The organism is Bradyrhizobium diversitatis (assembly GCF_016031635.1).
Taxonomy (GTDB): domain Bacteria; phylum Pseudomonadota; class Alphaproteobacteria; order Rhizobiales; family Xanthobacteraceae; genus Bradyrhizobium; species Bradyrhizobium diversitatis.
This window is the reverse complement of record NZ_JACEGD010000007.1, coordinates 172,776-217,607: the sequence shown is the minus strand read 5'-3', so window position 1 is coordinate 217,607 and position 44,832 is coordinate 172,776. Positions and strand designations below refer to the sequence as shown.

34 protein-coding genes and 2 pseudogenes (1 of these 36 cut by a window edge) are annotated in these 44,832 nt (G+C 58.1%); 11 read left to right on the top strand and 25 right to left on the bottom strand.

Going from position 1 to position 44,832, the window contains the following annotated elements:
- The 15 genes and pseudogenes from H1B27_RS39800 to H1B27_RS09010 all read right to left on the bottom strand — a co-directional run.
- Positions 1 to 205 (bottom strand): annotated as a pseudogene (locus tag H1B27_RS39800) (IS630 family transposase); the annotation flags it as partial.
- A gap of 260 nt (positions 206 to 465) precedes the next feature.
- Entirely contained in the window at positions 466 to 1,284 is an 819-nt protein-coding gene (locus H1B27_RS09075) for a MurR/RpiR family transcriptional regulator (RefSeq protein WP_197965810.1), read from the bottom strand.
- 61 nt (positions 1,285 to 1,345) lie between these two features.
- The gene (locus H1B27_RS09070) at positions 1,346 to 2,008 is read right to left on the bottom strand and encodes a class I SAM-dependent methyltransferase (RefSeq protein ID WP_197965809.1); all 663 of its coding nucleotides are present in this window, start codon (positions 2,006 to 2,008) and stop codon (positions 1,346 to 1,348) included.
- Between the two features lie 160 nt (positions 2,009 to 2,168).
- Positions 2,169 to 3,047, bottom strand: a complete 879-nt coding sequence (locus H1B27_RS09065; protein ID WP_197965808.1) for an alpha/beta hydrolase — start codon at positions 3,045 to 3,047, stop codon at positions 2,169 to 2,171.
- Positions 3,048 to 3,056: 9 nt separating this feature from the next.
- On the bottom strand, positions 3,057 to 3,974 hold the full coding sequence (locus H1B27_RS09060; protein ID WP_197965807.1) for a polysaccharide deacetylase family protein: 918 nt from the start codon (positions 3,972 to 3,974) through the stop codon (positions 3,057 to 3,059).
- Positions 3,958 to 4,863 carry a polysaccharide deacetylase family protein gene (locus tag H1B27_RS09055; protein WP_246515310.1) on the bottom strand — a complete coding sequence of 302 codons (906 nt, stop codon included), beginning with the start codon at positions 4,861 to 4,863 and terminating at the stop codon, positions 3,958 to 3,960. Before H1B27_RS09055 ends, H1B27_RS09060 begins: the two co-directional genes overlap by 17 nt.
- Positions 4,863 to 6,329, bottom strand: a complete 1,467-nt coding sequence (locus tag H1B27_RS09050) for an MFS transporter (RefSeq protein ID WP_197965805.1) — start codon at positions 6,327 to 6,329, stop codon at positions 4,863 to 4,865. Before H1B27_RS09050 ends, H1B27_RS09055 begins: the two co-directional genes overlap by 1 nt.
- Positions 6,326 to 7,345 (bottom strand): succinylglutamate desuccinylase/aspartoacylase family protein, encoded by a 1,020-nt coding sequence (locus H1B27_RS41165; protein WP_197965804.1) that lies wholly within the window; start codon positions 7,343 to 7,345, stop codon positions 6,326 to 6,328. Before H1B27_RS41165 ends, H1B27_RS09050 begins: the two co-directional genes overlap by 4 nt.
- A gap of 10 nt (positions 7,346 to 7,355) precedes the next feature.
- Positions 7,356 to 8,189: a class I SAM-dependent methyltransferase gene (locus H1B27_RS09040; protein WP_197965803.1), complete on the bottom strand. Its 834-nt coding sequence runs from the start codon at positions 8,187 to 8,189 to the stop codon at positions 7,356 to 7,358.
- Entirely contained in the window at positions 8,189 to 8,740 is a 552-nt protein-coding gene (locus tag H1B27_RS09035) for a GNAT family N-acetyltransferase (RefSeq protein WP_197965802.1), read from the bottom strand. The genes H1B27_RS09040 and H1B27_RS09035 overlap by 1 nt, the downstream gene beginning before the upstream one ends.
- Positions 8,741 to 8,808: 68 nt before the next feature.
- The gene (locus tag H1B27_RS09030; RefSeq protein ID WP_197965801.1) at positions 8,809 to 9,951 is read right to left on the bottom strand and encodes an aminotransferase-like domain-containing protein; all 1,143 of its coding nucleotides are present in this window, start codon (positions 9,949 to 9,951) and stop codon (positions 8,809 to 8,811) included.
- A gap of 52 nt (positions 9,952 to 10,003) precedes the next feature.
- Entirely contained in the window at positions 10,004 to 10,618 is a 615-nt protein-coding gene (locus H1B27_RS09025; RefSeq protein ID WP_197965800.1) for a CDP-alcohol phosphatidyltransferase family protein, read from the bottom strand.
- 682 nt (positions 10,619 to 11,300) lie between these two features.
- Positions 11,301 to 12,509 (bottom strand): pyridoxal phosphate-dependent aminotransferase, encoded by a 1,209-nt coding sequence (locus H1B27_RS09020; protein WP_197965799.1) that lies wholly within the window; start codon positions 12,507 to 12,509, stop codon positions 11,301 to 11,303.
- 788 nt (positions 12,510 to 13,297) lie between these two features.
- Positions 13,298 to 13,984: an HAD family hydrolase gene (locus H1B27_RS09015; protein WP_197965798.1), complete on the bottom strand. Its 687-nt coding sequence runs from the start codon at positions 13,982 to 13,984 to the stop codon at positions 13,298 to 13,300.
- On the bottom strand, positions 13,981 to 14,832 hold the full coding sequence (locus H1B27_RS09010; RefSeq protein WP_197965797.1) for a phosphodiesterase: 852 nt from the start codon (positions 14,830 to 14,832) through the stop codon (positions 13,981 to 13,983). The genes H1B27_RS09015 and H1B27_RS09010 overlap by 4 nt, the downstream gene beginning before the upstream one ends.
- Positions 14,833 to 15,005: 173 nt before the next feature.
- On the opposite strand from H1B27_RS09010, the gene H1B27_RS09005 reads away from it, so the two are divergent.
- The 8 genes from H1B27_RS09005 (at position 15,006) to H1B27_RS08970 (ending at position 23,733) form a co-directional block, all read left to right on the top strand.
- Positions 15,006 to 16,277 (top strand): ABC transporter substrate-binding protein, encoded by a 1,272-nt coding sequence (locus H1B27_RS09005; RefSeq protein WP_197965796.1) that lies wholly within the window; start codon positions 15,006 to 15,008, stop codon positions 16,275 to 16,277.
- A 41-nt stretch (positions 16,278 to 16,318) separates the two neighbouring features.
- Positions 16,319 to 16,987, top strand: coding sequence for a class I SAM-dependent methyltransferase (locus tag H1B27_RS09000; protein WP_197965795.1), 669 nt, complete (start codon positions 16,319 to 16,321; stop codon positions 16,985 to 16,987).
- Positions 16,984 to 17,865 carry a MurR/RpiR family transcriptional regulator gene (locus tag H1B27_RS08995; RefSeq protein ID WP_197965794.1) on the top strand — a complete coding sequence of 294 codons (882 nt, stop codon included), beginning with the start codon at positions 16,984 to 16,986 and terminating at the stop codon, positions 17,863 to 17,865. The genes H1B27_RS09000 and H1B27_RS08995 overlap by 4 nt, the downstream gene beginning before the upstream one ends.
- Positions 17,865 to 19,043, top strand: coding sequence for an ABC transporter ATP-binding protein (locus H1B27_RS08990; RefSeq protein ID WP_197965793.1), 1,179 nt, complete (start codon positions 17,865 to 17,867; stop codon positions 19,041 to 19,043). The genes H1B27_RS08995 and H1B27_RS08990 overlap by 1 nt, the downstream gene beginning before the upstream one ends.
- Positions 19,040 to 20,014 (top strand): carbohydrate ABC transporter permease, encoded by a 975-nt coding sequence (locus tag H1B27_RS08985; RefSeq protein ID WP_197965792.1) that lies wholly within the window; start codon positions 19,040 to 19,042, stop codon positions 20,012 to 20,014. Before H1B27_RS08990 ends, H1B27_RS08985 begins: the two co-directional genes overlap by 4 nt.
- The gene (locus tag H1B27_RS08980; RefSeq protein ID WP_197965791.1) at positions 20,011 to 20,859 is read left to right on the top strand and encodes a carbohydrate ABC transporter permease; all 849 of its coding nucleotides are present in this window, start codon (positions 20,011 to 20,013) and stop codon (positions 20,857 to 20,859) included. Before H1B27_RS08985 ends, H1B27_RS08980 begins: the two co-directional genes overlap by 4 nt.
- Positions 20,856 to 21,719: a Crp/Fnr family transcriptional regulator gene (locus tag H1B27_RS08975; protein ID WP_311976935.1), complete on the top strand. Its 864-nt coding sequence runs from the start codon at positions 20,856 to 20,858 to the stop codon at positions 21,717 to 21,719. Before H1B27_RS08980 ends, H1B27_RS08975 begins: the two co-directional genes overlap by 4 nt.
- A gap of 484 nt (positions 21,720 to 22,203) precedes the next feature.
- Positions 22,204 to 23,733: a porin gene (locus H1B27_RS08970; protein WP_197965790.1), complete on the top strand. Its 1,530-nt coding sequence runs from the start codon at positions 22,204 to 22,206 to the stop codon at positions 23,731 to 23,733.
- A 735-nt stretch (positions 23,734 to 24,468) separates the two neighbouring features.
- Here the strand turns inward: H1B27_RS08970 and H1B27_RS08965 are convergent.
- The 8 genes from H1B27_RS08965 to H1B27_RS08930 all read right to left on the bottom strand — a co-directional run bounded on the left by H1B27_RS08965 (position 24,469) and on the right by H1B27_RS08930 (position 35,549).
- Positions 24,469 to 25,710: a cytochrome P450 gene (locus H1B27_RS08965; RefSeq protein ID WP_197965789.1), complete on the bottom strand. Its 1,242-nt coding sequence runs from the start codon at positions 25,708 to 25,710 to the stop codon at positions 24,469 to 24,471.
- Positions 25,711 to 26,513: 803 nt separating this feature from the next.
- Complete coding sequence (locus H1B27_RS08960) at positions 26,514 to 27,239, bottom strand: HAD family hydrolase (RefSeq protein ID WP_197965788.1); 726 nt, start codon at positions 27,237 to 27,239, stop codon at positions 26,514 to 26,516.
- Positions 27,236 to 28,009 carry a phosphoribosylaminoimidazolesuccinocarboxamide synthase gene (locus tag H1B27_RS08955; protein ID WP_197965787.1) on the bottom strand — a complete coding sequence of 258 codons (774 nt, stop codon included), beginning with the start codon at positions 28,007 to 28,009 and terminating at the stop codon, positions 27,236 to 27,238. Before H1B27_RS08955 ends, H1B27_RS08960 begins: the two co-directional genes overlap by 4 nt.
- Before the next feature lie 600 nt (positions 28,010 to 28,609).
- Complete coding sequence (locus H1B27_RS08950; RefSeq protein WP_197965786.1) at positions 28,610 to 30,217, bottom strand: acyl-CoA carboxylase subunit beta; 1,608 nt, start codon at positions 30,215 to 30,217, stop codon at positions 28,610 to 28,612.
- Position 30,218: 1 nt separating this feature from the next.
- The gene (locus H1B27_RS40975) at positions 30,219 to 30,722 is read right to left on the bottom strand and encodes an acyl-CoA carboxylase biotin carboxyl carrier protein subunit (protein ID WP_197965785.1); all 504 of its coding nucleotides are present in this window, start codon (positions 30,720 to 30,722) and stop codon (positions 30,219 to 30,221) included.
- A gap of 1 nt (position 30,723) precedes the next feature.
- On the bottom strand, positions 30,724 to 32,199 hold the full coding sequence (locus H1B27_RS08940; protein ID WP_197965784.1) for an acetyl-CoA carboxylase biotin carboxylase subunit: 1,476 nt from the start codon (positions 32,197 to 32,199) through the stop codon (positions 30,724 to 30,726).
- 1,401 nt (positions 32,200 to 33,600) lie between these two features.
- Entirely contained in the window at positions 33,601 to 34,431 is an 831-nt protein-coding gene (locus H1B27_RS08935; RefSeq protein WP_376708977.1) for a class I SAM-dependent methyltransferase, read from the bottom strand.
- 374 nt (positions 34,432 to 34,805) lie between these two features.
- Complete coding sequence (locus H1B27_RS08930) at positions 34,806 to 35,549, bottom strand: outer membrane protein (protein ID WP_197965782.1); 744 nt, start codon at positions 35,547 to 35,549, stop codon at positions 34,806 to 34,808.
- 930 nt (positions 35,550 to 36,479) lie between these two features.
- Between H1B27_RS08930 and metC the strand changes: the two genes are divergently transcribed.
- Both metC and dctA read left to right on the top strand, forming a co-directional pair.
- Positions 36,480 to 37,727 (top strand): cystathionine beta-lyase, encoded by a 1,248-nt coding sequence (gene metC, locus H1B27_RS08925; protein ID WP_197965781.1) that lies wholly within the window; start codon positions 36,480 to 36,482, stop codon positions 37,725 to 37,727.
- A gap of 229 nt (positions 37,728 to 37,956) precedes the next feature.
- A pseudogene (dctA, locus tag H1B27_RS08920) lies at positions 37,957 to 39,264 on the top strand (C4-dicarboxylate transporter DctA); the annotation flags it as partial.
- A 246-nt stretch (positions 39,265 to 39,510) separates the two neighbouring features.
- Here the strand turns inward: dctA and H1B27_RS08915 are convergent.
- Both H1B27_RS08915 and hisC read right to left on the bottom strand, forming a co-directional pair.
- Complete coding sequence (locus H1B27_RS08915; RefSeq protein ID WP_197965779.1) at positions 39,511 to 40,536, bottom strand: LLM class flavin-dependent oxidoreductase; 1,026 nt, start codon at positions 40,534 to 40,536, stop codon at positions 39,511 to 39,513.
- A 291-nt stretch (positions 40,537 to 40,827) separates the two neighbouring features.
- On the bottom strand, positions 40,828 to 41,928 hold the full coding sequence (gene hisC, locus H1B27_RS08910; protein ID WP_197965778.1) for a histidinol-phosphate transaminase: 1,101 nt from the start codon (positions 41,926 to 41,928) through the stop codon (positions 40,828 to 40,830).
- A gap of 1,774 nt (positions 41,929 to 43,702) precedes the next feature.
- On the opposite strand from hisC, the gene nifA reads away from it, so the two are divergent.
- Positions 43,703 to 44,832, top strand: the 5' portion of a protein-coding gene (gene nifA, locus H1B27_RS08905; protein WP_197965777.1) for a nif-specific transcriptional activator NifA. 637 nt of this gene lie beyond the right edge of the window; the window shows 1,130 of its 1,767 coding nt (coding positions 1-1,130); its start codon is at positions 43,703 to 43,705; its stop codon lies off the right edge, out of view.

Genomic DNA, 44,832 nt, shown 5'->3' with positions numbered 1-44,832 from the left:
TTTCGACGCAGCGCTGGACCGTCTGATGATGGGCGCCAAGTCTTTGACCTACCGCAAAGAACGACGGGTTCTCACGGTAGGCAAGCAGCATCGCGGCCCGCGACACCCGGCGTGCCGGTTCGGTCCTCGACCGCGAAAGAGCCGTCAACGTTTCAATCTCCTCATCGGTCATCGCCAACTCGACCGCTTGCCGCCGTCCTGCCATGGTGAAACTCCTCGTTCAGTCAATCGCAAACGAGGAATCCACGAACGAACGTACCGTTCCATCACTGCCAAGTTCACGGAATCGGTCGTCTAGCTGGTCCTCGCGACATCGATGTAGCTGGTCGTTATATGAATGACGCGGTTGCTTTCGACATGGAGCCAGCATACAAGAACTCAGCGTCCGCTATGTCGAGGAAACCTGCCGAAGTATGGGTATTGATCCGAGCATTTGGGGTGATACTTCAATAATTCTTGGCGCCATCAGGTCACATTCGTGGCGGAAGAGAACATGCTGAGTTTGATTGTCAACGTCGACGCCAGAACGTCGATCGCGATCAGGTTAGTGAACGCGATGATTGAGTTCGCCTCGGTTACGTGAGAGTTGACGCCGGCTGTAAGGAGCACCTCGTCAGCGTACTTCAAGATCGGTCGACCGCTCCGATGTGTTATGACTGCCGTAAAGGCTCCCGCCGATTTTGCCGTTTTTAGTGCGTCAGCAGTATCTTTGGAAATCCCGGAGTCTGCTACGGCGATCACCACCGATGTCGGGCCGAGCCCGCTTGCGACGTAGGTAGCATAAGTCGTGTCGATTGTTGCATGCGCTGGCAGGCCGATCCGCAAGAGACGAAATGCAAGGTGTTGAGCGACAAGGCCCGATACGCCGGAGCCGTACACATCAATCCTGCGAGCCGACAGCATGGCATTGGCGAGGCGGCTGACAGCTGCCTGGTCAAGAAGAAGCTGCGTCTCTCGCGTTGCTTCGATGATGCGTTCCGTCAATTCTTGCGTAAGACTGGTGTTCGTCTGGTCGGCATTTCGCTCCGCTGGTAGCAGACGGCGAGACGCTAAGTCGCCCGCCAATGCCAGCTTGAAGTCTTGCAGGCCGCTAAATCCGATTACCTTGCAGAACCTAACAATGCTCGCCGGGCCGCTGTTGGTAACAATCGCTAGCTCACTGGCCGTTTGGTGAATAGCGAGGTCGGGGTTCTCCAAAATATACTTTGCAATTCTCCGCAGGGCGCGCGGGAGGGTCGATAAGCGCGCATTCAACAGCGGAAGCGCTCTGTAATGAATTTCCAAGTCTCTCTCTTCCACCGCAACAGCCGCGCCAGCATATCTCCAAGGGAAGGTCCTTTTCTTGTTAAGCGCGCTCCACGACGATGTGCCAATACCGGTACCCGGACCCTCCACGCGGCCGATCTTCAACCTGCAGCCACTCGAAACCGGCTAAGAACACTTTCAGAGTATCGGTGTCGCAGAAGATGCCAGGGTCATGATCTCGATTATCGTGCCCCCCACCGAATGGCCCGGCGGCAATCGTTCCGCCGCTCTGCCGCGTGGTGCTCCGCGTGGACAACATGGTGGCTTGAAGAATGCCCCCTTTTCTGAGGACGCGGCGTGCCTCGGCTATTGCGGCTCTGGCAACAGAGCCGTCCCCATGACAGGAGACATTGTATGCCAGCGCGTAGTCGAACGAGTGATCCAGGTAGGGCAACGCAGTCATGGACGCCAAAGTAACGTCAATATCGAGTGCTCTTATCCCAGCTTCTTCTCTCAACTGATTGAGAGCTGCGTCCGAAAGATCTGTGGCCGAAACGGCAAATCCGATTTCTGCCAACCCCAGCGCGTGACGACCGACTCCACATGCAACGTCTATGGCTGCACGAGAACCTTTCGCAAATAAGCGCTTGGCAACCTCAATGACTTCGCGTTCAGGTCTAAGCCATCCCCGCCGACCTTCATCGGGCACCCACACCGTCTCCCGCGCCTCATGCGCGATATCCTTATTACCGATTCCTGACATGGAATGTGTCTTCCTGTGCGCTAGGCGCTCCTGCACGCTCTATGCAGACGTCGGACCATGTTCTTGAGCAAATGTTCGGTGTGGTTGTCAGACTCACAACGCCTCCTTTCGAAACAAACACGTTAGGAGCGTTGGCTTCGCAACGTGGGGTATCACCGTTTTAAAGATGCATCGCGGATGTCGTTAGGTGCTTGGTAAACCAATCGCACGTCGCCTTGCTCGCCGTCGCAAATTGACGCACATAGGCTTCATAGTGTCCGCCATGAATAAGGACGAGTTGCTTTGGTTCGCGGGCCCGGTTGTAGGCGTCGAGCTGAAGATCGGTGAGGCAACGGGTGTCGTTATCTGCCAGGACCATTAAGAGCGGAGTTGGCGATATGCGGGACACGTAGTCGCCGGGTTCGAACTCCATCATCATGTCGTGAGAGATGACGGATATCTCATTGTTCCAAGTGCCTTCCAGATCGACGTCCTTATACCAATTGATCGTTTCCTGCACGGTTGTATGAACGCGGTATTGTATCGTTCCCTCTTCCAACTCGCGACGACGGGCGTCCTCAAATTGCGTCCGGTACAAAGCCCAATCGGTGGATGCGATATGGCAGTTCACCATGGCAGATCCGCTGATCAGGGGCGCGACGGCCACTACACATCGAATCCTTCGATCGACTGCCGCCACCATGAGTGCTGTTCCCCCAGAGTAGCTTGTGCCCCACAGGCCAATTCGCTCAGGATCAATCTCCGGCAGCATTGTCGCGAATGTGATGGCATCACGAGTGTCATGCATCTGTCTGAAAGGGTCAGACTCATGCCGCGGCTCGCCGTCACTCCGTCCCCACCCGCGATGGTCGTAGGCGAGAACAGCGAACCCTCTCTCGGTCAGAGACTCAGCGAATTTCGCTAGTCCGTGCTCGATCTGCACCGTTAATCCGTGCGTCATAACGATGCATGGGAGCCGTGTGCTGGCAGCATCCGGAGCAAAGAACCAGCCTCGCAGTTCTACTCGATCGCGCGTCTTGAAGGTGATGTCTCTCTGCATGGGAAGGCCTCAACGATTTCGATGATTATCGTTTGGGGCCGCGAGGCCATCGATGACGGCGCCTGGTGTAACGATCTTGATTTTCGGATGTTCTTTGAGGGATGCCAAAATGGCGCTCAGATATTTTATTCGATGAGACGCCCCAAACACCCAGGGGTGGACACCAACACCAAGAATTCTGCCCCAAGCCTCTTCGTGCTCAATCCTATTCACAGCTTCAGAAATGAGACTCGTAAACCTCTCCAAGGGTAACCGTCTCAACCAAAGCGCCTCGACGTCATCGAAATCCGGAAAAGCGGGCACGGCGTACAGGCCGTTGCTGCCGGTTTGTCGATAAGGCAACTCATCGTTCGCCCAATCCAACGTGTACGTAAATCCCGCCTGGGTCAGGATCTCGCTCGTTCTGGCCGTCCCCCCAAAGTCCTGCCCGAGCCATCCCCGAGGCTGACAGCCAAACGCGGCAGTTAGCAGGTCTCGTGTTCTGAAAATTTCATTCCGTTCCTCATCAAGTGTCATCCGGCTCGTGATCATTCTGTCCGCACTCAGCCCATGAGCGATGATCTCCCAACCACGCCGCTTGATCTCATCAACGAGCTCCGGATGAATCTGCGTAACAAATGCGTTCACCGGAACCGCTGGCTTTATTCTCTCCCGATCGAAAAGCTTAAGGATGCGATAGATCCCGACTCGATTGCCGTATTCCCGGTAGGACCACGTTCTGAATTCTGGAAAATAGGATCCATACTCAGCGGCAAAACGTGGATCAGGATATGCGTCAGGACCCCGGTCAAACGCCCAGTATTCTAGGTAAAGGAGAATATACACATAAAGAGTTCCGCTTTCCTGCCCGTGAATATGTGCTCGACCACCTATCGGGCTGTAAGCATAGAGGTCATGATCCATGCCTCGTTCAGGTTTGGTCGACATTGTTATCCTCCTCGTCACCTCCACGCAGCAAGCTATCGCGATACCAATTTGTCAGCTCGGCGCCGGTGGCGAGCCAAACGCCGGAGTGCGATAGAATGTAATCGAGTGCTTTGTCGAGAAATCGTATCCTCTGGGGACGACCACTTATATAGGGGTGAATGGCCATGTTCATGACGCGACAGGCCTCGGCACCTTCCGCATAGAGGGTATCAAACATGTCCCGAGCTACACGAAGGAAGTCGTCTCCTTCGCAGGAACGAGCAAACAAAACCGCGTCATTCAAATCCATTTGATACGGCAACGACACCAGGGTGCCGTTGCGGACCCTTATCGGCGTCGGCTGGTCGTCATGATAGAAGTCGCAGTAGTACTGAAAGCCGGCCTCCGCTACGAGGTCAGGCGTTCTCAACGTGTGCGAGACCGATGGAGAAAACCAACCAGCCGGCTGCCGCCCTGTGAATTTCTCAAATAGACGCAACGACTGCCAAATTGCGTCTCGCTCGTCTTCCTCACTCAGATTCCAAAGATATCGAGTGTTGTACATGCCGTGAAGCATGTAATCCCAATTGCGCTTTTCGCATGCGTCAAGAATCTCGGGATAATGTGCAAAAACGGCAGCGTTGAGCGACGCCGTGCAGGGGACGCGGTACTCGTCGAGCACTTCGAGCATTCGCCAGAGACCAACACGATTTCCATAGTCCCGAAGACTGTAGCCAAGAATGTCGGGGTGGGGCGTCCGCGGCCAGGGATTTCGCGTTTTTCCAGGATCGGGTAGAAATTCGTAATGCTCAACATTCGGGCAAACCCAAAGCGCGAGCCGCGCGTCATTTGGGAGGCGAATTCGTTTCGAACCGCTGCCATGAATAGGTCCAAGTCGAGCGACGTCCATCACGCTTCGCTCCCTGTGCTTTCTTCCCTGACCTCTAGCGGCAGGAAATAGGCTGCCACGAGAGCGACACCGATCGCTACCGTTGCTAGTTGTGCAGCGGTGACAAGGGGGTCATCAGGCGTCAGAGGTGGCCGTGCAAGAAGGCCACCGAATGTGGCGACGCCAAGTGCACAGCCGAGCTGACGGGTCATGGTCAAACAGCTGACAACCACGCCGCGGTGCGAAGGAAGCACGATGAGCAGCATCGTGGACATCGCAGGAGCCGTGAGGCCTATGCCAAAGCAGCTCATCGACAGCATCGTCATCACCGTGACGCCGCTCTCAATGAGAAAAATGCCCGCGATCGTCATCCCGAGTCCTGCGACAGCAATGCCGAGGCCGATCAACATGATGTTGCGCTGCGAATGTGATCGCGCAAGCTTCGTAGTCGCGGCCGGGCCCAGGCACATCATTGCCGCGAGCGGGAAGAATGCGAGACCAGTTTCGGCCGCCGTCAAATTGCGCGAGGCTAGGAGATGAAATGCGAGGAGAAAGCTGACGCCATAGTAAGTAAAATTTAGACAGCATCCGATCGCATTCACGAAAATGAAGGTCCTATTTGCTGCGACGTTCGGAGGAAGGAACGCATCGCGGCTGAACCATTCCGAGAAAATCAAGATGCCTAGAGAGGTTGCGCTTGCGGCAGCAAGAATAGCGACCCAAAAGCTTGATCCTTCAGCTGCGTATCCCATGACGGCGGAGACGAGCAGAGTTGGGCCGACGAAGAGGAGGCCGGTTCTCATCAGGACGCGGTGCAGCCGTGGCCGGTGAACTATCGGGGTCTTCCTCGGCGCTGTCCATGCGGGGTATACGACTATGCTCATAAGGGCGGTGACGATGAGGAGCTCCAACCAGAAAATCCACCGCCAACCGTAGAATTCGACGATTGTCCCTCCAAGGATGGGCCCAACAGCCTGAGCTGTCCCGGCAAGCGCCGCCCAGATGCCGATCGCTCTGGCTTTCGATATCGTGTTTGGAAACGCATCCGCGATGGCTGCGTAAATCGCGGGAGTCAGAAAAGCAGCTCCAGCGCCCTGAACAGCAAGGCTTGCGCTGAGTGCCTTAGGCCCGCCGGCGAGTGCCGACCCAAGCAAGCCAAGCGCAAGTATGAAAGCCCCAAGAAGGAATGATCTCCCGGCTCCGGTCTTATCGCAAAGATCGCCCCCAACTAAGAGGAACCCGGCGAAGGTGATTGCGTACGCATTCGCAACCCACCGAACTTGTGTGAATGGTGTTTGAAAGTCCTTCGAAACGGCGAAGAGGGCAACGTTCACTGCCGTCGTATTCATTATGATCAAGAATTGCGTCAGGCTAAGAATTGAGACCAACAGAACATTGCGCTTGCGAACGTCTGATTCGCGCTTGGGTACGCAGGCGACGTTGAGGCTGGCTCGCAGGAGACTGTCCCAAATGCTGCTTCCGCTCATTGGTCAGCCTCGGTGAACGGTATCCCCACATTGAACAAGCAGTCCCCGGGTGCTGTTAGAGCTGTGAACCTTCTGCACAATACAAGACCAGACTGGGCGAACTGAATTCGTCGCGGCGGAGCCCATGGCTCGGAGGGGGTGTGGATGAGCCCGGCGTCGGAGCCGCGGTCGACGAGCTCCCCGAGCCGAACCAACGGCTCGAATACTCCTCCGCAGGGTGCAAAGACGAAGTCCTTGAAAGGAACTCGTCGATATAGAGCAATCGGCGCTGGCTGTTTTTGGCCGTGAACTGAACGGATAGAGCCGATGTGCTCGAGGACGCGACGAGTTGCCTCTTCGGCCAATTTCAGAGTTGCGATGGACACCGTTGCCCCACCGCCCAATTCGCTAGAGAGGCAGGGTATGCCACCGGCTCGTTCACATGCTGCAGCTAGGCTGCGGTTGGCCCCGCTGGGAGCATCTGTTACAAAGCTCACTGGGAAACCGAAAATCCGCAACAGAGCCAGTAGCTTCCGGAGCCTGCTTTCTTCGGCCGAGTTCACTATAACTGCCGATGGTATGTATTCTAGAGAACTTCCTCCTGAATGCAGATCGACCACCAAATCCGCTCCCGGAAGCAATGTTGTTTCAAAAAAATGTGCGATGGCTTCGGTGGGGCCGCCATCCGGCCGCCCGGGGAAAACCCGGTTTAGATTGCCACCGTCATATGGAGACGTCCTTCTGCCGGCATACACTGCTGGAGCATTAAGAGCTGAAAGCAGAACGATATGCCCTCGTACTTCGTCGTGTCGTAGCGTCCTCATGAGGTTCATGACGACGATCTGTCCTTCGTACTCATCACCGTGGTTGCCAGCGACAACAATGACGCGTGGTCCGCCCCCGTTTCGGATGCTGGCGACCGGGATTAGGATGGATCCGTAAGCGGATTCGTGTCGTGACGTGGGCAGGCGCAAGAAGCCTTTCTGGACTCCCTCCTTGTCAAAATCGACATCTGACCAAATTGGGCTTTTCGACATTTCGATCCCTCTAGCCGAGAGAGTGGGGTTTGGAAGCCCACGTAATTTCCGTTCGATACGCAGCTCTGAGCTGGCCATCAGTATCGGCGACTTCGGCAACAAGCTCACGCAGTTCAGTTTCGATCACGTCCCGACCGAACGATTCCGCGGCCATCTGAAGCTGAATGGTTGAGAATGCAAAGTCGACAAACGTGTCTTCGGTAAAGACGCGGTCCCACGGGATGACGTTGGCGCCATCGAATTGAAGTACGTTGCACTGACGTAGTTCGTCGGCAAACGGGGCTGCCGAATGGCCGCCGCCGTTGTCAGCAAAGCGCCCGGTGCGATATCCCGTAACTCGAGCCTCCATGAATGTCTCAAACGCTCGAAGCAGACCGCTCGACTGGAGATCGCGTTTGTTCTGGATGATTGCCAAGCAGCCTGTGTCGACGAGAACTCTCCGTGCCTCAAGGTAGAACGTTTTGCGGTCGAACAATTGGGCGGAGCCCGCCGCAGAGATCAAAGCGATCGACGAGTCTAAAAAGGGCAGACATTCCGCCGGCGCAGAATGATAGACGATCTTCCCCGTCGAAGCGGTCTGCCGCGCACGAGATATCATTGCTTCGTTCGGCTCGACCCCGATGACCTCGGTGTCTTCCACCGTGCTGGCGAGCATCCGTGTGAAAATGCCGGTGCCGCTGCCGACGTCGATGATGATAGGCTTGCGGGTGCGTACAGACGCCGCACGGTCAAGGATCAGCTGAACCGCTTCTGCGGGATAGCCTGGCCTGGAACGATCATATTGGGCCGATATCTTGTCGTAGCGGGACCACGATTGAGTGGGCCGCTGAAGAGAGGTATCCACTATCGTTTCCTTTCTTCCATTGCCAAAAGCTTGTCACTCAAATCCATCGAGAAGCGAAAATGGGGCTGGAGGCCTGGAATAATTCGCTCGTGACCGATCTGGCGAAATCCCCGAGCGCGATAAAATTGCGCGGCCGCTGAGCGGCCGTTGAACCACAGAAGACGTCCCTGTCGGAAGACGATCTCCCAGATCCCACGGTCCAGAACGGCGGACGCGTACCCCTTCCCGCGATGATCAGGAAGAGTTGCCATTCCACGCAACCTCCAATGATTTTGCTTGACCGAATAGGTCGAGGCATCAGCCGATGGGAGATCCTCCAGAATGAAGGTACCAACAGAGACGAGCGCCTCGTTCGCGAAGAGTCCGAGATGAAAAAGCTCAACCGCATAGCCAAAGGCGGGAGGTGGCTTCGATGGAGCTGGCGCTAGACCAATATCTCTTAGCGGCAGCCCCTCTTCTTCGCTGATTCGTCGAATTGCAATGTCGCTGTGTGGCGACGCGACGGCGTGGGACCACATGCCTCTGTCAATCATCGTGTCGTTGTTGATCATAGGGTCTGCCGCTTCAAGTCCCTGAGGCGGTTGGCCAACGAAAGTGGTCAGCCGCCCACATGAACGTCTCAGTAAGGCTCGTCGCTCATGAGATCCCGCAGAGCTTCAAGGCTGACCTTGAGTACGCCAGGGTCATTGGGGACACCAAGACCGAGTCGTACCTTGTTCGGTGCAGAAGCTTCAGAGACGGCAAACGAGCGGGTGGAAGACACGAAAATGCCGATCCGCCGCGCTCTCTCGGCGAAGGCATCTGAGGACCAACCGGAAGGCAGATCGACCCAAAGATGATAACACTGAGGGTGACTGCGAAGCTGGATTCCGCGCAGGACGTCGTTGGCAATGAGGTGACGCTCAGCTGTCTCCCTGCGGACAGACGAAAGAAGCCGAGCTGCTGTCCCATCAAGAACCCACTTCGTTGCCACCTCGGTCGGAAGCGGTGCCGGCATCCAGTTTGTAGTCATCGTCGCCGGCCAAAAATATTGGCTAGGAACAGCGCCTTCAGGAGTCAGAAGGTAGGTAATCCGCAGCTGAAGCGACAGCGATTTGCTCAGGCCAAGCATGTACCAGGTGCGCTCAGGCGCATAAGAGGCCACCGGCGGCGGACCGTCTTCGAGCAAGACGCCGTAAATGTCGTCTTCCAAGATTTGGAGATCGTGCATGCGGGCAACTTCTGCGATCTCTTGCCGACGCTCCGCCGGCATGATCGCGGTTGTCGGGTTTTGGAATGTGGGGATGCAGTGAAATACCTTTGCACCGGTCTTCCGGGCAACGCTGGCCAACGCGTCGGGACGGAGTCCGTCCGCATCCATATCGACACCGTGAACCTGGATTCCTAGCAGCCGTGCCAGCGGTTTCATGGCAGGATAGGTGAGCTCCTCAGTGAGCAGTACGCCCCCTGGCCTGGCAATTTGAGCAAGCACCATTAGCGCGGTACTTTGGGTTCCGTTCGACAGGACGATTCGCTCTTCAGAGACGTCCGACTTGAACCGCTGCTTGAGCCACATAGCGCCCGCAACCCTATCCGTCTCACTTCCATTGTAGCGAGGGAAGCGAAGATCGTCGGTGAGATTCGGCGAGTTCTGCAATTCTACCAGAGCGCTATTGAGCGCCTCCTTGGTCAGCGGAGTTGGGGGCGGGAAGTTGCGTCGGAAATCGACCAATTGCGTCTGCTGCGGCAGGACGGCGAGGGTATCTTCGGCAGCTAGTGACATACTGGACTCTCCTAGGTTTCGATCTGGTGCAGCTGGTAGAAGTTCGGCTGGTTCAGCCGTAGCGTGAATAGATGAGGCCAAGCGCGGTGAGGACGGCTGCGGCTGTTGCTATCGGGACCGCCTTTCCGCGAATCGCGGGAACCCTGACCCTGGGGCTCACGTGCAAAACACTCAGGCAAATGAAAGCGATTGAAAGGAGAGCCGGAAAACCGAATTCAGGAATCAATGGCCGCAGAAGAATGAGCAGAGCTAGCAACGGGGTGTCATAAGAAACCGGAACTCCGATGAAACGCGCATCGGCTGCGAGCCCGACATTCTCAAAATAGCTGAGCCGGATCGCCCCGGCCAACACGAGAAGCAAACTGGCGACGAGCGAGAGCACCGTGCCTCGGCCAACAAGAATGATGATTGCGGCGGGGAAAATGACGCCGTGAACGAGGTCGGAAAAGCCGTCGAAGCTCTTTCCGAAGTCAGCTGCACCTGGCCGGCGAAGGTGACTTGTCTTACGCGCAACGTGGCCGTCCCAATGATCCAGGAACCAAGTCCCAAGCATCGCTGCAACACCGAGCTCGAGTTTGCCGTTGAGCGTCAGAAACAGCCCAACGACGGCAAACAGATAGCCAAGGGTTGTGATCGCATTGGCATAGTCGCGGAGATGGCTGATCATCGCCTTACTCCTGGTGCCAGTGATATGGAGGTGGGAGCGGTGAGAATGAGTTCGGCTGGCGTGAGTAGTTCTTTCGCTGACCAAAGATCTCCTCGACTGTCGATCTTGAACCGGCGGGAAAACCGGTCGTTGAACGCGCTAGATTGCGAGTGTCGCCAAGAGGCGCGAGGATCTGGGGGACATAAGCCGTCCGCCGCCCGTTTTTCACCGCGCGGCAGAGCGCTGGTCGTCGGTGCTCGGGCAGAGCGTCTGCGAAAAAGAGCGTCAGGTTGGTTTGTCTTGAAGGGCTTCTTCGCCCGTTCTTGAGGGGAGTTTGGTCCATGCCGAACGTGGTAACGGAGCCATGGTCGGCCAGCTCGACCGCCGAACACGTCGTGGGTGCATGGGGCGACGCGATGGCCGTCAAGCTCCACCTGGTAGGTGATGCAGTTCGAAGCTCTTGTTGCAGGAATTCGCGGCAGCATCCTGTAAAGGCTTCACAGCGGTCGCGTATGACGACGCCTGCTTTGCGAATCCCGAGCACTGAGAGTTGATGGACGGCGTTTTGCAGCATCAGGATGCCGCTCATTCCCACCAATCGCATCGGAACGAGGTCCGAGTAAGGATGCAACCGCGTGCGCATTCCAGCGGCAAGGATCACGGCGCATCTGCGATTGGGCATTTCGAGGCTTTCTGGTAATGGTTAGGCGGCTGCTTGCCTGGTCTTCAGGCTGTTCAGGGTCGCGACGACACGCTCCAGTCCCGGCTCCAGCAGGTCTGGAGGAGCGCCGTAGGACAGGCGCAGCCCGTTCGCGTCGCCAAACGTAGTCCCCGCAACGGATCCCACATCGGCCTGCTCCAGGAGCAATCGTGCAACATCGTCGGTAGATCGGACGGGACCGTTGGCCGGCAACGCGGAGATGAGACTGCTCAGATCGAGATAGAAGAAGAATGAGCCATTGGCGTTCGGTGGGGGCACATCATGCAGACCAGACAGGATGCGGAGACCAGAGTTGCGAGCGTTGGACAAGCGCTGCTGCATGTCCCGTTCGAAGCTGCCGTCACCGACTTCGAGGTGGTGCAGGATCGCCTGCTGTGCGATCACATTGGCATTCGAGGTCATATGGCTCTGCAGCGTCTTGGCTGCGGAGACGATTTCCGGGGAGGCCGCGAAATAACCCAAGCGCCAACCGGTGATCGCCAGCTCTTTGGAGAAGGCGTTGACGAGGATCGTCCGTGAACGTACGCCGGGATGCGCCATGACGATCGACTCGTGGCGTGCACCGGTAAACACGAAGCTGGAGTAGCATTCGTCCGAAACGATCCAGAGCTGATAGTTGATAGCGAGATCGCCGATAGCCTGGAGGATCGTTCGATCATAGACTGCGCCGGTCGGATTATTGGGCGAGTTGATGATAATGGCTTTCGTCCGCGGTGTGACCGCGCTGCGGACTGCGCCGATATCGGGAACATATGTCGGCGGGCGGGCATCAAGGAACACAGGCGTTGCGCCGGCGAGAATAACCTGGGACGGGAATGTCGGCCAACACGGGCGGATGATGATGACTTCGTCACCCGGATCGAGCACGGCCAAGGCCGCGTCGAGCAGTGCTTGCTTCGCGCCCGCTGTAACAGCGATATTCTCCGTATTCCAGCCGATGCCTGTCTCTGCCGACAGCTTTTCGGCGACAGCCTTGCGAAGCGGCGTAAGGCCTATGGAGTCGGTGTAGCGGTTTGTTCCGGCATTGATGGCGGCAATCGCTCCTTCGCACACGGATGAGGGGGGCTCGATGATGACTTCGCCGGCCGCCAGATCGATAATTTTGCGGCCACCCGCTGCGGCTATCTTGGCTGCCTCACGGGCGGCGGCAGTGCCCGGACCTGAAAGCAAATTCATCCGTTGCGCCAACATGTGCGCTGCTCCTGACTGGTAGTGCACCTTGCAAGGTCATCCGCGCCGCCTATTGGCCGCTACGTGTCCTGCTTCAGCAGATATCACTCCGCCGTCTCGGCAAGCGCGTCCTGGCCAACGAGGCTCAAAACCTAAATCGGGACCGATAGCCTCTTCGTCACGCCAGGGAGCTCATCATGCGCCTCCATGGGGAAGGAGAGATGGAGATGGAGCAGACCCGGGCACTCAGTTTTCTTGTCGAGGAGTCAGCACAGCGACCACGGCCTTCGAAAACAGATTGCAATTGAGTTTGCATGCCGAACTCCTTGCGCCCGATATTTGCCCAGCCCGATGTTCATAAGGCAAATAGTTGAAGTGCTTCTGCCGCGAGATCAATCACTAACATTGGTAGTTGACCTGGGCCCAAGCGCTTCTAAGTCGTATGCTCTGGTGCTGATGACTTGCGAGTGCTGCGGGAGAATTGCCGTGCAATTGTGCGGCCTGCGGGCGAGCGAAGGAGCGGATTATCTTCTTGGATTGTTTCCGGAGCCTGTCATTGCAATGCCGGCGCGTCGGGGACCCTCGAAGGTACAGCGATTGGAAGCGCAACCAGCTTAACACGGCGGTGTTTGAAGAGCCCTGACGGATCTATCGACGCAGCTCAACTGGGCTAACCCGAGCTATCGAGCGTTGCTTCCCGACCTTTGCAGCGATTACCATGGTCCATCACAATTACCCGGCCGTCATCGGCATCAAGCGTCCTTGGGCTAGCTTTGGCGATGGACCAATTCACGAGGCGGACCAGCAGGTCAATGCCATCTCATTAAGCCAGTTAGTTCGGTACAGTCACGGGCGATGGCAACTGCACCTTCATCAAGAAGCCGCCGAGCATGTTCCTCGCGCCTGTGCGAATGGAGGGAGAAGCCAATCACCCTCATGCCGGCCCTGACGGCGGCCTTCACGCCGTTGATACTGTCTTCAACAACGAGACAGTCGCACGACGAGATACCCATTTGCTGCGCGGCAAAGAGAAATAGATCAGGAGCGGGCTTGCCTCGGGTAACCTGAGCCGCGCTGAATACATGCGGCAAGAACCAGAGGTCCAGCCCAGTTACGGACAGCCCGAGACGCAGCTTTCCGGGGGAACTGTTGGACGCCACGCACATCTTGCTGTGGCTTCCAGCGATCCCGAGCACTTCGCGGATACCTGGCGTAGGCTGGAGGGCCGACCGGTAAAGCTGTGTGATCTCGTCCTGGACAGTGGCATGATAGTCAATCGGCAAAGGCGCGCCCAGCTCTCGTTCGAAGGCAGCGTAGAGGTCCCTGTCTGCCGCGCCAACAAACCGTTCTGAGATCGTCTTGGCAGTGATTGGCAGTCCGATCTGGTTCAGCGCGCGCGCGTGAACGCGGGCTGCAATCTCTTCCGAATCGATGAGCACGCCATCGCAGTCCCAAATGATCAACTGCGGCGGCCTTAACGACAACGTCCCGGTCACGAAGCATTGGCCTGCTGGAAAGTGTAGGCGATGGATTCGTCATCGACAATGACCGCCGGGACCGGGGAATATTCGAAAACAGGCCCTTCGTAAGTGTAGTCGTGGAAGTGAACCACAACGCTCTCCGGTGAGACCAGGGCGATCGCATAGAACGGCGCCTCCAGGCAGCGTGCGGCTGGATCTACTCCCAAACGAAGCGAAAATTGGGACACGGTGCTGCGCAAAACCGAAAACGGAATGCCATTCCAGGAGCCCGCAATCGCCCTGTGGAGATGCCCAAAGAACATGTGCCGGATGTTTCTGCCAGCAAGAACTGATGCCAGCCGCTCGGGGGACTTGAGCGCCAGCGAGTCCAGAAGCGGTATGCCGATCGGAAATGGCGGATGGTGCAAGAACAACAGGACAGGAGCCGCACCGATCTCATCAAGGCGATGTTTCAGCCATGACAGGCGAGCATCGCAAAGTTCGCCCGAATGGCTGCCATCGGCTGCAAGCGTATCGAGAAAAATCAGATGCTGCCCGTCGATTTGCACAGTCGATTGAACAAAGCCGCTTTCGTCCGCCGGCACGTCAGGGAAAGCAGCCCGGAAGCGCGCGCGATGATCGCCGTTGCCGAGGCAAAGCCGGAAAGGCAACCTCAGTTCGACAAGACACTCCCTTAGTTGCTGGTAGGCGGTGGCCTGCCCAAGGGCCGCAAGATCGCCAGTAATGACGACCAGATCGGCGTCCGCATGCTCAGCATTGATGCTGGCAATTGCCGCATCCAACCGCTGCCGCGGATCGCAGCCGACGTGCTGAATGCCAGGCGGCGTCAGATGCAGGTCTGTTACTTGTATGATTTTCAGCATTGGCAGTCATCCCGACTCGGTAGGCCATCGAGCCTGTTCGGTATCATGAAGAGAATGACGACGGAATGACATTCCGGATGTCTGTCGTCATTCTGAAACAATGTTCCGGTATCTGTCCCCTCGAAAACCGCCCAAACGTGGGCATTGCGATCCAGCCTTCGAGGGGTAACACGATGAAGCGACGGACTTTCCTGGCCTCTGCCGGTGCTGCGGTCGCAGGCGGAACACTCGATCTCGCGTTTGGCGGACCCGCCGCTCGCGCACGGGACAAAGTGCGCATCCAGGTCTCCTTCTTCGACGCCGCCTTCCAACCGACCATGCAGGCATTGATCGACAAATTCCACGAGCAGGCGCCACAGATCGAGATTCGCATCCAGGCCCCTGCCCAAAGTTGGGACGCCCAACTCCAGCGTACAATCCTCGACATACGAACCGGGGCCGCCGCAGAACTAGCGGTCCAAGGCTATAACCGGCTCCGGATCGTCGCCGACAACAAGGCTGCGATTCCGCTGGACGCCCTGATTGCCGAAGAGTCCGACTGGGTAAGGCAGGGCTATTCTCCGGCGCTGGTGAGCTTGGGCGAGCTTCGCGCCCAGCAATGGGGCCTTCCGCTCCAGCTCTCGAATCCGGTCATTTTCTACAACGCCGATCTCTTCAGGGAAGCAGGCGTCGATCCGCAAACCTTCGCAACTTGGGACAGTGTGACCGAGGCCGCGAAGAAAATCACCGCGCTCGGCGGCGGCAGGACCGGAGCATTCTTCGACTACGCCGCCGACGGAAATTGGATGTATCAGGCCCTGCTCTTTTCGCTTGGGGGGCGCATGATGTCGCCCGACGAAAAGGCGATTGCCTTCAACGATTCGACCGGCCTCAGGGCTCTGCAAATCCTGCGAAAATTCGGGGAAGCAGGGCAGGTAGACATGACCGCGGACCAGGGAGGCCAGAGTTTCGCCGCAGGCGTCACGGGAATGATCTTCACATCGAACCGGCGTCTTGGCGCTTATGAAAAAGCAATCCGGGGCCGGTTTGAATTGGGCTCGGCACCGCTTCCGAAAACGGAGGGCGGGCATGTTCCAGCCGGTGGCGGCTTTCTCAGCATAACGACATCCGACCAGGTGAAGCAGAAGGCCGCCTGGGAATTCCTCAAGTTCGCGACGGGTCCAGTTGGGCAGGCTATCGTGGTCCGCATGACGGGTGCGCTACCAGGCAACGCCAACGCCGCATCCAACCTGGACGACTACTATATCAAGACGCCACAGGCAAAGGCCGCCCTTGAGCAATTGCCGATCCTCACCGCCTGGTACTCCTTCCCCGGTCCGAACGCGATCAAGATCAGCGACGTCTTGCTCGATCACCTGCGCAGCGTCGTGACGCTCAAGGTTGCGCCGGAGGTCGCGCTGAAAGCTATGCGCGCTGACGTCGACGCTCTTCTGCCCAAAGTTTGACGATATCGCACTCGCCCCTGATTCACTCGGAGAAACTTTTAATGTTATCGACAGCTACCGATACCGCTTATCGCGCATGGGATGAACAATGGGCGACCGAAAAAGGCCGTTCGGATTGGCTTCGGCCTGAAAGCGAAGTCGTCGACACGGCGGCCCATCTCTTTAAAAATGGGTTTCGACGGGCGCTCGATCTGGGCTGCGGACTGGGACGTCACGCTCTCCATCTCGCGCAAACCGGATACGCGGTTTGCGCGATGGATATGTCCGAGGTTGGTCTCAATGAACTGCGTGCAACCGCGGCGGCTCAAAACCTTACAATCGAAACGCAGCGTGCGTCGATGACGAGTCTTCCCTTCGACGATCAGTCCTTTGACTACGTCGTCTCCTATAACGTCTTTTGCCACGGTGACGCGGACGTCGTTGCCGCGGCCGTTTCCGAAGCGCGACGTGTCCTGCGCAACGGCGGCATTCTGCAGGCAACCATGCTTTCGAGCCGGAGCGCTGCGCCGCATCGTGGTCGCGAAGTCGCGCCGGACACATTCGTGTGGGATGATGGCGAAGCTGACCATCACCATCCCCATTATTTCTGCGACACTGCTCGGCTCAATGGGCTTTTTCGCGGATTCGAATGGCTCCAAGTCGAGGATCGGCAGGATGTCGCCCTGCCGGAATACTGGCATTGGCACATGATTGCGGAGCGCAAAAGATGAGCGACACGAGCGAGGCGACTCCTAACCGAAGCGAAGTATCTGATGCCCAGGCGGTCCAGCGTGCCAAACGCTACGGGGCGCTGCCCCTGGTTCGTGCCTATATAGCGGGCCTTCCCAAGGCACTGCAGCGGATTGCAAAATACGTCCTTGAGAACCCGGATTTGGTCATCCGGCAGACAGCGAGCGAACTCGCGATCGTGACCAAAAGCGGCCCGGCAAGTATTGTCCGGTTCTGCCAGGTAGTTGGTTTTGCCGGACTGCAAGAATTCAAGCTTGCGCTTGCCGCCGATCTGGCATCACAGCGCTTCCAGGAGGGGGACGCGAATGAGGCCAAAGCAAACACCGACCTGACCGAAGAGCTGGCCAACCGCATCGTGCAAGCAACGCGCGAAACACAATTCCTGCTGGATCAGCATGCCGTTGATCGGTTAGCGGATGCACTGGTTAAGGCTCGTCGCATCGATGTGTACGGCGCTGCAATCTCGGGATTGATAGGCCAACATCTGGCTTTCCGGCTGCTGCGTATTGGCCTGCCGGCTCATGCTATCGTCGACACGACCTATGCTGCCTACGTCGCGAGCGGTTTGGGTCCAACGTCCGTCGCAATCGCGGTCTCTGAATCGGGCATGACCGAGGAAACGGTGGAGGCCTTACGTCGTGCCAAGGCCGCAGGCGCATTCACCGCCGTGATCACGCATCGCCATGATGGACCCATCGCGAAATATGCCGACGAGGTACTGCTCACCGCAGCCGTCAATTCTCCTTTGACCGAAGCGAAGTCTGTCATCGCGTTCACCAACCTCATGGCGATCGAGGTTCTGGCGTCGATGTTGACCATTAAGCTCGGATTGCTACATCCGGCAGAGAGTTTGGACTGATGGCCGCCTGCTCTTTTCAATCTATCACCAAATCCTTTGGACCAACGCCCGTCCTCCGGGGTGTTTCGCTGTCGATAGCCGATGGTGAGTTCCTGACGCTCTTGGGACCATCCGGGTGCGGAAAGTCCACGCTGCTGCGCATATTGGCAGGTCTCGAGGTGCAGGACGCGGGTTCGGTTTCGATTGGCGAGCGGGCGGTCGACGGCCTCAGGCCAAAGCGGCGGGACGTGGCGATGGTGTTCCAATCTTACGCACTCTATCCGCACATGACCGTTGCCTCCAACGTGGCGCTGCCGCTGCGGATGCGAAGGCTTTCGGCCTTCCAGAGGTTTCCTCTTCTCGGGCGCCTGCTGCCAGGAACGGCGCGGACCGCCGCCGAGATCGACGTGGAAGTCACCCGTACGTGCAAGTCCCTCGGCATTGGCCACCTCCTCGACCGCAAGCCGGGGCAACTCTCCGGTGGCCAGCGCCAGCGGGTGGCGGTCGGCCGGGCGATGGTGCGCCATCCGGCTGTTTTCTTGATGGACGAGCCGCTGTCCAACCTCGACGCCAAGCTGCGAGTGCAGATGCGCGCGGAGATCAAGGAGCTGCACCAGCGACTCGGGGTCACCTTCATCTATGTCACCCATGACCAGGCCGAGGCCATGACGCTGTCGGACCGGGTAGCGGTCATGCTCGAGGGAGAGTTGTTGCAAGTCGCTCCGCCGCAAGTCATCTATGCCGATCCCGATGATCGGCGCGTCGCCGAATTCATCGGTTCGCCCAAGATCAACATGTTCGACGGCGTAGTCCGCGAGCACGGGCTGATCGATGTGGCCGGCTCGACGCTCGCAATCGAGGTTGATGCACTCGCCGGTGCGCCTCTCACCCTTGGAATTCGCCCGGAGGCTTTTCATCTCGCCGACCACGGCGGGCCAGGCGCACTGACCGGTTCCGTGCGCATGGTCGAGCACATAGGCTCTGACCTCTTTGTCCATCTTGATCTGGCTGGCGTCGACCATCCCCTTGTCGCAAGGCTGCTGGCCGAACGGGCGCCTCATATTGCCCCCGGCCAAGACCTGCATCTCCGCGTCTTTCCAGACCGGGTGCTTCTCTTTACCCGCGATGGGCGGCGTTTGCGCCGCAGAGTGGAATCTGGCCGGGCATCGGTGACGCCGATCCGGGAGCTCGCCCGATGAGCGGGCCTCTTGCTCTTTCCAGCGCCTCTGACGAGCGGTCAACGACCCGTAGTGATCGCACGTCTCCGACGCCGGCTGCTTCGTCGGCCCGAAGGCGAGTTCTCAAGGAAGCATTGGCAGCCTGGACTCTGGCGGGGCCGGCAGTCTTTTTTCTGTTCGTCCTGTTCTTCGTGCCGATGATCGGCGTCTTCATCATCGCGCTCACCGATTGGCAATTTGGGGCACGTTCCCTTTCTTTTGTCGGTCTCGCCAACTTCCGCGAGGTTTTCGCGGACCATGGCTTTAGAACCTCGCTCTTCAACACCGTGATCTACGTCCTGATCGTCGTGCCGGGCACTCTCGTCCTTGGTCTTTTGACTGCACTTCTGATCGAGAGCGGAAACTCCTGTCGCTCCTTTTACCGCGCCATCCATTTTCTACCATTCATGGCAACGCTCACGGCCATGGCGATCGCTTGGGAGGCCCTACTGCATCCCACGATCGGCCTCGTCAACCAAACGCTCGCGGCCATTGGTCTGCCGACAGCCAACTGGCTGCGCGACGATAAGACGGCTCTTTCAGTGCTGGCTGTCATCGACATCTGGCAGAACCTCGGCTACGCCATGGTGCTGTTCCTGGCCGGCCTGAAGAGCATCCCTCAGGATCTCTACGATGCCGCGGACGTGGATGGAGCTGATCTTTGGCTCGACCGGCTGTGCACAGTTACACTGCCGATGCTGGGGCCAGTCTCGATGTTCGTGGTCATCGTTGTGGCGTTAAGAGCGTTCGAGTCCTTCGACACAGTGAAAGTGCTTACCCAGGGCGGCCCCGGCCACGCGTCCGAAATGCTGCTCTATACGCTATATCGGGAGAGCTTTGAGTACCTACACACCGGATATGGCGCTGCCGTTGCGGTCGTCTTTCTGGCCATCGTCGTGACGCTCACCCTCATCCAAGCCCGACTCATGGACAGGAAAGTGCACTACCAATGAGCGCCAGCACCTCCACGCCCCATCTGCCGGCGTATGCCGCAATTCTTCGACACGCCGTGCTGCTGGTCACTGGAGCGCTCGTTCTGATCCCCTTTGTTTGGATGGTGTCGCTGTCCGTCAAGCCGCCTGGCGAGATATTCCGTGCGCATTTCTCTCTTTGGCCTTCGCAGTTCTACGGTGTCGAGAACTATACGAAGGCGCTGACCGAAGCTCCACTGCTACGCTACATGGGCAATGGACTCATCGTATGTACTCTGATCCTGGGTCTGCAAATCATCGTCTGCGCACCTTGCGCCTATGCGCTCGCCAAACTTCGCTTTGCAGGCCGCGATCTGCTCCACGGCCTGGTGCTCATTGGTCTGCTCTTGCCGCACCAGGTGCTCTCGTTGCCGCTCTTCATCCTCTGCTACCAACTCGGCATTCTCAACACCTACGCCGCGCTTGTTTTCCCCTATGTCGTCTCCCCGTTCGGCATCTTCCTGTTCCGCCAGTTCTTCAAGGCCATTCCCGACGACGTGGTTCACGCCGCCCGCCTCGATGGCCTCTCTGAACTTGCCATCATCTGGCGGATCATGGTGCCAATGGCGCTGCCGGCTGTCATTGCCTTTTCGATCTTCTCGGTCGTCGGCCACTGGAACGATCTGTTTTGGCCCCTGATCGCTGTGCGCGACCAGTCCCTGATGCCGCCGCCGCTCGGCATCATGGCGTTCAAGAACGAGGAGGCCGGCAACGACTATGGCCCACTCATGGCTGCATCGACGCTCGTCGTGCTCCCCCTCGTCATCGCCTTTCTGGCCGCGCAGAAATGGTTTGTCGAAGGACTCGCAAAAGGCGCCGTCAAGTGACCGTGTTGCCCACTCTGAGATATCCCTTTGCTAGTACAGCAATCGAGTTGAACGACGTGACTCCCGAACAGACCAATCCGTCGATGCGTCCTCGGCCTGGCACCGGCATCGTGCGCCCGAACAAGAGGCGCTTTGTCAAAAATGCCATTCTCGCGAATCTTTCTCTGCAGGATCTCGCAGCGATAGGGGAGTTCCTTGAGCCCGTTGTCCTGACTGAGCGCATGGTCCTGCAAGAGCCGAAAAAAAATCTTAATCACGTGTATTTCATAGACTCGGGTTTGGTCTCGCTCAGGGTCGTTGCCCATGGAAGTATGCTTGAGACGGCAGTTGTAGGATATTCGGGCGCGGTCGGACTCTCGCTCGTGGTTGGAGGCAATATTGCGACACAGCAGTCTGTTGTACTGTTTCCTGGAGGCGCACTGAGAATTCATGCCGACCATCTGCGTCGCGTGATGAGCGAACGCCCGAAAATTCTCGAAGGTGTCTTGAGATACTATCAAACCCTCAGCACGCACTGTGCGCAGACGGCCTTATGTGGAGTTCGACACGAACTCGAACGGCGCTTGGCGAGCTGGGTTTGTCTGGCCTGCGACGCACTCGACGGCAACGTCCTTCCAGTCACACACGATTACGTATCCGTCGCTCTCGGGTTACCTCGTTCAGGTGTAACGAGGGCGCTTCTTCGATTTGAAGAACAGGGTTTAATCCGCAAGATGCGCGGTGTCTTGCAGGTGCACGACCAAAAGCGCCTCCAACAAAAGGCGTGCTGCTGTTATGGTGTTATTGCGAGCACATACGCTTGCGTGGACCATCCAGCGGGTGTGGAACGGCTGCCGACACCGGTCCGACGGCCTACTTAGGCCTACCGGAGCCGCCGCTTTCATCTGTTGCCATGACTCTGCGTGATCAATGGCGTCACGCAGATCGCACTGCATGCGTCCATGAAACAATGAATTGAGAACAATAGAGGTTCAGCGGCGCTCGATCGCGTCGATCGGCCGGGCGCGTTCCGAAATGTTCAATCGTTGGACAACATCAAACGAAATCTTCTGATGCCATTTGGTGTGGAACGCACCGTACTGACTCCGATAGAGCACGGTCTAGGCGTTGGGCGACCCCTTCGTGCATTCGACACAAACTTCGCGCGCCTTTTACGAAAGCAATCTGACACACATAGGCACGCAAGCGGCGGAATAACCCGCACGGCGACGTTCACTGGTTCACTCAGTCGGTGCGGCGTTGGAGAAGGCCCTGCAATAGAGAGCGATGGGTCAGGAGCGAGGTCGTCGTACTACGTAGGGCGGAGCGACCGCGTGTGAAGTGCAACAGTTTGGAGGACTATTAATGAAGATGGCGAAGAGGCTTTTGCTCGGATCAGCGACGTGTCTGATCGCCGTAGCCGGAGCGCAAGCTGCAGATCTCCCCGTCAAGGCCAAAGCGGTCGAATACGTCCGGATTTGCTCGCTGTATGGTGCCGGCTTCTACTACATTCCAGGTACGGACACGTGCATCAAACTGGGAGGTTACCTGCGCGTTGAGACCGTGCTTGGTAGCAGCGCTCATTATGATGCAGCCAACAACAGCGTGGGGGGCGCACACAACCGCCTGAGCGACTATTACAGCACGCGCTCTCGCGCGAGCCTCGATACCGACACGCGCACGGCGACTGAATACGGCATGCTCCGCACCTTCTTCAATGGCGTGTTCACCTGGACGGCGGGGAGCTATACCGGCGCCGGTACGACCGCCGTGAACGGCTCCACGAGCTATACTGGCGCCAGCGGTTCCGGCGCAATCTCGGGTGGTTCGCTTGGCGTCTACTACGCTTTCATCCAGTTCGCCGGCTTTACAATGGGTAAGGCGGTCTCACAATTCTCCGCACCTTGGACGAATTATCCGGCCAACCTTTTTGACGGGTTGCCGGGCGGCGGCAGCGCGGTCACTGGCGTGAATCAGTTCACCTACACTGCCGATTTCGGTCAGGGCGTCACGGCATCGTTCTCGGCACAGGATCAGGTCGCCTACAACACGACGAATATCTGGAACATCAGCGGCGCGACCGTCAACGGTCTTGCGATCGGCGCCTACGGCGCCAATGATATCGGTGGTTCGCGCGCTCCGGACTTGATCGCCACGGTTCGGGTAGATCAGGCCTGGGGGCTCTTCCAGGGCTCCTTCGCTGCGCACGACAACCATGTTGCGTACTATGGCGCGGCTGAGACAAGCGGGCATCCCGCCGACAAGTGGGGCTGGGCCGCCCAGTTGGCATTGTCGATCAAAAACGTCCCGACGGGCGCGGGGGACTCAATCAACCTGTCTGGTGTGTACACCAACGGCGCAAGCCGCTACAACTTCCAGGATCTGATGGCGACTACGTACGCGATGTATGGCGGCACCGGCCTCGCGGGTGCTTACCAGAGCATCGGTATCGGTGGCGTCTCTGATAGCGTGTTCGTCGCGGGCGCAAGCCAAGAGTTGACTACAACGTATGGTTTCCGCGCCGGTTACAATCACAATTGGGATCCGTACTGGAGCACTGGCCTCTACGGAGCATGGGCTGCGGTGCGCTACAACAGCAACGCCAAGGGCTACATCTGCAGCGCGCTCGTTCCAAGCTTGGCACTGTCAAGTGGTCTTGCTGGTTGTAATCCCGATTTCAATTATTCGGCTGTTGGTGTGATCACGCGCTGGACCCCCGTGAAAAACCTGACCTTCTCGGCCGACTTTACCTACACCATGCTCGATCAGAAGTATGCGAGCGGAAGCACGTTGATCATGCCGCTGCAAGCGAGTGTGGCCAAACCAGGCGCGGCGTACGAGCTGAAAGACCAAAACAGCCTCACGCTGCTGCTCCGGGCTCAACGCAACTGGTAGTTTTTTTTGCTGAAGGAGAAGTGCTGGACCATTTAATATGACCTCCAAGTAGGCCTCTGGCATGCCCGCCGGAGGCCTACTTTTTATTCGGCCGTTATTCCCTCGGCGAAATATTTTCTTGAAAGCGAATGTCCGCGAGCCATCTGGCAGTTTCACGCCAAGTCACACTTGGCATCAGATGTGGCATTTGCCTTTGCTGCACGTCCACCTATCGGCCAAGACCTCACTTGCGACGGCCCCACCGAGAAGGCAAAAACATCGGTCGTGCGGAACGGTCAAACAAGCCGCGCCTCGCGAACAGAATTGAGAAGCTGGCGTGTCTGGAAGCAGCCGTCGTGACGTTTCCAAAAGGACGGGATCTCCGATCAGCTCGGTACCCGCCTGCCTAGGCTGGCGCCATCACTATGGTTGCTTTGATACGAAGGTACTCATCTATAGCCGGCTTGGCTGCTTATCTTCCTATCCTCTGTCTGAACGCGCAAATCAAAGTGCAGACGGGGCAAGATCCCGAGCCCAAGCGGCTTTTCTCGTAAAGTCGCCCGCGAACGTGATCAACGCGCCTCCTGGAATTGAGTGTCGTCGTCAAGCGGATTCGGAGATGGGAGCTTCGCATCGGGAGCCAAAAAAACTTGAGGGTCACTGAGAGATCCCTCTGTCAGAGTAGAGCTGCTCGGACCGGCTCACGGTTGCAAGCTCCGGCTCATCTCAGATCGATTGCAAGGAGGAGCCTATTGCCTAAGCTGCCATCTGCACGGGGAGGGCGGAATAACCGTGCACGAAGTTAGATGCGACGCGTTCCGGATCGCCGACAACCTTGATGTCGAGGCGCCTATTCAGCATTTCCTCCCAAAGAATCCTCAGCTGCAGTTCAGCAAGGTGTCTTCCGACGCAGCGATGGATGCCGAACCCAAACGAGAGATGTTGCCGTGGGTTCTTCCGATCAATGATGAAGCTGTCGGCCTGGTCGATGGCCTCATCGTCCCGATTCCCGGAAATGTACCACATGACGACCTTATCGCCTCGTCTGATATGCTTGTTACCTATCACGATATCGACCGTGGCAGTGCGGCGCATGTGTGCGATCGGCGTCTGGTAGCGTATGATCTCGGAGACGGCGCTCGACACGAGCCGAGGAGTCTCGCGTAGCTTCCGCAGCTCCGACGGATTCTGGTTCATGAACAACACGCTTCCACTCATCGAATTGCGTGTGGTGTCGTTCCCGCCCACGATCAGCAGGATGAGGTTTCCAAGGAACTCACGTGGCTCCATATTCCGCGTCGCTGGTGAGTGCGCCATCATCGAAATCAAGTCGGCGTGGGGCTCGGCATTTTTGCGCTCGTTCCAAAGTCTTGTGAAATAGTCCAAGCACCCGGACAAGACCACCCGTCGCTTCTCCCAGGTGTCGATCTCGTGGCCGGTCCGCGGAGTTGTGGCGGCGACGTCCGACCAGTAGGTCAGCAGCCGCCGATCCTCAAATGGAAAATCAAACAGCGTCGCCAACATTTGCGTCGTTAACTCGATCGAGACCTTATCGACCCAATCGAAGGGTTCGTTGCGCGGCAAGCCATCCAGAACGGCCTTGACCCGCCGACGGATCAAGCCCTCGAGCTTGGCCAGGTTCTCCGGCGCCACGATCGGACTGATCGTGTTGCGCTGCTCGCCATGTTTCGGAGGGCTCATCTTAATGAAACTCGGAGTCCAATACTCTTCCGGCAAATCGACGATCGTGACGCCTTGCTCTGACGAGAACACTCCGTGAGTCATGTTTACTGCAACAATGTCGTGGTATTTCGTTATGGACCAATAGGGACCGTAGGGGCTATCTTGACAGTAGTGGATGGGATCTTCCTTTCGTAACCTCTCGAAATAGGGCCAAATGCTGTCATCCTGAAAGCGCTTGACGTCGCTGACATCCAGATCGCCCAGAAGAACGTCATATGCCCCCTCGCGCGCGTGACCTGTCAATATTGTATTCATGATTGCCCTCCGGCCTTAACCTCTCATCTAGCTTTTGCTCGCTTGGGCGAATTCCCACGGCGGCTCTGAGAGCTTCGCGCGATTTTTGAATGGACCGCCCCCTCGTTTCCCGCCGGCTGAAGCGATTTTCGGTTGCGAGCGATTGATCGGTTTGAAGGTCGGACAATATCGCAAGCCGGAGCGCACCTCCCCTACCATGATTGGGAGGGGCATGAGCTTGCGTTCACTGCGAGAATCGTTCCTCGCACAACCGCTCAGCTGGTTGCAGCGTTATCACGAGGTATTCGCTGAAGTCCGGTGACGGCTTGGCCGGTCAGGCGGCGGCGGCCTGGGTTGACTGACCTCGAGCCGGTCGCTGAATGTCGGACCGAGAACGAGTGTTGACAAGCCATTGTGGCTATCGAGACGACGCCAGCGTTTCTGCGCGACCGATCGATCTGCTGGCGTTCTTAGCCAAGCTCGCAGTGCCTGATCGCTATCGAGGCGTGCGCGACTGCGCTCCATTGGGCGCGAATTGATCGCGCTCGGCCATCAGGTCCGGCTGGGGTTGCCGAGCTACGCCAAGGCCTCCCTCTAGCGCGGCAAGAACGACGCTGCCGATGCAGAATCGAATCTGCGAGGTGGTGATGCGACCGCGCATGCACTCGTGCCGGTGGAGCGAAGAGTATCACACCTTCTCCCCCTCGGCAGTGGGCTTCTCCTTACTGGTTCTGCGACGTAGCAACTGTAATGCTAGATCTGAGTGTGAGGCAGAGGCATCCGGAGTCCCAAACGCTTCTTAGAAATGAAACTACCGATACTGCTTATGCGCTCTTCTCGAGGAGCGCAACGATATCATAGAGCGTCGTAATGACAGCGACCGATTCTTCTTTCGGCAACGAGACGTCACGGCAAAACCAGACTGCTCGGCATCCCGCGCCGCGTGCTCCAAGCACATCCGAGCGAAGGCTATCACCTACCATGATGACCCTGTCTGGCGCCTCACGCAAAAAGCTCAGACAGGCTTCGAAGGCGGCTTGGCTGGGCTTGCGATAACCGCAATCGCCGCAGAACATGACAGGATCGCAGTCGCGGCTGACATTTGTATGCCGAGCTACCTCGGCTCGCCACAACCTGTGGCTCGTTCCCCAAGGCGTATTAGACAAGATCGCCGTCCGGTAGCCCATTCGGCGAACTGTAGCAATGACTTTCTCCGCTTGTGGCATGAGCTGGCCGGTAGCAAAGAGTCTTTTGCAGAGGCGCAGCTCGAGTAGCGTTGCATCCACGTCATCAATGTCGGGTGCCAGTACGCTTCTGAACCGGTCGGCGAAAGAAATCACACGACAATCCTCGCGCTCTCTGTTCAGCGCCTGCAATGTTGCGCTGGCGATGGATCTCGGCGCTGTGACAGTAGACAAATGTGTAAAGCTGGACGAATCGGTGAGGAAATCATGCAAGAACTCAATCTGTTCGGCCTCCGTCCGTAATGGATAGTCGCAAAGGGTGTTACCCCAGTCAAAGATGATAGCTGTGGGATTGCTCATCTTCATGGAAGCGCTTTCAGTCGATCCAGAAACGCTCGCCACTGGCGGAGAATAGTCTCTGGATCTTTGCCCTTGCGCCAAAGGTCCTTATCCAAATCATTTGACGCGTGCTTGGCTCGCATGCAGTCTGGTGAAACCTCGCCAAATATCGCATCGCCTTCGGCGGTGATAAAAAAACAAATATCGAGGAGTTCAATTTGGCACGCTGCCAAGACCTTCGCCAGCGCCCTGAAGGCTCGCAAAGCCAAATGCCTGGCAGCATCCGTATCGATGAAGCGGTCCGCGAGCCAATTCGGCATGCATTCGTCCCGATGGGGTAGTGGGTTCCGCCAGTCGAAGCGCACATAGGGTTCGTGTCGCTGATCGGCTCGGAGGTATCCGCCATGACGTATTGGGAAAGTCTCCAACCCGCGGTAAATATGTTTTGGTGTCCCGACATAGGCGGCTTTCACGATGACCTCGATAGGCGGAGCCGCAACTCGCCGACTGATGTAATAGTCTTCACCAACGTGAACGATCGTGGAAGGCACACCCTCAGTCTCTAGCATCCGCCAAAGCCGCTCGCTGATGCGTAGACGCAACCGGTCGGTACCCTCAACTGTGGCAGCGCGATTTGCGGAGTACGAGAACAACGTGGGCTTTAAACGCACGATGACGTTTTGATCATCGATAGCGCGGATCACCTTCGATTCGCCCTCTATCAGCAAGGGCAAATCGTCGAACATGGAGCGCCAGTGGTCCGGATTTGCAAACGCGGCTCGTTCGATAGGCTGCATTGGGATTTCCACCTATTCACTATAGTTCTGCGTACAGGTACACCGTCCTGTTGCACGCACGCGGCTTCATGTTCGTACCACGAGGGCATCGCGACGAAGGCTGTGAGTAACCGCGACCGCGCCGCAACCGTCCGGACGTACCGTTGCATACCGCCTCGTCCGATTGCAAACGGGGTGGCCCAACGTAGGGTATTGTCAGGCGCTAGATCCGCCCCACATCACCGATTGCTTGGTGATGTCCTTCCAACACGCAAATGGCGTGCCGAACTGAAAACTGGCACTTCTGCAAGCCCTTGAACGAGTATCTTCAATAGCCTTGATCGTGCGTCGCGTCGCTTTGCGCGAACTGTCTTAAAACCGACAATCGGCACTGAATGATATCCGACAAGATTAGTTCGACTGCAACGTACCCCGATTTTGGATCCACGTACTTGGTTGGAAGGGCACACTTGTGCATCTCCCAGCCGAAGGCTCGAAGCCAAAATGCGCGCGAGCGAAGAAGTCCTTGGTACCCTCAGGATGACCGGAACAGCAGCGCTTACGCATGCCGCCGCGCCTGGTTGAAAATTCAAGGCAGGCTCGAAGGCTCCGCTGCCACGGTCACATTCGGAATACGCCGTAATGCGGCGAGGCGATTGGGCTGTTGAGCGAAGCACTCAGAACGATTGCAAGCGCATTTCTGGTATCGACGGGATCAAGGATGCCATCATCCCACAGCTCGGATGTCGCATAGTACGCGCCCGACCGCTCCCGATATTCTTCCAGGATCGGCTGGCGAATGGCTGCCAACTCCACCGTTGAGAGGTGCCCATTGTGCCGAGCCAGCTGTCTTGCCTTGACGTGTGTGAGGACGCCCGCTGCCTGCTCGGCGCCCATCGCCGAAATCTGGGACTGCGGCCAGGTAAAGACAAAACGCGGATCGAAGGCCCGTCCCGCCATAGCGTAGGTTCCCGCTCCGTGGGAGGCGTTACAGACGATCGTGAATTTTGGCACGGATGCTCCGGAGACGGCCATGATCAGCTTTGCGCCGTCCTTAGTTATGCCACGCCTCTCGTAGTCCCGGCCGACCATAAAGCCGGTCGTATTCTGCAAGAAGAGGAGAGGCGTTCGAGACTTGTCGCACAATTGAACGAAGTGAGCGCCTTTCAGTGCGCTTTCGCTCAACAACACACCATTGTTTGCGAGAATGCCTATTTGATAGCCATGCAGTCGCGCGAAGCCGCACACAAGGGTCTCTCCATAACGCGCCTTATGTTCGTGGAATCGGCTGCCATCAACCAGACGGGCGATGATCTCCCGCATGTCGAATTGCGTCCGGGGATCCCTCGGAAGAATGCCGTACAGTTCGGATGCATTATAAGCGGGAGGCTCCGGAGCGGCCCGGTTGATCGGGGCTTTTACAGCATCACTGAAGCGAGCAACGATGTCTCGGGCAATTGCAATCGCATGCAGCTCCGAACTTGCAAGGTAGTCGCTCGTGCCCGATACGCTGGTATGCATATGAGCGCCGCCAAGTTCTTCGGCAGAAATCTCTGCGCCAGTGGCAGCTTTGACGACCGGAGGACCGCCCAGAAAAATCGCTCCCGTGCCCTCAACGATAATGTTGTAGTCGCTAAGCGCCGGGACATATGCCCCGCCGGCGCTGCAATGGCCCATGGCTATACCGACCTGCGGTACTCCCATCTTTGAGAGAATGGACTGATTGCGAAGAATTCGACCCGCGTGATAGCGATCTGCGAAGAACTCTGCCTGTAAGGGCAAGAAACCTCCGGCACAGTCGCACAAGTGAACGACCGGCAGGCAATTCTCGATTGCGATGTCCAAGGCCCGCACGATCTTCTTGACCGATAGCGGATACCAGGCCCCGCCCTTGACGCTAGCGTCATCTGCGTGAATGACGACCTCTCGACCCGCGACAATGCCGATCCCAACGACCTGAGCGGCGCCGGGCACCTCACCGTCATAGGCTTTGTTAGCCGCCAGTGTCGAAAGCTCGAGAAACGGAGTGTCTGGATCAAGCAAAGCCTCGATCCGATCACGCACAAACAGCTTGTTTTGCCGCTTGAGACGGTCAAGATCCCGTACCGGACGCGCGAAGCGGGCGGCCTGCTGGCGCTCCTCCAATTCTTTTGCCAGTCGCCTGTTATGAAGTTCGTTGAGCCGATAGTCTTCCGACCTGACGTCCACCAGAGACGAGAGCTGCTGCATTTCAGGTCCGCTCCTCGAGGAGCGTAACCAGGACAGCATCCTGCTCAAAGCTCTCGCCTTCCTTGAAGTGAATACGCTCGACAATGCCGTCTTGTGGAGACCGTATGACGGTCTCCAACTTCATGCTCTCGATCGTCATCAGGGCCGTCCCGGCAGAAACGGCCTCGCCAGGCGAAACCCGGGCGACAATGACGACGCCCGGCATGGGCGCGCGAGCGACGGTTTGGCTTATCTCCTGCCTCGACCTAGCAAGCGTTCGCAATGGGTCGCAGTAATGCAAACTGCGCGTTTCGCCGTTCATGTGCACGTGAATGGTCTCGCCATCAATAGCGAACCTGACCGGCTGGCTTTCACCCGCAATCATAACAACACCGCAGCCATCACGGCGATGGGAGAACGCGATCGGGGCGATCACCCTGTCATGCAAGCAGAGACGGTAACCCTCTCGGCATCGAGACAGCCATAGCTGGTATTCGACGCCATCGACCTCAAAAGAGTGATTCACGCTAGTTTCTCCAACTGCCCAGCGCCGCGTGAAGATCGGACACGGCATCTGCCGATTCGCGGACCGGTCCGGTCAGGAGGGCGCCTGCTGCCAGGAACCCTGATAAGTCGGCCCGGGGGTCGCCGGCGGCGATGTGCGGATGTTCCTCAAGATAGCCCGTGTGAATGTGTCCATGCAGAAATCCATCATCCGCGAGGATACGGGCAAGAAAGCTGGCGTTGGTTGTGCAACCGAGCAGCACCAAGTCCCGCAACGCGCGATGCGCCTTTTGCGCGGTCTCGACACGCGAGGGCGAATGCGCGATGATCTTGGCGAGCAAGGGGTCGAATGCTGTCGTGATCTTCTGATCTCGCGAAAGGCCACTGTCGATGCGTATACCGTCGCCGCTGGGGTAGTCGAGCACAAGGACCTTGCCTGTCGTTGGAGCATATCCGCGCTCCGGCGCTTCGGCACACAACCTGGCTTCGATCGCGTGTCCGCTCGGCACAATGTCCGATTGTGTCAATCGAAGTGGGCGCCCCGCAGCGATGTGGATCTGTTCGGCAACAAGATCAACGCCGGTGATCATCTCGGTCACGGGATGCTCAACTTGCAAACGTGTATTCATTTCCAGAAAGTGGAACTCTCCTCCGCTAAGGAGGAATTCGACAGTGCCTGCATTGCGATAGTTGGCTGCACGGGCGATACCAACGGCGCTATCGCAGATCCGTTGGCGCAACTCCGACGACAGCCCCGGGGCGGGCGCCTCTTCGATCAGCTTCTGAAACCGACGCTGGATCGAGCACTCCCGCTCAAACAGATGAGCAACCGTTCCCAAGGCGTCGCCGAGCACCTGGACTTCGATATGGCGCGGGGTTTCGATATATCGTTCGACGTAAAGCCGGCCGTCTCCGAAGTAGCGCTGCGCCTCGCTGCGAGCCCGCGCAATTGCGTCCTCTAGGAGCCCGATGTCGCGCACGATCTGCATGCCCTTGCCGCCACCGGCCGCGGAAGGTTTGACCAGCAATGGCGGTCCCATGGCCCGGGCTCTGCGCACGAAGGTCGTTGGATCATCTTCCTCGATGGCGCAAGGAGCGACTGGAAACCCGTGTCGCTGAACGAAGTTGCGAGCTCGGATTTTGTCGCCCATCAATTCGATGCTTTCGGGGGCAGGTCCGATGAAGGTGATGCCGGCGCTCGTAACGGCCTTGGCGAACTCCGCGTTCTCCGACAGAAATCCATACCCTGGATGCAGTGCACCAGCATTCGCCTTTCGGGCGGCGGCGATAATCTGCGGGATGTCGAGATAGGCAGCATTCGGCGTGCGTCCGTCGATCGCGATGGCTGCATCGGCCATAGAGACGGCAGGCGTGCCGGCATCAATGTCGTGGTAGACGATCGCAGAACGAAGCCCTAGCTTGCGAAGGGTCTTGATGATACGAACGGCGATCTCCCCCCTATTGGCGATCAGAACGCTATCAAAAGGCAGTTCGTGCATTGGGATATCTTCAGCTGTTTGATTGCCCGACCACAGACGTTTAGCTTGAGCCCGACGATCGTCCTGTGAGCCCTGCGTCACGTATTACAGCCATTGATCGGATTGGTTTAAGGCGGCGCCACGCACACGTGCCGCGGCACGAATATGTTGAAGCGAAACCACCTGTCGCGCATACCTCATCTCGGGCCCCCATTTCCTGTGGCAGCATCCCGAACCGAGATGATCTGGCGACATTGCACGCTCAAGCGTTGGATATTGGCTTTGAGACAGGCGGCGACGGCGTCCTCATCAGGTATGTGAGCGCCGCAGAGGCGAAGCGCATCCGGTGTGCACGCCTGACGCGCCTCCGCCGGGACCGGGCGATCCCGCGCATCTACGCTTCCGCAGGACAGAGCTGTCGTCATCGCAACGCCAAAAAGCGCAATTGCATAGCGATGCGCTCTGGGGCGCGACGACCGGTTGGTTCGCTGCATGTAATTCACGGCTATCCTCTGTCGGTGTGATCTACGATTGCTGCACGGCGTGATGGTCATGCGATGGGCGAGCTCGCGTTCAAGCCCCGCCGGGATGCGAGAATGTCGTGCTCCGATCTCAGAAGTCCGATTCACCTGAGCGGCCGCCGGAGCGCGCATGGTGACCGATTGGCGGTGTGGGGAGGGCCCGGGCATCCGAACAGAGTGTCCCGATGCAGGTTCGAAGGTCTGAGAGGTTCACAAGTCTTATCACGCGTCAGGCAGCTGACCGACGGTCGGACGCGGTCCGCCGCCTTAACTTGCATGATGATACAAACTGACGTTACGTCCGATTCAAGCCTCTTGAGAGCCACTTCGGAGAATAGATTGAGACCGTCACTCTGCCAGAGCGGGCTGTGCCGAACCGAGGTGCGAGCCCAATGCTCCATTTGGCCGGCATTCGCCGTCATCGTGAAATCATGCGATATGCAGAGCGAGCGCGATTGCAGGCGACAGGCGAATTAAGGTGTCTCGGGTCGCGTTACACGCCTTTGGCCGCGCGGCATTCACTCAGTTGCTGGCATCTTCCCGGTCGGCGGCGCTGAGAGCCGCTTCGATACTGGCTCCCTCAACCGTGATATTGAGCGAGCTGCTCCAGACGCCTCACTGTGCCGATCGGCCTCGGGATGCCGCCCCGTTTCACTCTCGGAAACGGGCAAAGCCAATTCGCTGACCCTGCTATTAAGTCCAGCAAGAGAGATATCGAGCAGCGCGTTGCTCGATGCGCGCCGGCCGCCCGGACCCGGTACCGCCGCGCTCGATAGGTGCGCGTGTCGCAGCCGCGTAGCCAAGCCTGATCATGCTCCAACCTCGAAAGGAAGGGAGCATGATCTAATTGCGCGCGTCGTTCCGGGGCGCACGCGCGGCTATCTTTGAAAACGCGAACCTCTCACGGCTCCAGTGCGACCTGCAAACCCTCGTGACCTCCAACGTGAACGTAACGCGGCCCGATTGGCCGACCTCGACCGCTGGCGACGGTGACAATGTCTTCGAGCGGGGCGGCGCGTGCATCCGATGCAGGGCGGGACAAGATCAGATCGGCGTGGAACAGACCTTCCGATTCAAGTCCGGTCGCATCGATGCCAAGAGTTGCCAACGTGGCCAAGCTCCTTTCAAATTCCTCAGCGTCGCGAAATCGACGCTGAATAAATGTCGCACCAGTAAGGCGTTCCGTCACAAGACCACGCTTTTCGAAGGTCGCAGCCAGGGAATCATATGGGAACATCCGCAGCACGAAAGAGATGATCCATGGACGCTTCTCTGTCACGTCGAGAAGTTTGCTGAACGTCTTCTCGGTCACGTAGCCGATGCAGCCCGTCGACATGATGACATCAGCGGAACGGAGAATACGCGCGCCTTCCGGCGAAAGCGATTCCTTTTCAAGGTCGGCGACAATACCCTGCTCGAGCAGGCCAACGGCCGTTGCATAGCGGATTGCCGGTGCCGAGACATCGAGACCGATAAACCGCGCTAGACCAACATCAGGCCAAGCCGAATAAAACTTGCGATCGAGATCCACCAGTGTCTCGGAACTGATCGCCCTCATCTCGCGCCGGGCATAGCGGTGACGCAAGCCGCCGAAGGTCAGTGGAAACCGATGCACTGCCGCATTGATGCCGTATGAACAGCCGACATCAAGCACAGTCGGCTTAACGCTGGTTGCCGAAGCTTTCGCTGCTAGAATCTGACGCACGACCGGCTCCGCCACATCCGGGATCATGTAATCCAGGTCTCCCAGGACAGAGAAATACGCTCTTGGATCATCCAAAGCGTAAATGTCATCGAAGATAGCTTTATCCCGATTGATACGCGAAAAATCTGCTCGCAACCAACGTCTCCACTTCAATTTGCACGCAAGCCAAGGCTCTTGCCTCGACCAGTGCTCTCTCATTGCAAATGTTGGCCGATGTATGAACCTCACAGTACTTTTGCGGTCTGCCTGACCGATACGACGTGCAAGCTTAACGTCGTCGCGCAATAACCGGCCTGCACGCGAAGAAAGGCGCGCAGCTCGGGTTGGAGGCCAATGAACAGCTGAAAAAGAGCCCCGGCCTGGGGCCGGGGCTCTCGATCCGTCGCTCTAACGCGATGGAGTCAGTATTTGAGAACTACGGGGCCCCAGAACTTGTAATTGAGCCGCGCGGTCAGCAGATCGAAATCCTGCCCGATGCGCTCGCTAGCGACCGCACCCGCAGGGGTGTTGAAGTTCACGTTAGCGTCTTGCCGGAATATATGGTCGTACTCGAGCCCGACCGACCAATTCGGCGCGAAGCCGAGTTCGATGCCCGCCCCGACCACGCCGCCCCAGCGGGTATTGTCGGTGCTCGCCAGCGGCGCGCCGGCGAGGGTGTTGATCTGATAGGTATTGCCGGTCACCGCGGCACCGCCCTTGGCGTAGAGCAATACGTTGTTGATGGCATAGCCGACCTGGCCTGTAAGCAGGCCGAACGACCCGGTCTTGGTCTGATTGATGTCGCCCGGGAAGCCGGTGCTGACATTGGAGCCGTTGAAATCGGCCCAGTTGCCTTGGCCTTCGACACCGAAAACGACCTGGCCCGTCTGCCAGCGATAGCCAAACTGGCCACCAACGGTTCCACCGCTCGCGTCATGAGAGCCTTCGGGCGTGACGCCTCCAAAATCCCAGGAGCTATGGGTCGAACCCCAGCCGCCATTGGCACCAAGATAGAAGCCGCTCCAGTCATAGATTGCGGCCGCGACCGGTGCCGGCATCGGCGGTGCTTTGGTGTAGATGGGCTGCTGAGTGAGATCGGCGGCGAATACGGGCGTTGCCCCGATCAACGCGACGATGCTGGCAGTCACAAGCAACAACTTCTTCATTTCGAATACGCTCCTTCACATTTCCCCTGCGCCGCACGCGTAATAACAGTGCTGTCTCGAATTGCTGTAGCTGTCGCGCAACATTCTCGCTTCCAGAAGCGCTTGAACCTAACGCCGCGTCAGCTTGCGCGCTTGTAAATCATGATCAACCGGCACAGCAGGCAGGGGTCCATCGTGTATCGAACCCCAGGGGCGCGCGCGTCAATCCCAACAGGAAGTGAAGTCGTCGGTGAACTCGAACCAGAGCGATCATGACACGCGCGTGCACCGAAGCAGCGAGGATCGTAGAGAATCGAGCGAGTGCTATCATGTCGTCCCATTTCCTTGGGTCGCCACGACCGGAAACCGGAAACACTCACCATCTACTCCCTCTGACGGATCACGTCACGTGCGTGAGTGGACCGAAGGCTCAAACGATCAAGTCCGCATTGGTATCAAAACGCGGCAAGCACGCGCTGCTGGTCTATCTCGTTCACAACATCATCGGGAAAAGCCAGCTAGAACTTAGTCGCCCGATAATGGCGGGTTCTCAACATGATGTGTTTCGTTTGAGACAAAGTGCGCGCGCGACGCCCATGCCGCTGCGCATTTACGATCAACCGTTGCGATCGAAGGCGCAGCATGTTTGGCCCGCCTCTTGCTCTTGTTGCGGTTAGGGGATTTGGCTCGACTTGATAGGAGGCAGTCAATGCCGGCCTGTCGGTGGATCTTACAAGGGGATGATCTGTGATACTACGCCGTCCTGATGTGCGACCAATCTTGATGAGGCGAACGCAACGCAGATGGTTCTGGTGCGAAGGAGGGAGCCGATTTCATGCAGAACGAGGAGGAGGCCTGCGAAAACGACTCGCATCTACTAAGCCCATACGAACGCCACCTCGTGTCGTTCTCACCAGCCAGGCCGAAAACCAGCTCAATTAGAAAGAAGCAATGAAATACCTGGAGGACAGCAAGGACCTGGAGATCGAGACCCGGCTTTCTCGTCTCGGGCGTGCGCCCGCCGAACATTCCGGGATGGTCAACATGCCCGTCTACCGGGGCTCCACAGTTGTTTCGGAAACCCTGGAGGAATACGAAGCGCGCAGGCAGAGCGATCCGACGGCCAACTACGGCCGCTTTGGCTCGCCTCTGTCCCGCGCACTCGAGCTTGCCGTCTGCGAACTGGAGGGTGGCTATCGCTCGCTCCTGTTTCCGTCGGGGCTCTCTGCCTGCACCCATTCGCTTCTCGGCCTTCTGCGCGCAGGCGACCATGTTCTGATCAGCGACGGCGTCTATACACCTCTCAGGACATTCGCGGACGAGGTTCTCTCAAGACTTCAGATCACGGTGCAATACTTCTCTCCAACGCAGCCTGCCGAGCTTGCAGCGAAAATCACCCAGAAGACCCGGGCCATCTATCTGGAATCACCTTCGTCCCTCACGTTCGAGGTTCAAAACGTCCCTGCGCTTGCTGCCATCTCCCATCGCTCCGCTGCGCTCGTGGTCATGGATAATACATGGGCAACGGCTCTGTATTTCAAGCCGTTTGCGCATGGCGTCGACATCTCGATCCAAGCGGCGACCAAATATATCGTCGGCCATTCAGACGCGCTGCTTGGTATTGCCACCGCAAACGAATCGGCCTGGCCGGCGCTGCGATCGAGCGCCCACGATTTCGGGGAGATTGCTGGGCCGGATGACATCTATTTGGCCCTGCGGGGACTGCGTACCCTAGCCGTCCGCATGAAGCGTCATTGGGACAACGGTCTCAAGCTGGCCCAAAGCCTTCAGTCGCATCCAGCTGTCGACGACATCTTGCACCCGGCGTGTCCAAGCGATCCTGGCCATGAGCTTTGGAAGCGCGACTTTTCAGGGGCGAGCGGCCTCTTTGGCGTTGCGCTGAAACCGATGTCGCAGCCGCAGCTTTCGACTTTCTTCAATCGGCTGCGACTTTTTGGCATCGGCTGGTCGTGGGGCGGATTTGAAAGCCTGGTGATGCATGTCGACCCATTAAAACGCGCGGAACCATCGCGTGCTCTCACTGGACCGCTGATACGGGTTCACGCGGGCTTGGAGGACGCGAGCGACCTGATCGCGGACATGTATCAGGCGCTCGATGCGGCTTGGGAGACAAGAAGCACGCGTGTTCATCCGGACAACGATGATGCATTCATCGCTGAGCGCTTCAAACGAGCCTGAGCGCAGTCAACTCGAAGCCGAACCTTGGCTTGGCCAGGAAAGAAGTCGGCCGTGAACGAGAAGTGAAGGGAACGCGATCGGCGCGTTTTGACGAAGAGCGAGAGACCCGCTCGTCATCGAGATGTTCTGGCCCACGATTCTTGGGGTCAGAAGTTCGCTTGCGGGATGGTGTCGGAGCAACTCCGATACCCCATCGAGCGGGACCGTCGCCAAACCTGGGAGGAGCGTTATGACGACCATTGCAGCTGCGCCACCCGCGCGGATGGCTCGATCATGGTACAAGATCCTGTACGTCCAGGTGTTGTTCGCAATCCTGCTCGGCATCATCGTCGGGTGGGGCTGGCCATCGCTTGCCACCTCCGACTGGATGAAGGCGCTCGGCGACGGCTTCATCAAGCTCATCAAGATGGTGATCGCGCCCATCGTCTTCTGCACCGTGGTCTCCGGCATCGCCCATATCCAGGATGCGAAGAAGGTCGGCCGGGTGGGGATCAAGGCGCTGGTCTATTTCGAGATCGTCTCCACCCTCGCGCTGGTGATTGGCCTCGTCATGGGCAATCTGTTCCAGATCGGCCGCGGCCTTGCGGCCAAGCCCGATGCGGTGGCAGTCGCCAATTATGTCGAGCAGGCGAAAGCGACCAAGTTCGTCGATTTCGCCCTTAACATCATTCCGGACAGCGTGGTCGGCGCGCTCGCGCGCGGTGACATCCTGCAGGTGCTGCTGTTTGCGATTCTGCTCGGCTTTTCACTGATGGCGCTCGGAGAGCGCGGCGCGAGGCTGCGCAGCACGATCGACGACGCCGCGCAAGCGGTGTTCGGCGTGATCGCCATCATTATGAAGGCCGCGCCGATCGGAGCGTTCGCCGCTATGGCATTTACAGTAGGTAAGTTCGGACCCTCGGCGCTGGCGAATCTGATCGGATTGATAACGCTGTTCTACGCGACCGCCGCGTTGTTCGTCATCCTTGTTCTCGGGTTGATCGCGCGGTTCGTCGGCTTCTCCATCTTCAAGTTCATCGTCTATATCAAAGACGAACTCTTGATTGTGCTCGGCACATCGTCCTCCGAGAGTGCGCTGCCACAGTTGATGGAGAAGCTCGAGCGGCTGGGCTGCTCGAAGCCCGTGGTCGGCCTCGTGGTGCCGACCGGCTATTCGTTTAATCTTGACGGCACCAATATCTACATGACGCTTGCGACATTGTTCATCGCGCGCGCCCTCGGGCTCGACCTCGCTTTCGATCAGCAAATCACGATTTTGATCGTGGCGATGCTGACCTCAAAAGGGGCGAGCGGGGTCGCCGGGGCAGGCTTCATCACGCTGGCCGCGACACTGTCGGCGGTCAATCCGGCTCTGGTGCCAGGGATGGCGATCGTGTTCTCGATCGACAAGTTCATGAGCGAGGTGCGCGCACTCACCAATATCATGGGCAATGGCGTTGCCGTTGTGTTCGTGTCCTGGTGGGAAGGCGAGCTCGACACGATCACGCTGCATGCACAGCTTGGCCGGGGGGGCGATCTGCCCGACGTGGAAACGGCGACCGCGGCTGCTGGCGCCATTTCTGCTTCGGAGGGCGCGGGCAATTCAGAGATTGCGTGCGCAAAAGGAGGAAGTTGGACTGGACGCGCACGTTGCAAACGCGGACGAGCGCATTCGCCATGATGCTGTTTCAGCGCGACCAACGCCTGGTCGAGTAGGCGAAGGTCGACGTCGTGGTCCGTTCCGCGCATTGACGAAACGCGGGCGAGCGAAGACGAGCTGCTGTCGAAGCAGCGGAATGATGCCTCAGGATTGACCGAGCAATTCGGATTGGATCGTCCTCGCGGTGTAGAGGGAGGCATCGAGCGGCAAATTGCCAAATGCGACCTGACAAAGCAGGTAATTTGCGCCTGCTTCCTCCAGCTGATTGAGCAGAACGTTTCGAACAGAGGTCGGCGTTCCGACGACGCACAATTCGCTCTCGATTGCCGCCTCGAATGTCAGCGGAAGGGGTTGTGGCGTCGGGATGTCATTGAGCTCGTAAAGGAATTTGAAGCTCGTTAGCCATTGCTCGTAAGCGGATCTGGCCAGGGAATAAGCGTCCGCCTCAGATCGCCCAATCACGATCATGCGCAGCAGTCCAACAAATGGCCCACGATCAGGGGCGCTGGGACTGCGCTCTCGATGCGTGTGGTAGGCATCGGTAATTTTCCGGACGCCGGCGGCGGGCCCAACGCAGGCGAGGTTTGCGCCATTGCCTGCGGCCCAGATGGCCGTCTCGGGCCGATTGGTGGTCACCCATATTGGGGGACACGGACGCTGATGCGTGGTTAATGTCAGAGGAACCTGGTTCAGCTGGAAATGTCGGCCTTGGTAGGACAGGGCTCCACCCCTCAAAGCCTTCAGGAGAATGTCATTGGCTTCCTCATACCGGCTTGGCGCCACGTCCTCGGAAATACCAAAATAGCCTAGTTCGACTGGAAGAGCGCCCCGTCCGAGACCCAGCTCGAGCCTGCCGCCGCTCAACTGATCAAGCATGCAGATCTCCTCAAATGCGCGCAGCGGATGATAGAGGTTAAGCAGCATGACCAATGGGCCGAGACGAAGGTGCCGCGTACGCTGCGCGGCACTCGACAGGAAAAGACTGGGCGAAGGGCTTCTTCCATGGGGCGTGCAGTGGTGCTCGGCCACGTGGTACGCATAGAAGCCGAGGCGGTCGTATGCCTCCGCCAGGACCAGGCGATCTTCGTATTGACGACCAACATCGCGGCCGTCGTCGTCCAGGTGATCGAAAATGCCGCAGGTGAGTTTTAACGAAGGCCGGTGTGTCATCAGATGAAATCCTTAAGGGGCGACTGCCTGCTCGTTTCCGGGGGGCTTAGGGGCCGTACTTATTGTCGGCGCATCTCGCGACCATCGGGTCGCGACCTCGATCGCCCATGCCATCGGGCGCACGACATCGTGGTCTCGCTTCGGCTCTGCAACATGCGCAGGGGGAGGCGCTCTATGCGCGGCCTCTTGGCCGTCAGCTGCAAGCGATCTCTGCTTGGCTCGAGCCGCTCTCGTCGCCGTCTCGTTCCATCGGCGGTATAATGAAATGAGCGGACATCGGCGCGCCGTTGGCTATTCATCTCGTTTCAGGCGTTCTGAAATCGCGGCGACCGCTGCTAAAAATGAGTCCATTTGCGCCGTCGTGCCGATGCTGATGCGGATGCAGTGGTCGAGGCCGTCATCTGTAAATACAGCAACCAGTATCCCGTCTCTCTCCAGCGCGGCCTGCCACCACCTGCCGTCCTGTCCGTTCGGCACACGCGCCAGCAAGAAATTGGTATGGGAAGGCGCCACACAGAACCCGAATTGATGCAGTGCGGCCGTAACTCGTTCTCTCTCGTGCTTGATGTGCCTGTGGTTGTCTTCGTAGGCCGCGCGATGGGCAAGGATGCTGACGCCTACCGCATGCGCTATGACATTCATGTTGAAGACGTTCTGGATGTTTCTCAGTCGTCCAATGACCTCTGGATGACCAAGGCCGAATCCGACGCGAATGCCTGCCGCCGCATAGCTCTTCGATAAAGTTCTCAAGAGCAGGAGATTGGGGTGGCGGCGGACGAGCCTTAGACCGTTATCAGGTGCGAAGTCGACATAGGCTTCATCCAGCACGACTAAGCGCTCGGACTGTGCAACGAGACGTTCGATATCGGCGATGGGGGCGAACGTCCCAGTCGGATTGTTGGGATTAGCCAACAAGATGAACTTGGCATCCTTTGCCGGACCGAACAGCAACTGATCAATCGGGATCGAATGCGAGTCGCTCCACGAAACTTCGAGAAATTTGGCGCTCTGCAACACAGCTAGCTTACGATTGAACGAAAACCCGGGAGACATCATTGCGACGCTGTCGCCCGGCCCAAGAAAGGCCCTGTAGATCAGGCCGAGAAGCTCCGACGATCCGTTGCCGGCGATCACATGGTCCTTTGAGAGGCCGTAGGCATCGGCGGCAGCCTCCCTCAAACCGATGTTGTCGTCTTCCGGATACAGATACTGACGCTCGAGCGCCGAGATCGCACTTCGCCATACCATTGTTGGTAGTGGAAATGGATTCTCATTGGTGTTTAGCTTCACGTAACGCGCATCTGGCGCCCGCTGGCCGGGCGACTGGGCTTCCAGGTCTTTAGCCGGCTGCGCAAGAGAAGAGAGCACAGCTTGCAGTTTTACATCGACCATATTGTGTTCCCTCTTGATGCGCAGACGGCAGTCGCCATTGAGAGTGTCCTGAGACGGTCTAACGAGAAGTCCGTTTTGCACACCTGGCGTGGCGGCGCCTGGGGCGTTGGCGGTGCACGAGCCAAATGTCGGCGCTTGAAGTGCTGCGCCTCCCAAGAACGACCTGGTTTCTGGTGCGCGATGTTGCGAGCACTGGCCCAGCGTGCTCGAGCCGCAAGCCTTGGCTTAAAGATCGGTACATGCGTGGCGGCGTCATGCGATGCTCCCGGGCGAGGCACTGGCCTACGCCGGTTTTTCTAGAGGCCGTGGCGACCTGTTTGCCGAACCTACAATTTGACGCTACGTGCGAATCAAGTGCTGTCGAGGTGTTCGTCCCAAAATTCGTGCAAGCTTGTGGCTGAATGCTCGTTGTGACTGGCGCCGGGGGCGCATGAGAGCGTGTGCGGCAAATCAACGGCCGTTCGGGCGGCATCAAGGCACGGGCTCGGGCGTGAGGGCGAGCGCCTCGGACGGCTCTCGGGCAATCGACTGTTGGAATCCTGGCCCTTTGTCAGAAAGCAAACACAGCCGATCTCCTGAGTCCCCGCCCGTTCGCGAGACGACCTTTGGCTGCGAATTGTTGCGGTGTTGATCGCTGTAGCCCAGATCCTGCAACGCGCCCACGGGGTGGCGTTAGAAGGTGTGTGCTTGTGTCCCGATCTTGCCGAAGAACGTGGGTTATTCAGTCGGCCGGGGCCGACCGCTGGCGCCCGTCGGCCTCACGCGTTTCGAAGGCAATATCCCGAGCGAGGACACACAAGACGCTGGTCCCGGCCGCGCCCTCACGCAATCCCGAGCTCCTCGCGGGAGTGCCGTCCCGGAGAGCCAGCTCGCTGGTGGCCCTCTGCACACATCCGCCGCTTCGACTTGAGCGATACAGGTGCGACCCTGCGATCACCGTCAGGATCGAGGCCAATCGCGGCAGCTATCGGCGGCAAAGAGTCGCCGCGATCGGCGTCGATGACTGGCTTGCGAGCGCCATTGCATGTCTCGATCGACACTGGCGGCATTCCTGCGCCGGCGCCGGACGTCACCAAGCTCGTCGTTGACGAATTCAGTCGAGATTTGGCCCGACCGATTCCAATTGGAATCGGGGAGCCGATGTGAACCGCGTCTTCCTGTTCGTTGGCTAAGAGCAATGCCGACATCGATATTGTGATCGCCGGCGCTTGCGCGCTCACCTGCCTTGCAAGCAGTGGTCAGCCTCTTTACAGAGCGAAGTTCCAGAGTCGCACGCGCGAAATCGCACGCATCAACACATCGCGTCAGGTTTCCGGCAATGCGATTTCATGCGCGAGCAGGTGTTTTGTCGCATATAGGGAATGAGCGTGCCTGCAAAACATCGGCGCTCTTCGCGTGGGCTGCACCAGAAGAGACCGCGAGCGCCGTATTCCAATGTGTGGCCGGGAAAAAATCCCGTTCTGATCGGGAAAAAGATGACGCGTGCATCAAGTTGCTACTCAACGGTTGCCGACGGCTCGCGGTCGGTTACAGATGGCGTCGGAAAAATGTAGACGATCTACGCAAGATTGTTGGAACTCGTGCAGTGCACTGCGAACGCAGGACAACCTCGTAACAAAAACGTTAAGACCACGATGCGTTTATAGTGGTGCCATGAAAGAGCGTTATCTCTTGGCGGCGTCCATGAATTGCGCACGAGCATCAGACGCAGCATCAAACTCGCAAAATCCAGACACGATGTAGGGAGGATGCTGAGAATAACGGAGACGTCGTCATGTTGAACATCGCTTCCGCACACCAAAGGCCTGACTCAGTGTCGGAGACGAACCAAACTGTTCCCATTGTGACACTGCACGAAAGCGCGGTCGTCGGGATCTTCGAAATCTCGAAGATACTCACCGCCCCCTGCCGGCTCGAAGTCACGTTGGCCAACGTCGTTGATATTCTGCATTCGTTTGTTCAGATGCGGCACGGCATCGTCTCGCTTTTCGACAACGATGGCCAGCCAGACATTACGGTCGGCGTCGGCTGGACCGAAGGCAGCGACGAGCGGTACCGGATGCGCCTGCCACCGAGAGCAATCGATCAGATCATGGCGACGGACATGCCGCTCGTGGCCGAGGACATCGCAGCCCACTCGGCGTTCACTACGGCCGACCTCGAGGTGCTCGGTGCCACCGACAACGCACGGGTCTCGTTCATCGGCGTTCCCATTCGGATCGACGCGAAAGCCGTTGGCGCGCTGACCATCGACCGTGTTCTGGACGACAGCTCAAGCGTACGGCTCGAGTACGACGTGAGACTTCTCACCATGATCGCTAATCTGGTTGGGCAGACGGTGAAGCTGCATCGGCTCTTCGCGACTGACCGCGAGCGATTGATGGCGGAAAAGGATCGATTACAAAAACAATTGGCCGAAATCCAGCAACCCGCGCGCGAGCGCAAGAAGGTCAATGTGGAAGGCATTATTGGCGATAGTCCGGCGCTGCGCGCGCTGCTCGACAAAATCGCGGTGGTTGCCAAATCGAATAGCACGGTCCTGCTGCGCGGCGAATCCGGTACCGGGAAGGAGCTGGTGGCCAAGGCTATTCACGCCCTCTCGGCGCGCTCCAAGCGGCCGTTCATCAAGCTCAACTGTGCGGCACTTCCCGAGACGGTTCTGGAGTCCGAATTGTTCGGCCATGAGAAAGGTGCCTTTACCGGCGCCTTCAATTCACGCAAGGGGCGCTTTGAGCTGGCCGACAAGGGAACGCTGTTTCTGGACGAGATCGGCGAGATCTCGCCCTCGTTTCAGGCAAAGCTGCTGCGCGTCTTGCAGGAGCAGGAATTCGAGCGTGTCGGCAGCAATCAGACCATTAAAGTCGACGTCCGCGTAATTGCCGCCACGAACAGAAACCTGGAGGA

What these genes read in the sequence shown, in the direction of transcription:
- H1B27_RS09070 (WP_197965809.1), bottom strand. Translation starts at nt 2,008, where the DNA reads ATGTCAGGAATCGGTAATAAGGATATCGCGCATGAGGCGCGGGAGACG.
- H1B27_RS09065 (WP_197965808.1), bottom strand. Translation starts at nt 3,047, where the DNA reads ATGCAGAGAGACATCACCTTCAAGACGCGCGATCGAGTAGAACTGCGA.
- H1B27_RS09060 (WP_197965807.1), bottom strand. Translation starts at nt 3,974, where the DNA reads ATGTCGACCAAACCTGAACGAGGCATGGATCATGACCTCTATGCTTAC.
- H1B27_RS09055 (WP_246515310.1), bottom strand. Translation starts at nt 4,863, where the DNA reads ATGGACGTCGCTCGACTTGGACCTATTCATGGCAGCGGTTCGAAACGA.
- H1B27_RS09050 (WP_197965805.1), bottom strand. Translation starts at nt 6,329, where the DNA reads ATGAGCGGAAGCAGCATTTGGGACAGTCTCCTGCGAGCCAGCCTCAAC.
- H1B27_RS41165 (WP_197965804.1), bottom strand. Translation starts at nt 7,345, where the DNA reads ATGTCGAAAAGCCCAATTTGGTCAGATGTCGATTTTGACAAGGAGGGA.
- H1B27_RS09035 (WP_197965802.1), bottom strand. Translation starts at nt 8,740, where the DNA reads ATGATCAACAACGACACGATGATTGACAGAGGCATGTGGTCCCACGCC.
- H1B27_RS09030 (WP_197965801.1), bottom strand. Translation starts at nt 9,951, where the DNA reads ATGTCACTAGCTGCCGAAGATACCCTCGCCGTCCTGCCGCAGCAGACG.
- H1B27_RS09025 (WP_197965800.1), bottom strand. Translation starts at nt 10,618, where the DNA reads ATGATCAGCCATCTCCGCGACTATGCCAATGCGATCACAACCCTTGGC.
- H1B27_RS09020 (WP_197965799.1), bottom strand. Translation starts at nt 12,509, where the DNA reads ATGTTGGCGCAACGGATGAATTTGCTTTCAGGTCCGGGCACTGCCGCC.
- H1B27_RS09010 (WP_197965797.1), bottom strand. Translation starts at nt 14,832, where the DNA reads ATGCTGAAAATCATACAAGTAACAGACCTGCATCTGACGCCGCCTGGC.
- H1B27_RS09005 (WP_197965796.1), top strand. Translation starts at nt 15,006, where the DNA reads ATGAAGCGACGGACTTTCCTGGCCTCTGCCGGTGCTGCGGTCGCAGGC.
- H1B27_RS09000 (WP_197965795.1), top strand. Translation starts at nt 16,319, where the DNA reads ATGTTATCGACAGCTACCGATACCGCTTATCGCGCATGGGATGAACAA.
- H1B27_RS08995 (WP_197965794.1), top strand. Translation starts at nt 16,984, where the DNA reads ATGAGCGACACGAGCGAGGCGACTCCTAACCGAAGCGAAGTATCTGAT.
- H1B27_RS08990 (WP_197965793.1), top strand. Translation starts at nt 17,865, where the DNA reads ATGGCCGCCTGCTCTTTTCAATCTATCACCAAATCCTTTGGACCAACG.
- H1B27_RS08985 (WP_197965792.1), top strand. Translation starts at nt 19,040, where the DNA reads ATGAGCGGGCCTCTTGCTCTTTCCAGCGCCTCTGACGAGCGGTCAACG.
- H1B27_RS08980 (WP_197965791.1), top strand. Translation starts at nt 20,011, where the DNA reads ATGAGCGCCAGCACCTCCACGCCCCATCTGCCGGCGTATGCCGCAATT.
- H1B27_RS08970 (WP_197965790.1), top strand. Translation starts at nt 22,204, where the DNA reads ATGAAGATGGCGAAGAGGCTTTTGCTCGGATCAGCGACGTGTCTGATC.
- H1B27_RS08965 (WP_197965789.1), bottom strand. Translation starts at nt 25,710, where the DNA reads ATGAATACAATATTGACAGGTCACGCGCGCGAGGGGGCATATGACGTT.
- H1B27_RS08960 (WP_197965788.1), bottom strand. Translation starts at nt 27,239, where the DNA reads ATGAAGATGAGCAATCCCACAGCTATCATCTTTGACTGGGGTAACACC.
- H1B27_RS08955 (WP_197965787.1), bottom strand. Translation starts at nt 28,009, where the DNA reads ATGCAGCCTATCGAACGAGCCGCGTTTGCAAATCCGGACCACTGGCGC.
- H1B27_RS08950 (WP_197965786.1), bottom strand. Translation starts at nt 30,217, where the DNA reads ATGCAGCAGCTCTCGTCTCTGGTGGACGTCAGGTCGGAAGACTATCGG.
- H1B27_RS08940 (WP_197965784.1), bottom strand. Translation starts at nt 32,199, where the DNA reads ATGCACGAACTGCCTTTTGATAGCGTTCTGATCGCCAATAGGGGGGAG.
- H1B27_RS08935 (WP_376708977.1), bottom strand. Translation starts at nt 34,431, where the DNA reads ATGATCCCGGATGTGGCGGAGCCGGTCGTGCGTCAGATTCTAGCAGCG.
- H1B27_RS08930 (WP_197965782.1), bottom strand. Translation starts at nt 35,549, where the DNA reads ATGAAGAAGTTGTTGCTTGTGACTGCCAGCATCGTCGCGTTGATCGGG.
- metC (WP_197965781.1), top strand. Translation starts at nt 36,480, where the DNA reads ATGAAATACCTGGAGGACAGCAAGGACCTGGAGATCGAGACCCGGCTT.
- H1B27_RS08915 (WP_197965779.1), bottom strand. Translation starts at nt 40,536, where the DNA reads ATGACACACCGGCCTTCGTTAAAACTCACCTGCGGCATTTTCGATCAC.
- hisC (WP_197965778.1), bottom strand. Translation starts at nt 41,928, where the DNA reads ATGGTCGATGTAAAACTGCAAGCTGTGCTCTCTTCTCTTGCGCAGCCG.